The organism is Methanobacterium sp., assembly GCA_016222945.1.
GTDB lineage: Archaea > Methanobacteriota > Methanobacteria > Methanobacteriales > Methanobacteriaceae > Methanobacterium_D.
The window spans coordinates 230,685-287,424 of record JACRPY010000006.1; the positions used below are offsets into that span (position 1 = coordinate 230,685).

Here is a 56,740-nt window from a genome sequence, read left to right on the forward strand (position 1 = left end):
TTTCTAATAATGTCTTCACCTAATGAAACGATAACAACTGATCCATAAAGCTTCTCATTCCATGTTAAGCCCATTCCATAAACTTTTTTAATGCCAATTATTTTCTCCGCCATTTTAGAAAGATTCTTAGGAAATATCTGTCCTGTGGCAATGTATAATCCTCCTTCAACCTCATTTAAGGTTTTATTGAAGAGATCATCCCTTAGTTCTTTGTTCATCTTATTAAAATCAGCTTCAGATTCCATGAAACCTTTGCCCATAAGTTTTTCAAATAATTCAGCTTCTTTTTCTTTAATTCCTGTAATACTGGCTAAAACAAAATGATTAGAATGTTCATCATAGGAAGTAACTACTATGGTGGATTCTGGAAACACTTCTTTTAATTTTGAGGCAAGAAAATCATGAATATCCATATCCTCTGGAAGTTCCACTAATTCCAGAGCACAAACGGATAAAAACTGCTCATTTTCAATAAGTTCTTTATTATAACTTTTATTTTCTTTTAAAGCAGATTCTAATTTCTTATTAATATCTTTTAACTTATTAATTTCATTTAAAATGATTTCAGGGGAGTCTTTAGGGTTCATTTTATCATTATAGTATTTAGTACAATTTTCTATTATGATATATGGATTTAATTAGTATAAAATGATTTTCATTTATTATTCATCCTAATAATTTTGTAATTTTAGTTTGTGATAGTGATGTTAATTCGAACTTTGGAGTGTATTCGAATAGGTAATCAAAAAATAGTCAAATAAATTAATAAAGAATCCTAAAATCCAACCTTTTTTCAAAAAAAACCCCTCAAACACTACGTGTTTGGGGCACCGAAAATCGAAGATTTTCGAGTGCTTGATCAAAAAACCCCTCGCTCAAAATATAAAACATGCAAAACCCTCGGTTTTGCTGCTCCAAAATCCTATGGATTTTGAGAGTTTTTGAGCTTGGGAGAAAGGAAACAATTAAATCTCTTTTTAATAAAGAATCCTAAAATCCCTGAATTCTCCAGTATATTCAAGCCATTCAAGCTTTAGATCGGTAACTTTGGCATAAGAAGGCCCTCGACCCATAAAATCAATGAGTCCCTCTACATTGTCCATTTCGCCCTCAATCATTGCGTCAACTCGTCCATCTGGGAGATTTCGAACCCAGCCATTAACACCATGTTTTTTGGCTTCATTTCTTGTTTTTCCGCGGAAGTATACGCCCTGAACGCGGCCAGATACAATGACATGAGCTCTTGTTTTCATATACTAACCATTTATATTACATTTAGATTTTGGTGTTAATTTATTTTAAGTTGAGAAAATAAAAATTGTAAAATATAAATTTTTATTTGGGTAATTGTATGATAAATTATTTTGCCATTTATTAAAAGAAGTAAAATATATATTATAATATTAAATATGGAGTATATATCTCTCCAAATTATCATTAAACTCTATAAACATATTAAAAAACTATTTAAATTAATAAGTTTTTCTATTTGCAGGTGATAGTAAATAATATTATTACGTTTATCAAAAGGAATCTTATAAAGCATAAGGGAGATGATTTTTTGGATAAACGTATAATTGCATTATTTGGTGTTTTAGTTTTAGCTGTATTTGTTATGCCTAATCTTCAAAATGAGGTATCAACTACTTCAGAGGTAACTATAAATTCAATTAGTAAAATTACTGTTAATGCTGCATATAAGGGTAATTATGTTGGTAGTATCAACTCTAATGTTTATCACAAGTCTTATTGTAGATATGTAAAGAAAATAAAGTCTTACAATAAAATATATTTCAAAAGTAAGGCACAGGCTCGTACATGTGGTTATAGGCCTTGTAAAGTCTGCAGACCATAATCCTATTTTTAAAAGGTGAAAAAAAATGAAAAAATTAGGGTCTATTCTGATTATATTTTTGATTTTGGGAGTTATTGGAATTTCAGGATGTTCTAATTCCGGCAGTGATTCAACAACTCCAACATATAATTATACAGATACGGCTATTCAAACAACAAATAATAATACGTCCAGTTCTTCAAGCCCAAGTATTACTGATACCAATTCAAGTTCTGATAGTAAGAGTTCGACAAGTTTATCATCTTCAAGTGCAACTGGAACATTTGTGGGGAGCGTTAACTCAGATGTTTACCATTATCCATCATGTGCATCAGCAAAAAGAATTCATAGTGAAAATTTAATAACTTTCAACAGTGTTACAGAAGCAAAAAACGCAGGGTATCGTCCTTGTAAAACATGTCATCCGCCAGGATAATTATTTTAAGAAATCGAGGATTTAAAATATTATCTTTATCATTTATAAAATGATTAATAATTTATATATTTATTTTTAATTTTATTGAATTCCTCTTCAGTTATTATACCGTTGTCTAACAATTTCTTTGCTTTGTTAATTTCATCCATGGGGCTAATTTGCTTTTGTGTTGTATTATATTCATTAGCTTTTGATTTAACTCCCATAATTTTTTGTTGAATACCAGAAACAAATCTATTGCCCTCTTTTGGTGGGACATTTTTAATTTTAATTTTTCCTCCAGGAGTCATAATTGTAACATTACCCAAGACTAATCCTTTTTTACCATATCCTATGCTGATTATGTCTGCATATCTCACAAATTGCTCCCCTCTACTTCCTCTCATGAATATGCCTTTCCTATTAAACTTTAATCCTTCTTTTTCAGGAATTACAACTACATTACTGCGGGACTCTTTATCATATCCAGTTAAAGGAGCAATTATGTTTGCAACTCTTACAGATTTCTGTCTTTTTAATCCTTCTTTACGTAACCAATTGGGGTCTGATTTATATTTAGCTTTTTTAATGTTTATTTTTTTAGCTTCTTTTGAATCAACTTTATGTAGTATTTTACCGCATTCAGGGCAATATTGGCCTTCTTTACCATTTTCAGTATTTTCACATTTCATATGTATACATTTCCATACCCATGTTTCAAACATCATATCCACCTCTCTTCTACAAAACATTATCAAATTGATGATTTATTTGTAAAATGGTTTATTTATCGCATTTATTTCGCGATTTTTTTAATAATTTCTTTCATTTCATCTAGTTCAGATTGGATTTTATCTAGTTTTTTGTTAACATTGTCCAATCTAGCATCTTTTGTACTTTTAACAAATCTTGAGGCAATTGTAGCTGTTAAAAAGCTTATAAATCCTATTCCTGTTATCATTATTAAAAATCCAATTAAACGCCCATGAAAAGTTGTAGGGGTGATGTCTCCATAACCTACTGTCGTTACTGTTACTAACAAATACCAAAATGCATCGTCAAAGCTATTCACGTCATCATTTATGCTAAATTCAAAAAAGAAAAATAGAGTTGTACTTGTCAATAATATAATTAGCACGATTAATAGTCCATAATCAATTTTGGTTTTATGTAAAAACTCTAAAAAATGTCGGATCTCTTTCTTGAAGAGGGCTAAAATCCGTATAATTCTTATCAATCGGAAATATCTAAAAATAGTACTGATGGGCCCTACCAAAATCTCGGGAATCATTCCTATAATGTCAGTCCAATTATGAAGTAGGAATTTTTTTTTATCATCAGATTTCCATAAACGATATATAAATTCAGGAATTAAAATCAAAACTACAATTAAATCAAAATATACAATTAATGTATAAATATTAGGGTCTACATTAAAAAAGGCGATTAAAGTTAATAAAATTATATCAGTGAGAATTAAAATAAGGATAATGCCCTCAATTAAAAAACTTAACTCTTTTTTCATCATTTCACCGGATTTTAAGTATAATAAATATATATTTTTAATTAGTAATATTTAGTTATTTATATTTTAATTATATAAAAAAGAACTTTAGAGTTGTAATTTATTATTTTTTCTTTAAGCTCAATGCAGCCTGAATCTCGTCCAGTTTTAACTGGAATTCTTTTCTATCTTAATGAATTATCTCTTTTTAAAGAGGATTTAAGGGAACTTAAAATGGAAGTTGAAGATAAAAGTACAGATATAATGCCATCTACAAATGACTTAAATAACTTGCTTAAATGGAACTATAAATCCAAGGCACCTAATCTAAAGCCTGCAAAATCTGTGATTTTGCGGCCACAAAAACATAGCTAAAGAAAATGCTTCGCATTTTCTGTGCATCAAAAACGTAGTTTTTGATAGTTTTTGTTGGCATTTAAAAATGAGAGGTCTATACGTATTCTTCAAGTAGAAAATGAACAAATTGAAACTTCTTTAGATGAATTTGATAAGGTTGTAGCTGAAATTGAAAACAGTGTTGTATGTGAAGTTAATGGTCACAGAATAAAGTCTTCATGGAATCCTAATCCAGATAAAAGAACTTGTGATGCCTGTGATTTTATAAATTTCTGTACTAAGCCTGAAACAACTAAAAATTCGCTTACAGTTCCATAAAATTGTAAAAAGAACAGTTATTCAAATCCATATTTTATTTAGACTGTATTTCACTTGTTTTTCATCAAATAATTCTATTATCTCATCTGTCTTTCCAGCTTCGATCATAAATGTTGCTCTTCCCATTTTTTTACCGTATTTTGAAACAATTCCTTCCCTTTCACTTGTGTATTTTTTACCTTTGTGCTCTGTTTTAATCTTGTAACCATAAAGTTGCCTTTTAACAAACATTTTGTCTTTTTGTGGTATTTCTCCATAACTATAAGATATAAAAGCTGCAGGTTTTAGGAAATCTTTTTGGCCTAAAATTAATTCTGGTTTACAATAGAGAGTAATACCATCTTTAACTACTTCCCAGAGGAAATCTGAATCTATTGATTCGCCTTTGTTAAAGAATACGAATGAAAATGGATTTTGAAGGTTATATTTATTTTCGATTTTAATTGCAATTTTTTGAGTTTCATGTCCTTCTTCTCCTATTTCAGGATTCTTACCTTGTAAATTAAACATTAAAAAAATGTCAATATCACTTTTTTTATGTATTTCATTCTTTACTGCTGAACCAAAAAGAATAACTGCTTCAATACCCTTTATGTCTTTCAAATTTCGTGCTAATTCATATGCAGCGTCTTTAACGCTCATAAGCCCACCGAGTAATATCATTTAATACTTCAAGGACTTTAGATATTGTTTCTCCATTACCTTTACCACCATACCAACGTCCCATTCTGATAGTATCCAGTTCTCCAAATGCAATTGCCATGTCTTCTTCGTTTCTTTCTCTTAAGAATTTTTGGAGTCCTGTATGTATATCTTTATGTGTACCAAATCTTTTTTCACATCCGTAAGAGAGATAATGCATTGAACATCCATAAACTAATTCTACTATTGAGCCTACATCTCCTTCTTCTGATATGAGTAAATCTATACTCTTTTTGATGTTTTCTGCTCTTTTAATGTGAGATTCTGCTTTCATAAAAACCACTTCTGTTATACATATACAGAATTACTACTATATTTACTTTTCTGTTAATATATAACTGTAAAATAATTCTGTTATGAAAGTACAGAATTTATGAAATACATCTTATTCTGTAACTATATAACATAAAAAGCTTTTAAAGAAAAACTTCTTGGGCTTAGTAACATTTAAAAATGAACGTTCTATACGTATTCTTCAAGTAGAAAATGAACAAATTGAAACTTCTTTAGATGAATTTGATAAGGTTGTAGCTGAAATTGAAAACAGTGTTGTATGTGAAGTTAATGGAAGAGGAATAAAGTCTTCATGGAATCCTAATCCAGATAAAAGAACTTGTGATGCTTGTGATTTTGTAAATTTCTGCACTAAACCGGAAACAACTAAAAATTCCCTTACAGTACCTTAAAAATAAAAAATTATTCATTTTAACGAGTTAAAATATTATTGCAACGATTTGATAACTGACTTTATTTATGGGCTACTTTATCGCCATATTTTGATCTTTTGCGCCATGATCTACATTATTTTGATTTTATACATCACAGAAATTATGCACCATTTTATGCACCATTTTTTATAGGGATTATAAAATATGAAAATTCAATTTTTGTCTCACTTACGTCTCATTATATAAATTTTTGTCTCACTGATGAATACTCTAAATTTCATATAAAAATTCCTTAATAAGTTGATTAATCTATTTTTCAAGCTTTTTATATTCTTGAAATATTAAGTTTTGCCATTTATATTGATAACTAATAAAGTTACTTACATAAAAATTAGTCATAACAAGCTAAAAGTTTATCTGTGGGTGTTAAAAGCCGACTTTTTAGATCCTGAAAAACCCAACCGTCTTTGATCAGTCTATCTTCAATATCAAGGAGAATGTCTTCTTCATCTTCGTTGATGATGTCGCCTAACTGGTCTCTAAAAATAATTGTAAACATTCCTGCATCTTTTGTGGATTTTAATATTTCATATGCAGCTTTAATTTCTTTATCTTCTAAAATTATTGACATTTCCACCACAATATTGTGATAAATGATATTTTAGTTAGATAATGGCTAATTTCCCTGCAGTTGTTATTTCCAGTTTTTCTCTGTCTATAAATCCCATATCTCTTAGTTCTCTAAGATGATTGTAGGTCATGCCTCTGCTGATTCCTATTTTATCTGAAAGGTCTTTTACTGAAATACCGTCGTTTTCCAATTCTTCTAATATCCTTCTTTTTGTTTTTGAAATTCCAAAATTAAGGATAGGTAGTTCAATAACGTTTTTGTCTTCTTCTGTAACGTAAACAATTTTTTTAACCATTTCATGCCTTGCATAACATCCAAAAAGAGCACCTAAAGCTTGAGGCTTCCTTCCTCCGCTGATATTAACGATAATTTCGTTTCCTTCACTGTGTTCATGTTCAATCACATCAACTGTGTCTTTAGCTATGGTTAAAACATCGTAAAGCGCGGTTTCATTGGATTCTATTTTTAATACTTGTCCAATAGTTTCATTAAGCATTCTTACAGCTTCAGATTGCTTGCTATCTGGTTCTTTGTCCATTAATAAAACTATTTTTTTAGGTGAAAAATGTGTGATGCAGAACATTACAGGTTCTAGTGAGTATATTGTTGATATTAAGGTATTTGTCATCATATCACAGTATAGCATTAAACATTGAGTTAGATGCCTTTTATATTAATTAATCCTATATTTTAACCCTTAATATACTTTTCCTCAAAAATTATACTTATATTATGTAATATTTAGTTTTTATTAGTATAAATAGATATATATACATAAAATATACATATAGTTTTATTTAAATATTCATTTTATATTTATTTTATTATAATAATTATATCATTCAATAGTAAACATATACATTTATATAATAGTTCTTACTAATTACATAATTGGACTCAAATTTAAGGGAGGGAATTTAATTGAAGTAAACAATCTAAGCAAATATTTTTGTCACAGAATACCTGAAAGAACATTTAAAATCAAAAATACATATTTTCCAGTATGTTCAAGATGTACTGGAATTTATATTGGTGCTTTTTCGTATTTTGCATTTGTTTACTTTGTCTACATCCAATACTCAATGGAAACAGTACTAATTGCAATAACACTGATAATTCCAACATTTTTAGATGGAATCACACAATTTTTAGGATATAGGGAAAGTAACAATCCTCTAAGATTTACAACTGGAGTCTTAGCAGGAATTGGAATAGGAATTTTATTTAAAGCTTTGAAATGGACAATAGTAAGTTAAAAGGAGGCGTAATATGTCAGATGAAGAAGGAATAAATGAAAAAACAAGTTGGTGGAGTAAGCAAAGCTCTGGAGTTAAAGCTGCAATAGGTATTGTTGGAATTTGTTGTTTAGGGTTGATATTAATAGTTGGATTTGGTGCGATGGCTTCTCCAGATAAAACAACATCCACAGCTAATCAATCAACAACACAGACAACTACAACTAGTCAATCATCAACACCGGCAGCCCCAGCAGCACCAACACCTCAAATAGTTACAATTAGTCAATTATATGGTAACAGTATACCTGCAGGAACACTTGTAAAAGTAACGGGGACTGTTTCACAATCAGATGGCTATAATTTAAGGATTCGAAACGATGATTACAAAGATATAATGGTTACAGGAAGCGGTTTAACTGCATATGAAGACCAAAAGATCACTATAATTGGAACATATGAGGGGCCAACAACATACACCACAGTAATGGGTGGTGAAAGAACAGTACCATCTATAAAAGACGCTAAGATAGCATAGAGGATCTATAAAACTAGATAGAAAAGAGGTTTTTAATAACCTCACAATTCCTATTTTTTTTAAATTAGCTTTAAATGAATTATTCATTTGCTAAAATATAATAACAATCATCTCTAGAATAATATACAAACTATAGTTAGGAATTAAAATGCCCCAAATCAAACTAAATGAAATTAAAATCAACTACAAAGATAAAGGCCAGGGGTTCCCCGTAATCTTAATCCACGGCCTATCAGATGATTTAAACTTATGGGAACCATTAATTCCAGAGTTAACCAGATATTACCGTGTAATTGCTTTAGATCTTAGAGGGCATGGTAATTCCAGTAAACCTGACATTCCTTATTCTATTAATGATTTTAGTAGGGATGTTTATACTCTACTCGTAAATTTAAACATTAAAAAAGCCCATTTTATGGGGCTTTCTATGGGCGGGGCTTTAGCTCAACAGTTTACAGTTGATCATCCTGGGATGGTCCAATCAATGATTTTAATATCCAGTTTCACATATCTTGATTCTAATTCGGCTGAAACATTGTTAATGCTTCGTGAATCTTTAATTAAAGGTGGGTTTAAATTATTTTTTGATGAAATGCTGCCTCTTGTTTTAACATCTGATTTCATCAGGGAATATGAATCTGAGCTTTTAGATATTAGGGCAGAGAAGATTGAAACTGAATACGTGCCTTCAATAATCCATTCTATTGACGCTTGTCTTGAATTTAACCTTAAAAACCAAATTTCAGCTATATCCAAACCTACATTGATAATTTCAGGAAAAGAAGATGTTTTAATTCCTCTTGAGCTTCAAGAGCAAACCCATAGACTTATAAAAGATTCAACATGGGAAATCATTGGAAATACAGGACACAACGTTATTATTCCTCAAAATATTCCTTATTTGTCTAAAACAATTTTAGAATTCCTTAAAAAGTGATTTAATCTTTTTTGCTATAATCATAAATCATAAATAATAGGTGCAGATAAACTGGTATTCATCATAACTACAGAAATTTAGTGAAAGTTCAAATCATATGGTAAAATAAAGGATTTTTATCAGTTAAAAATAAAAATAGGTTATATGGAGGGTTATATTAATGGTAAAAATAGAATGTCCAAATTGTAAAGCTCAAATAGAAGAAAATATTAAGTTTTGTACTGAATGCGGTAGTAAAATGGAACAGGTTACACCAGAGGAAACCACTGAGGAATTAAAATGTCCTAATTGTTCTACACAATTACCTCCCAACACAAAATTCTGTAATGAATGCGGTACAAAGATTGAAACAGCTCCCAAAGAAGTTATCTGTCCTAAATGTTCTAAAAAACTTCCAGTTAACATTAAGTTCTGTACAGACTGCGGAACTAAGATTGAACAACCTGTTTCCAGTCAAAAATCAGATAAGGATCCTGTGGATGAGACCATTGAAACTTTAAAAGGTACAGGAAAAGACCTTATGAAAGAGGCCGGTAATTTATTTAAAAAGTATAGATAAATTCTTTTTTTAATTATTTTTTTTTAAATTTATTTCGTGTTTTTGGTTTTTACTACTTTATTTCGAATTTTAAAGTTGTTATGAATGTTTTTCCATTATTTTAAATAGCAAATGTATATAACGAAGGTAATTAAAGTAGAAAATAATTAAATCATTCACAAATTTTAGATTAAGATGGTGCCAATTGGAGATGTTCTATTTACGGTTTAAGTTGTAGTCTTCTGTTCGATTGGTTCTGGCTAAATGCCTAATAATCAAATGTTACAGGAGATACAGGAATGAACTCTGAATTTATACAAGACAAAGAAATAATAGTAGCTTCCAACAGAGGACCGGTACTATTTAAAAGAGATGGAAACGGGAAACTGGAACTAATAAGGGGAAAAGGAGGTATTGTCGGTTCAATGATACCATTCCTTGAAAAAACCCATGGAAAATGGGTTTCTTCTGCAATCGGAGAATGTGACCACCATATAAACGATAAATATGATTCTAAAATACCTATACCCTTGGAAAACCCTGAATATTATATTCAATTAATCAAAACAGAAGAGGATGTTTATAATAGGTTTAATGGTAAATTTGCTAATCCTTTATTGTGGTTTATTCATCATTCTATGTGGAATCCGCCCTATTCGCCATGTGCAGACGATGAATTACACCATGCATGGGATTCATACCAATACGTAAACACTAAGTTTGCAGAAGCCATAGGAGAAGATGCATATAACTCAGAAAAGACCCCAATAGTAATGTTACAGGATTATCACCTTTATTTAACACCTAAATTGATAAGGAAACAGCATCCTGATGTTCTTATGAGCCAATTCGTCCACATACCATTCCCTCCGCCAGAGATATTCCAGCAATTGCCAAATCACATGCAAATCGAAATATTAGACAGTATGCTCACCAATGATGTCTTAGGATTCCATATCTCTCGTTATATGAACAATTTCTTTCAAACAATTAAACTAATTCTGCCTAACGCTTTGGTGAATGAAATATTGGGAGATATTATATATAATGGACATGTCTGTCATGTAAGAACTTATCCTATTAGTGTTGATGTGAAAACACTGCAGAAACACGCACAAGACCCAAATGTTATTGGTAAAGAATCAGAAGTAGATGAAATAGTTGGAGACTGCAAATTAATCTACAGAACAGACAGAGCAGACTTATCAAAAAATATTATCAGAGGATTCCAGGCTTATGACATGTTTCTTGAGAAATATCCTGAATGGAGAGAAAAAGTCAAGTTTGTAGCAACTTTAATGCCATCAAGACAGGATATAAAGATTTACAGAGAATACACCGATAAAATAATGGACGTAGTTAATGAAATCAACGATAAATATGCTACTCCAGACTGGGAGCCAATTAAATACATTTTTAAGGGAGATTACGACTTAGTAACTGCTCTTTTTAAAAGATATGATGTTTTAATGGTTAACCCTATATTAGATGGAATGAATATCGTAGCCAAAGAAGGAAGTGTTGTAAACGAAAATAATGGAGTATTAATTCTTTCTACTGGAGCAGGATGTTATGAAGAATTAAAAGATGGTGCAATTTGTATAAATCCTTTTGATCTAAGACAAACTGCAGAATCAATTGATAATGCTTTATTAATGGATGAGGAAACCAAATCCCAGATGATTAAAAATGCAAGAGCAGTTTTAGAAAAGAATGACCTAAATAAATGGGTATCTGACCAATTAAAGGATATTGAGACCGTTATGTATGAAAGAGGAAGTCTTAAATCCAAAAAACCTGAGGAAGCTCGATTTGAAATGAATTAAATGTTTCAGAGGATCTTTAAATAAAATACTAATGATTTTTAATTTAAAATTCAAAAAGGATATTTTTTAATGTCTATTCAACTTCATGATTCCTTAAAAATAGCAGAAAAAAAGAATGCTTTGCCTAATGTTATTGCCTATAACAGAATTGATGGTCCAGGTTCCAGTTTAGATTTAAGCGAATTTCAGCAGACCTTCTGGAAATTACCAAAAATACCTCAAAATGATGATCCTGCAAGAAAATGGACATGTAATCTTCCAAGAACGGTAGGTATAACCATTGATACAGGAACTAAAATTGAGGCCCGTCCCTTTGATCCAGACCTTATTGGTGTAAAATCTGTTGAATATAAAACTGAAGTTACAGCATTTCCTGGTGAAGTAATTCCAGTAAAAGAGAACTGGTTACTTAAAATAATTGAAATATTTGACATCAAAGGGGTTATGTTTGTTTTAGAGAATCTTCGAGAAGGTATACAATCTTCAGGACTTGGAGGATCATCAACAGCCACAATTGGTGTTTGTATACTTGCAAATGAATTAGCAGGACGGCCATTTAGTAAGATTCAATTGATTTCTTTAGCTTCTCGTATTGAACAGGGTTTTGGAGTAAGTATCACTGGAACTCAGGAACAATCCAATGTTATTTTTGGAGGAGTAACTGATTATGTTTGGTTTCCATGGGGAATACCAGGACATCCGGGTACAGGGTATGGTGATTCTTTACGTTACGAATTAATGCCTCCAGAAGATTACGGGCTTTTAGAAGAGAGAACGGCTATTTTTCATACTGGACGTCCTCGCCAAAGTTCAGATGTGAATTTAGCATGGAGAAACGCTCTTTTGACTGAAGTTGGATATAAATTACATTCTAAGAAAATGAAGGTAGCTTACAAGTTTCGTGAGGGATTAAGACTACAAAAATGGGATCATGTTACTGAATCAATAGATGAATACCGTAGAATTCGGACAAAATTATGTGAAGGTTATATGGAAAGTTCCAGGGATTTATTGGAACGTGCTAAAGTTTTTAACTGTATAGCTTTCCCTCTGGGGGCTGGTGGGGGTGGAGGAGTTCTTTTATTTTCTAAAGACCCAGAATCTTTAGAAAAATTGCGTGAGGATCTTAAAGGTATTTACAGTGAAATCCCCTTTAAAATACGATCTATGGGTCATGAAATTAATAATGTAAATTTGGGGAAATAATTGGCTTTATTTAAACCAATACTGTGCTGTTTTTAAGTATTTAATGGGATTATTCATTTTCATCAATTACTCTTTGAACCAGTGCGGAATCAACATAGGCACGCACTTCAACAATAACTTCATTTTCAAATTTAACTATCCAGCAGTATGTATTATTAAATGGCTTTCCATTGATAGCTGTTGAAAGAGATTCCATCTCAACTACAGCTGTATTGTCTTGAAAAATGATGTTATTTACTTTTAAAACTACTCCTTCCTTTAGTATTTTGTTCAATCGGCTGAATGTGTGTGATATGAATTCTTCTTTGTTTTTGTATGTTCCAGCTAGGGGGTGTGTTCCCATTACTGTCCATTTTACATCATCGGCTACATGTTCAAAAAATTGGCTGCTTTCACCAGTTTTAAGGTAATTAAATAGTTTTTCTACCTTTGGGGTTGTTATTGGCAAATTTATTCACCTTTTTTAAATCATATTTTTTTTTATATTTCTAAACGTTTATAGGGAAAATGTTTTTTTTATTGTAAATATATTTAAATAGCACTATATTATATTCATTTGTGAAGATGTTTAAAACCATTGTACTCATTAATTTAATGGCCAAAAACTTTTGAGGAGGTGGAATAATGAAAAAGAATAGAATGGTATCTGGGATCATTGCATTTTTTGTAATATTAGTGGTGATAGGTGCTTCAGGATGTACTTTTAGCTCAGGCGACGATGACGATGATGACAACGATAACGATGTTAATGATCTAATTGCAGTTAATTGTGCAGTTAACGGAGGTTCTGCTCAAAGCGATAATGGACAGGATACAGCAGTATCTCTCGTTGAAAGTACTTATGACAGTCGAAGTTAGGCATATAACTACAATTAAGAATATTTTTTTCTTTTTTAATTTAAAAAACAGGAATTAAACCTTTACTATTTCCTGTAATGCATTCTCCACCTTTAGGAGTCACTATGAACGTGTTTTCTATTCCAACCATTCCAATTCCTTTAATTCCTTTTTTTGGTTCTACAGCAAACACCATTCCTTCCTGCAACGGTTCATTAAATCCTTGTGCAATTACAGGCAGTTCATCAATTAATAATCCGATTCCATGACCCAGAAACTTTACTTTACGCTCGCCGAATCCCATAAAGTTTTCCAGAAATTCTTCATCTAAATTGTTCATTATGGTGTTATAAATCTTTGATGGTATGGCACCAGGTTTTAACATTTCTGCAACTTCATTTTGAATTTCCACACATTTATTATGGGCATCGATGGCATATTGTGGAAGTTCGTGGCCAAACATGTATGTCATGGTCTTATCTGTGTTGTAACCGTCTACTCCGCATCCGATATCAATAAATACCAGATCATCTTTCTTTAGTTTCCTCTTACGGCTTCCAAAAACAGGCACTGCAGGGCTTAAACCATAATTACCGCTAGCTCCATCAAAATAGGTGGGATATATTGAACTTTCACCAAAACCAACATGTCCTACAACGATTTCTGTATCAAACATTCCAAAACGTGTTACACCGTGATGTCCTTCTTCTATTAAAATTTTAAACAATTCTGCTGCCAGATCTGCTTCACTTATTCCTTCATGAAGTAGATTAGGGGCAATTTCTTCTAATACATATTGATGAATCTTACCAGATTTCCTCATTAAAGAAAGCTCATATTCACTTTTAACAGCCCTAATAGCTGCAATGTGGATATCTACAGGTTTAAATGTCTTAAATGGGAAATGTTTTTGAAATCTTTTGTATAAGGCTAAGGGAACTACTTCTGTTTCCAGATATACTGTATTTGGAAACTCATTCATACTTTTTGCAGCATCACGGAAGCTATTCATATGTTTTATATTTTCAAATAATGATTCATCCAAAGCTCTTTCATAGCTTCTGCGCACCCAAAATGTTGCATCTTCATTTCGAGGAATAATCAGCATTCCATCCTGCATGGTGCCTGTAAAATAATAAAGATTTATATTGCTGAAAATAACAACTATCTCCCATTGAGGATTTGAAACATCCATCTGGTTTCTAAAACGTTTCATACGAGTTTCAAGTTCAATTAAAGGTACTTTATTCATATTAATACTCCGTATTGAATTTACATGCTTAATTTAGGGTTTAAAACATTAATTCCATCTGCTTTTAAAACATTAAATTTCTCTTTTTTTTCGGTATGGATAGGATAAACACTTTCTGGGTTAATTTCTCTAATCATCTCTATTATTTCTGGCCCGCAGGCATGTCCTGAAGCGTGGTAACCTTCATGGACTTTTATATTAAAATGTTCTAACCATTTTAATTCTCTTTCTTTATCTAACTCCATTTCATCATTAAATGGTTCTGTTTTGGATTTTATATAAATTGCATTCTCTGGTTTAATATCAATCAATTCTTTAAATTCAAAGAAGTCGCATTGGAAAATATATTCATCTGGATTCTCCTTTAAGTCTTTGTAGTTTACGTTGTTATCCCATGATACAAAGTCTTTTTCCCAACCTTTATAATCGGCAGATACATATTCTGGATCTAATTTGCTGCTTGAAATCCATTTATCACCGAAAGCCACATATGATTCATCGCCAGTTAAACCCCAACTTTTTCGGGAAGTGTATACTGCCACATCATCAATAGATGGATAGCCCATATCCTGGAATTCATTTAATAAAAATGCCTGTTTAGTATTTACAACCAAAGTTCTGTCTGACTCTTTTGCTACATTGTAAAATGTATAAAAACGATCCAGGTCTCGAATAGGATAATTCACTATGATAAGATCTCCATGTGACAGTGCAAGTTCTGCAGCTTTCTTTTCAATATCAGTTTCCAGTTGATTATGGTCACTATCAATTCGTGTGCCTTCTGTAATCAAAACGTTGGGAGAGAATTTTTTAGCTTCTTTTACAAAATTCTTAGTCTCATACTCTCGTTTACCGTGAAATCTGAAGTCTCCAGTATACACTAAAGCATTTTCATCATTATCAGCTAAAAATGCACATGATCCTGGTAGTGAATGGTCAACCGGAGCAGATTTTATCTTAAAATCACCTATCTCAAATGTTTCATAGGGTTCAATTAATTTTATTTCCCTGGGCTTTAACGTGTCCTTGGAAGTGGCCCTTTTATGAGTACTGCTACCTTCTTTTGCTATCTTTTTTTCGATTAAAAGAAAATCCTGTTTATAATTAATATAATTGGAAAATCCAGGGGCACCTGTAGTTTCCAGAGATTTAATAATCAAATAACTCTCTTTGCTCATGTAAAAAGGAATATCGTCTCGTATATGGTGCAAATAACCCATATGATCTATATGTGCATGGCTTATTAAAATTCCCTGAACTGAGGGTTTTTCATTGAAGTTAATACCACTGTGTCGAAGATAATCTTCCCTGTAGATGCCTTTTACTTTAGGTAAAAGCCCAAATTCCATTAAATCCATTATTCCATTGGCTTTACGTGGCTGTCGAAATCTTTGATTTCGATGCCCCGAAATGAAAAATTTCGAGGGCTGTAAAAATTCCGAGAAGAATTCCCCTTCTTTGTTGAAACTTTTACCAAAATCAAAAAAGAATGAATTATTATTAGATGAGATCTGAATTTTATTTCCACCTATCTCATCTACTCCACCATAAAAATCAATAGAAGTCATATAGATTTATTAATAGTTTATTATTATTTATTTTTTCTTTTTTTCAAAATAAAATTATAATTACTATTCCAATTTAACTTAAATCTCCTCTTTTAACTCTGCTATTTTAAAAAGAACAGCCCACATATGTTTACAGATAAAACTGCCAGGTTCTTTCTCGCTTCGGTATTGATAGTCATCACAGTCACATAGCCACATGTTTTCGTTCATGCTAACTTGATAATTACCTTCCTTAGAGCTTCCAACGGCAAATATCATTAAATCTTCGTCAAATAATTCGATTTTAACGTTCCCGTTTTTATATAATTTTAATCCTGCATTCATCCGGTTTGCCATTATTTAATCCTCAATCTAATCTTTCTATTTCCATTAAATCAAGTATTTGTCTTATTATAAATAATGTTCCTTCTTTATCCAATGGTTTATTATCATTACCACATTTTGGAGAGTATATGCATGCTGGACATCCTTCTTCACAGGTACAGTCTCTTACAAGCTCGTAGGTCATTTTAAATATTTCTTCCATTAAATCGAACGCTTTTTCAGTTAATCCAATCCCTCCTTCAAATCCATCGTAGATAAAGATTGTAGCCATTTTAGTGTCTTCATGGGAGGGTGTGGAAACACCTCCTATATCGAATCTGTCACACATAACGTGGAAGGGAATAATAGATATCATAGCGTGTTCAAGTCCATGAATGCCTCCTTCAAAAACCTCTTTTTTATCTATAGCACATTTAAGACCTTCTTTAACATTTTCAGGTAGGGTGATCCACATGCCTTTTGTTTTAAACTGGATTGGAGGTAATTTAAGGTTTCTAACACTAACTATTTTACTTTTTTCTATTACTTTATATTTGGGATAAGATTCACTAACTTTAAGCTCTCCAAATGAAATTTTCAAATTACCTACTTTGTGTTCTTCTAATTCTTTAAGTATTTTTATATCAATATCTTTTTGAACACTTGTATGGCTGTTAACATCTTTTTTAACTACTTTTATCGTATTTTTAGCTAAACTGAAGTCATGTACAATATAGGTTTCTCCTTTATTAATTAATACTGCCCCTTTATGTGCTTCTGTGTAAGCCTGTCTTTTATCCATGGTTTCAAGAACTTTTCCTTTGTGATACACATTAAATATTTCAGAAGATGTATTGCCCAGATTAACTTTAAATGGAGGATATTCTGTTCCTGAGTACTTCCAACCTTCAGATGATTTTTCAATCATTTTTTTGGAAGCTAATGACTTTAAATGGTCCGTTACATCTGTTTCAAAATCAATTTTCATCATATCTGGCTTTACAGGCATTTCTTTTGCTGCACACATTAAATGACCTTCAATAATAGGGAAATTGGATAAATCAATAACTGCATGTTCATGGGGTTTATCAAAGAAAACTTGAGGATGCTTCATAAAATACTGGTCTAAAGGATTTTGGAAGGCTACAAGTGTTACAATAGAATCATCAGTTCCCCTTCCAGCACGACCTGCCTGTTGCCATGTTGACATTATTGTTCCAGGATAACCTGAAATTATAACAGAATCCAGCGAACCAATGTCAATACCTAATTCCAGGGCATTTGTAGCTGTTACTCCTTTTAAAGTGCCATTTTTAAGATTATTTTCTATTTCACGTCTGTCTTGAGCAAGGTAACCTGCACGGTAGATGGAAATTTTATCTGCAAGCTCAGGGTTTATTTCAGCTATTTCTTTCCTAGAACGTCTTCCAATTAATTCTGCCATTTTTCTGGAAGTTGTAAAGCATAATGTCTGTAGTTTGTTTAATAGGAATAATTGGAACAGATTTTGGGATTCTACGTGTGTTGTGGTCTTTCCCTCACTGTCAAAATAGGGATTGTAAAATATAAAATGTTTTTTTCCTTTAGGGGAACCGTCAGTAGATATTAATTTAAATTTAACTCCCACTAACTTCTCGCTAAATTCCATGGGATTGGCAAGGGTTGCTGTTGATAAAACAAATTGAGGGTCAGAGCCATAATAGTTAAAAATTCTTTGAAATCTTCTAAGTAAAAAAGCAACATTAGAACCGAAAACACCCCTATACTGGTGTGCTTCGTCAATTACAACAAATTTGAGGTTGCTCATGAAGTTTTCCCATTGATGATGCCATGGCAGGATGTTATGGAGCTCATAGGGGTTGGTTACAACAATTCGTGAGTTTTTTCTAATCTGCCTTTTATCTTCTGGACTTGTATCTCCATCATAAACTTCAGGATTTAAGTTCATTCCACAGTATTTTTCAAGTTCTTTCATTGATTTATGCTGATCATTTGCAAGAGCCTTTGCAGGGTAAATATAAAGTGCTGTAGCATTCTTATCATGGATTAATTTTTCAAAAATAGGTATATTAAAAGCAAGAGTCTTTCCAGAAGCTGTAGGGGTGGTTATAACCACATTTTCCCCGGCACGCAGATAATCTATGGCATTGCACTGATGTTTATAAAGTCTGATATTTTTTCTTTTTAAGTAATTCTTTATATATTGGGGTAAAATAGCCTTTGTATCACCATAAACTGGTTTTTGTGGTTTTAATGTTTCTATATGTTCTAAACGATTTTTATACCACTTTTTTGAGTCTAATGTATCTAGAATATTGTTTATCATTAACGATTCCTTTATAATGGGTGATTTAGGCTTAAATGGATTAAAATAGGGAAATATTATTTAAATATTAATTTAATTTTAATTAAGAGGAATTGTTATAAAACATCCTCTAAATTTAAATTCTAAATTTCTTAACTTCTCTTTCATCTAATTAAGTAAAACTATGATTTAAACTTTTCTTTTTATAAAAAAACTCTTGATAATTTCTTATTAATTAGTATATGTTCATGAGGCATGTTTAATATGGCTTAAATTGTAGCTATTTACTCTAATTCTATATTTATGCCAACAGGACAGTGATCAGAGCCCATTACCTCATTTAAGATGTATGCAGACTTTATTTTGTCTTTAAATTCATTATTTACAAAGAAATAGTCAAGTCTCCAGCCTACATTTCTCTCCCTTGCACGAGTCCTGTAACTCCACCATGTATAATTCTCACTTTCAGTGTTAAACATTCTGAATGTGTCGCTGTATCCGTTACTTAAGAATTTATCGATCCAGGCACGCTCTACAGGCAGGAAACCTGAAATTTTTTCATTTTCTTTGGGTCTTGCAAGATCAATCTCCTTATGGGCAGTATTCAAATCTCCGCAAATTACCACGTTTTTACCATTTTCTTTAAGATTATTTGCATAATCTAGAAGTGTATCATAGAATTCCAGTTTATATTTAAGTCTTTCATCTGACATTTTCCCATTGGGGAAGTATATGTTTAGAAGAATAAAATCACCGTAATCTGCAACCAGTGTTCTACCTTCTCTATCAAATTCAGGGACTCCAAATCCATATTCTATTTTTTCAGGTTTTATTTTAGTGTAAATTGCCACTCCACTGTAACCTTTCCTTTCTGCTGCTAAAAAATATGAATGATATCCATCAACATGTTTTAGAGCTCTTGGTAGCTGATCTTGGGAAGCTTTAGTTTCCTGGATACATAATATATCTGGATTTTCATCTAAAAGCCATTTTACGAATCCTTTTTTATGTATGGCCCGTATACCATTTACATTCCATGAGATAATTTTAATATCTTGCATTTTAGTCCACCAGTTATCGGGAATAATTTTTTCATTTTTAATTTATTTACTAAATATATACTTTATCATTAGCAACTTATAAATTTGAAATTATTTTATTCTCCATCCGCAAAGTTAATATATGATGAGAATAAAAATATAGATATACTAAAATAATTTGGAAAAGGAGATTAGATAATTGAATAGATATTTACTTGTTATACTTGCTTTAGTGATTTTTATTTTATTCGCGACAGGATCAAGTGGTAATGAATCCCAAACAAAACATTTTGACAACGGAGAAATTTCTTTTGATTACCCGGGAGCATGGAATGGAACTAATGGCACTGCACCAAATGTAGTAACATTTACAGACACAAATGGAATGAATGTAACTGTTTTAAAATTATCAAAGCCTTCAACTTATAATTTAGCAAAAAGTTTAAGTTTGAATGCTGCAGGAACAATTAACCAAAATTTCCAACTTGTATCCAGTAAAAATGTCACTGTTAATGGAATAATGGCTTATGAGCTTGAGTATAATGTTAATGGGAAAAATGGCCCGCAACAAAGAAAAGAAGTTTGGTTTGAAAAGAATAATGTAATTTACTGTGTAATATATACTGCTCCAGGTCAAGGAAAAGTTGATTCCGGAGTAGAGATCGACGAATCTTTTGGTGGAAAATCATTAGAATCAATGATTACAAGTTTTAACATAAAGGATGGTGTTGCTAATCCTACTAAATCCACAGGATGGGCTGAAATTTCCATACCCGATATAAACGCTAATTGGAAGATAAGTTCCTACTCTATAAACACACCTGGTGCTGTTTATCATATACCTACAAGTTATTTCCCTGGAGAAAAGGGTGAAATGAGTTTAATGGGGCATCGTACTACTCATCATGCACCATTCCTTTATATATATACACTTAAACCTGGAAACTTAGTTATAATCAAAGATAATCTTACACAGAAAAAGTATACTTATCAGGTTGAATCTAATGGAGATGTAAGGTGGGGTGCTAAGGGTATAAACATTAAATACCAGCCAAGTGATGAACCAAAATTGTTATTGGTAACATGCCACCCTCCAGGATTTTCAAGGGCAGCATGGATTGTTCATTGTAAACTGGTTTCAGTGGAGCCTTTAAGTTAAGATTTAAAAAAACTTTAAATCTATGATTGTACAATTTAAATAAAGAAAAGAATGAATTTGTAAAGGGTGATATAAAGATGGTAGAAGCACCAGCTGTAAGTGGATTTTTAATATATTCTCATATGCTTCCAGGAATACTTGCATTTTTAGGAATACTTCTTATTGCTAATGGCATAATGGATAAAAAATTAGAATATGCTGTTGGAGGAGTTATCCTCTTTTTTGCAGCAGGAATTTTGCCATTTTTAGTCTTACCATTCATTTTAGGAGTATAATGGTAAAATTACTTTTTTTTAATTGAAAGAAAATTTAATCTATTTGAAATTTTTGCATTTTTCTTTAATTAATTTTTTGTTTCCATTGAATGCACCTTTATTTTCAAGTTTTATAACAGAAGCTGCAGAAGCAAATAATCCACAAAGCTTTGGATTGTCTGTTTCAAGTTTTCTTGCAGTATAAGCAGCCATATAAGTATCACCAAGACCTGTAGGGTCTTCTATTTTTTTAGGCGTAAATGAAGGGATTTCATATAGCTTATCTAATTTTTTAGAATAAATTAGAGAACCAGAACTTCCAAGTGTTATGATTACTTCTTCTGGACCGAATAAGGTCAGTTTTTTTGCAACCAGTCCTAATGGAATATTTTTACCTAAAATTATTTTTGCTTCATTTTCATCTATAAAAAGTATTTTAATATATTTGAGGAACTTCTTGAAATCTTCCCATGGCTTTAAAACAATTTTATTACCCTCTAAATGTCTTAAGTAACCTTGTGCACCAAGATACAATGGTATTCCTAATTTATATAACTCCTTAATAGTCTTTAATGGAATGTCATAAGGACTTAGCGGACCTAAAAGCAGTGCATCTGAGTTTTTTATACTTTCGGATATATCATTGATATTTATGGGATTATGGGGGATGCATGCTTTCTGTATTCTGTGATTAGGATTATTATCAGGATATATGTTTTTGAATTTTACAGTTTCATCCACTAAAATAGGAATAATCTTTACATCATCTGGAAAAGACTTTAGAAGTTCTATATCATCTTTAGAAATAGTTATAACTGCATTGGTATTAATTTTAAGGTTTGAAAGGACACTGCATTGGTAATAAACAGCCCCACCAGTTAATTTATAATCTGCATCATCTTTTTTAATAATGTCTTCTGTTACAGGACCTATTAATGTTATACTGGACATTTTTTACTTTCCTCATGAAATTTTTAAAATTCAGGAGCTAATTTACCATTATGCAGTGTTGAGCCCACTAAAAATTTATTTAAGCCTATATCTTCAAGTTCATCTATGTATTCGCTTGTTAGGCCTCCACCGATAATTAAAGAAGTGGGAAGTTCCATAAATTTTTGTATAAGTTCTTTATTTGCACCGCTTTCAGTTCCAACTTTTGAAATATCAAGTATTATAATTTCTGATGGTTCTAATTCATTTATTTTTTCTATAAACTCATTTATTGTGATATTTAAGTGTTTGCTGAACAGTTCATTATCTTTGATATCAACACTGATAATTAATCTGTTTTTATCCACATTATTGAAAATATCATGGAGATCTTCTATCTTCTCCAATGTTTCTGTTGCAACAATAACTTTATGGGCTATTTCCAGTGCATCTTCAACTTTTTTTACATTATTAGCTCCACAATCAAGCATTACAGGTATTTCTTCATTTATTTTTTTAATAACGTCAAAATTAGATCCCTTTCCCTCTATTGCATTTAAATCGGCAATATACATTCTTTTTGCACCGTAAACGCTTAATGTTTTTCCAATTTTGCAGGGATTGGATGAATCACAAAAAACAGTTTTAAGAGGCTTATATGTATCTCTTTTACCAGATTTTCCAGATACTGCTATTTTATCTTTTAAATCTAAAACAGGTATAATCATAAAAATAATTTCTTAACTTTAAACTAATTAATTTAACGTTTATAGTAGAATAAAAGTGGTTTAATTTAAAAAAAAATTTAGGTTTATAAAATAAAAAAATAAGATATTTTATTTTAAAAGTTTTTCAATCTCTAAAACTGCATAATCTGCGGCTTCATCTGCAATTTTGAAGTCTGCAGATGAGAGATCATCAAATATAATGTTAACACTGACGTCAACATCCAAACTTTCATTGTAAACAAGTTCTACGTTAATATCTATATCAATAATCTCTTTTTTGGAGACCCTGGAAAAAATAAATGTTTCAGCAGAAGATACTGCAATTTTGGAAATATTATCAAGGTCTTCATCAGTTAATTTTTTCAATTAATTAACCTCTATTGTAAACCTGGCCCTTGCATTGCTTCTTGAATAGAAGCTTGCATTTCCTGAAGCTTTTTCATTATACGTTCTTCTTGCCTTTTAACAGTTTTTTCTCGAAGTTGTAATGTTTCTAATTTTTCTTCAAGTTCTTTGGTCATTTCATCTTTTTTAACCTTTATAAGCAAAGTTCCAGCTGTTTTATAAACATCTGCATCGTCATCAGTCTTTTTTAATTCTTCAACTGCATTTTCAGTTTCTTTAAGTTGCATATCAACAGTCTGTTTTTGCATTGAAATTGCCTGAGCTTGTTGTTGTGCTTGCTGGAATTGAGCTAACTGGTGTTGTACATTTTGAGGAAGTTCCATTTTATCACCAAACTTTTAAGTTTTACATTATTTATTAATTTAATTAATTTTTAATTTTTTAACATCACTGGACAGTATTATCCATCTAAGATAAGAATTAAGAGATGCCCGAAGAGAAGGAACATCACGAGCATCAATCACTAAATTTAAAACATTTCTATCTAAATTCACACTTACAGATGATCTATTGGATGGAGAACTTTGAATTTCAGGTTCAATTGATCTTAAAACTGTTTCTGCATCCAGCAAATTTTCAAATTCAATTTTAAATTCAGCTTTCACATGTTCTGGAATGTTCATTCAAATCTCCAGTTTTTAACATAAATTTTAGGATCTCTAATTAAACCATCTTTATCATAAAACTCTATTAAAGCTTTATTTTCTAAATCTCCCTCTTTGACCCACATAACATTCCTATTGGAATCGTGGTGACATTTAGGAATATCTAAAATATCTATAAATGCTTTATTTAGATCATCTATTTCACATTTTATGCATAGTTTATCTGGATTTATTTTACCTTTTGAATCTAAAAGTGCCATTGTTATCTTTAAAAATAACAAAATTTGGCCATTTGTATCATAGATTTCAATTCTGCTGGGGTTTCCCTTTATCTGGGAAATTACAGCAATTTTTTTAAACCCTGATTCAGATGCTTTATTTAAAACATCTCGGAAACTCATTTTCCCCCGGTTTATGTACGTGGCATTTAAAACACGACTTAAACTCTGGCAAAATGTTCTTGTTCTGCTGGATGGTTTCCTTGATGTTGTTATAAACATTTAATACTGCCTAGATCTAGAAATTGTTTAAATAGTTTATCTTGCGCTTATGTCTCTTTTTACTGGCGGAATCTCTTTAAAAAGAATCCTGTATCTGCATTTTGGACATTTAGCTTCAGTGTATCCTTTAAGATCTACTAAAGTACCGCATTTTGCACATTTATACATTATTCAGCTCCAAAAATCTTTGATTTTTTGGGTTCATGAAACTCTCGAAATCTATGATTTCGGATCACAAATCGGAGATTTGTAAGCATGGTTTCATTCAGCTCCAACGATCCTCTTTATGTTCCTTGATGCTGTTTTAGCCATTGGGGTCTGTGGAACATATGCTCCGCCTGTAAATACAGTGTCACATCTTTTACATTTCCATATACCACTGCTTACTCTTTTAACAGCAGGTCTATCACATTGAGGACACACATGATTTTTCTTCATTTTTTCTTCTATACTTTTAACGGTCCTTTTTGCTTTTCTTCCATATCGTGGACCGAATCTTCCAGTTATACCGACTTTTTTGGTTCTTGCCATTTATATCACCTTAAAAATTTAAGTTTTAATTTAGCAAAAAAGATTCTTTTTGCTTTATAAATATTTTCTAAGTTCTTTTGTTTTTTCACCAGTTATATTGACAACTTTGGTTACTTCTTCTTTAGTAAGGGGTACTTCCCCTCCTTTTTGCATTGCGCAGATGCTGCCGTCTTCTCTCATTCCTATTGAGATTCTGGCACCCATGATATTTTCTTCATCAAGTGAAGGGTCAATAACTAACTCTTCACCTATCTTTGCAAATGTACACATTAAAGGTTTTTCTTTGATAGGTAAATCCATTAAATTTTCTTTATCAATGACTATTTCATCTTCTTCTACCTTTGCAGTAGGTATTTTGGCGTTTAAAATGGCAGCTACACTTCCTAAAACTGCTGCGTCCATTAAATTGCCGTCATAATCTAATACGTGAAGATCTAAAAATATCATCCATACCTTTTTGCCTTCAATTATGCATAATTTTTCAAGGTCTAAAATTTGCCCTTCTCTAAGGCAACGATCAGTAACTCTTGAAAGTTCTACAGACCTTTCATCAGGTGGTCCAGACTCAAATGTAGGGGAGGCCATAGGTAATAATTCAGAATTAGTCATAAGAACACCTACATTAGGGGTATCGGGGAAGGGCTCGCCAATTTGAGATTTTACTCCCACCATTATTTGTGTGTTACCTATTTTAACCCTTGCAGATCCTTCAGCTGTTCCTATTATTCCTACTTCAAGGGATATTTCTCTGTATTCATCAGGAGCTCTGCTATCTGCACGTTCTCCTTCTTTTATTAACTCGGTTATACTTTTTCTTGTAATTTCGGGAACTATATTAACCATTTTTTTCACCATACCTTGTTTTTATGGCTTCTTTTTGTGCTTCGTTGATTGTTTTACATCCTTCAATTGCAAGCCCTAATGCTTTATCAAATTCTCCAGTTGTTAAATGTCCATCCATTTGAAGAAGTGTAATTTCCCCTGATCTTGGCATTATTGCAACAGGTAAATCTGCTTCACCATCTTTATCTTCTTCTTCTGAAAGATCAAGCACTACATTACCATCAGCTTTCCCTGCAGCACATGCTACAACTAAATCACTCATTGGCACGCCTGCATCTGCTAATGCTACTGAAGCGGCGGTTATTCCTGCACACCGTGTTCCTCCATTAGCTTCAAGAACTTCTATAAACACATCTATGGTTGATCTTGGGAATTTTTCTAAAAATACGGCAGGTCTAAGTGCATCTGATGTTATTTTTGATATTTCCACAGATCTTCTGTCTGGGCCGGGTCTTTTCCTGTCTCCAACAGAAAATGATGCCAGATTGTATTTGCACCTTAAAACAGCCATGTCTGGCCTCATTATACGTCTTACATGGAGTTCTCTTGGACCGTAAACTGCAGCCAGTACTTTGTTGCCTCCAATTTCAAGATAAGCTGATCCGTCAGCTCGTTCTAAAACGCCTGCTTCTATTTTAAATGGTCGTAATTCGTCAAATTTTCTTCCGTCTGCCCTTAAATTGTTGCTATTATTTACTAAGATAATAATCACCCCTGTTTATTCTTCTGTATTTGGTTCAGGGACCTCATTTTCATCTTCTTCAGCTTCTTCTTCTATTTCTTTGCCGAGAAGTTCAGATAGCATGTGTCTTACTCTATCTGTTAGTCCGGAGGTGTGGGCTTGCTCTTCTATCATATTTATTACTTTTTCTGCAACCCTTTCCATTTGAGGTTCTCCTTTAACCCATACCACTCCATTTTGGCCAACAATGATGTCACATTTTGTTTCATCTTTTATCATGTTGATCATGGATCCTTTTTTACCAATTAGTCGCGGTACTTTGGTTGGGGTTATATAAATTAGAATTCCACCTCTAAATTTACCAAGGCCTCTGCCTTTTAAACCAAGTTTTACCTTTTTTACTTCATCTACATCAACAACTCTTAAAAAAAGAACGTCTCCAACATCAAATGCATTGCTTAACTCTCTTTTTTCTCTTCCAAAAACATCTGAGGCTGGTAAAAATCCGGAGTATGGGGAATTAATGTCTAAATTCCACATGGAGAATCTAATATCTGTAACTTCTCCAATTACTACGTCTCCTCTTTTAGGGATGTATTTGCTTTGTAAAGGTATGACACTTATTTTTTTTTCTCTAATAGCAACTAAGCCAACAAGAGATGAGCATATATTACTTTCGTCTTTGAAAGTTCCCCTTCCAGTATGATACTCCTCATCTGCAAGAACATCTCCTGGCACTACTAAATCTTTATCTTCTACAAATATCACGTTCTGCCTCCTTTTTCAGAAAGCCATAAAATAAAAAGAAGTTTTTATATTACTTTGGTTTCCACCTGTCCACCAGTAAGCTCGTTTAATTTTCTGTCAAAGCTTTCTTGTAGGCCGCCAGGTACTTCAACCACAGCTATCCACGATCCATCTTTTTGCCATTCTTCTTTTCTTGTTTTTCCAAACTCTGAAATTACAGTATATACTTTCCCGGCATAATCTCCAGGAATTCTAATTGCAACATTCACATGTTCAAACCGTATAGGTATTTTAATGCGAATGGCTTTAAGAACAGTGTTTATCTGTTCATCAACACTTTTGAATGGATCAATATGAACCCTAGCCTCGTCCATGGCTTTTTCAATTCTTCTTGCAGGATGAGGAAGTTTTGTCTGTGGGTTTATGGCTTCTCTTGTTATTTTTGCAATAATCTTCTTTTTTTTCTCTTCTTGCATTTCTTTTCGCTGTTGGGCTGTTAATTGGACCTGTCCTTTTTTAATTATTATGGCCGCAGCTTTGAGAGGATCGGTACTTTCAAAAGCTTTGTTCATAGCTTCTTCAGATGCTTTGTCCCCTTTTTTTGCATCCTTAAAGATTTCCTCAACAGCTAATATGTCTTCTAATGGTATTTCTTCGCCTCTTTTAAAGTCTGAAGCAAGGTCTGGGTCTACGAGAATTTCAAAGTGTTCTCCGTAGGATTCCAGGCGGGCTATAACCGAATTTTCAAGAGTAACCATATTTTTACTCCTCTTCTTCTACCTCTTCCTCTTCTTCATCTTCTTTAGGTTTTCTTAAGAGAAGTTCTTCAACATATTCTTCTATTTCTTCTTCTGTTAACTTTCTGAATTTTTTATTTTCAAATTCGATTACTGCGATTTCTACACTTTCAGCACTGGTTTTACCTTCTGTGGCTTCATAAACTGCGTCTAATGCTAAATCAATGGCTTCGTTTATTCCCATGTCTTCTCTATATTTTTTTTCGAATTCGTCCATTGCTATTTGTCTTCCAGCACCTATTGCTGTTGCTTTGTATTCAATTAAAGCACCACTTGGATCGGTTTCAAATAACCTGCATCCATTTTCAGTTACTCCTCCGATTATTAGGGCTGAACCAAAAGGTCTTACACCGCCATGTTGGGTGTACATTTGTTTCATATCACATATTTTTTTGGCTAAACTATCCACCCTAATTGGTTCATTATAGGTTATTTTGTTTACCTGTGATTCTATCCTTGCTCTTTCGATTAAGGCCCTTGCATCAGCTACAAGTCCGGAGGTCGCTGCACCAATATGTTCATCAATCTGGAATATTTTTTCTATGGATTTTGGTTCAACGAGGCTGCTGGTGGGTCGTTTATCAACAACAAGTACGATACCCTCACGAGATTTAACACCTAATGAAGTTGTACCTCTTTTTACAGCTTCTCTCGCATATTCAACCTGAAAAAGTCTTCCATCTGGGCTAAATACTGTTATAGCCCTATCATATCCTGCTCCTGGCATCGGTTGCATATATTATACCTCTCTATTATTTTTCAATTAAACTAATGAATTTGTTTTTTTAAATATGATTTTATATTGGATTTAATTATATTTAATTTAGGACTTTTAATACTGCTAATTTAGCGAATTCAAACATAGTTTAAAACTATTTATTTATGTTTGTTTTCTAGTTTAATAAACTTTTTTGTCGCTGCTTTAATTGTCCCTGAAATTCCAAGAGTGTGGAACACTACTTTTTTACCTTTAAAGTTTGTTATAAGTGATATTGCAGCTCTTACTGCGATTAATTCGTCTCTATTACATTGAATAATTCCTTTAATGATGTATTTGTCATTTGAAGATTTTATGTTCCATACTTTCATAATCCATAAATTGAAGTTGCTTGTTTTACATTCGCCATGGAAATTTAATGAAGCTTCCCATACTAAAGATATCACATTTTCTCGTGTTAAAGGCACTTTGGAGATAGCTTCAAAGGCTATATACCTTTTTTTGTTTCGAAGTGTAGGGGGAAGTATTTTAAGCTTCATTTTATTCATCTTCAATTTTTTTAGCCCCTTTTACTATAATATTTTTTCTTATTCTACTTCTTTCTATTATATGGAGCGGATTTTTTGATAGTGAATCTTCTGCTTCTTTAGAAGTCATTCCAAAGTGGTATGCAAGTGCAATTATGTCCTTAGGAGTTCTAAGATCATATATTGACTGAGCATTACTTGTTATTATAATTGGAAATCCAAATTTATGGTGGAGCTTGAGAATATCTCTAAATTGGCTTAATATTTTTGTTCTAATTGATGATCTGGTTTTAATTAATGAGTTGATACTTAGTTCAACTGCAACTTCGTTTTCTGAAGCTTTTTTTGCTATTATATGATTTATTCCACTATCTTTTCTTCCTTTGTATGGATTTGAAAGCATATCTACTCGTGGATCTTCACATGCTGCCCTATTTATTTTTAAATCCCCACCATTTACTATTATAACGTCTGTTACTTCTCTATACTTTTGGATTTTATTTTTTAGGTCATTTGCATTTTTTGCATATATTTCCACACCACTAAATATGCTAAAATCATCATTAATTTCTCTAATATTCTTTATTTTATCTTTATCATAAGTTTTAGATGATTGGATAAGTGTAACGCCGTTGTAGCCTAATCTTTTTGATTCTTCTGCTAATCTGGGATTTATATGAACATTAAAGTCAAAAAACATTTTTATACACCAAAAAGTTCCTTTGCAAGTTTAATTGCGTTTTCTTTTTTTGCAGGATATGCGGCTATCTTTATTTTAACGTGTATGGTGTCGCCATGTTCAATTATCTTTAAATTTCCAAGATAGGCTCTTTGTTTGTCGAATCTTAAGAATAAATTTCCCTTTTCATCCATCTTGTTTTCTAATTCATTTAGAAGTCTTTTTTGGGATGGTTCATCTATTTGCTTTAATATTTTAACAAATTCTTTTATTTCACTGTTTTTTGTGAGTTTGTCATTTAGTATTAAAACAGGATTTTTAAAATAACCTTCAATGGTATTGGTTTGAGGAGTGGAATTAGGAAAGAGAGTTTTAATTGCTTCTCTAACCTTTTCCTCATTTTCTGTTCCATAAACAAATACACGATATGAAATGTTATGGATCATGTATTTTTACCTTTAATTTTTTTAAAAAAAGAATTTAAGGTTTATCTTACCTTTTCAGCGCCTTTTCCTTTTCCTCTAAGTCCACGGGTCTTTTTACCTTCACTGGTGAGTCCACGGTGCACACGGCCTGTATGCTGTTTTTCACAGATCCAGTTTATGTTTTTGTCGTTTTTAATTGATGGATGACTTGGATCAACTAATATAACTTCAAAGAATTTGAATTTCCCATCTTCCCATACCCAGTATGAGTTTAAAACTTCTAAGTTAGGATATCTTCTGGCTACTCTTTCTTCAGCTATTCTTTTTATGGATTTTATAGGAGTTATTTTTTTAACACCCATTCTTTTAGGTTTTCTTCCAGCGGTGAATCTGCTTTTACGCCTTCCACCACGCCTAATTCTTGTTCTTACAACAATATATCCTTTTTTAGCTTTATATCCAAGGGACCTTGCCTTGTCAATTCGAGTAGGTCTGTCTATTCTTTGTACTGTACTTTCTCTTCTCCATATGGGAGCTCTTTCTTGCATTAGCTCTTTTACGAAGGAATCGCTAGGATTTTTCCATGCGTCTCTTATATATTTATACATTAAAAAACACCTCTTTTTGTTCAGCTTTCGCCACATCCATGAGACTATGTCTCAAAAAAAGTTAGTATGTCACCATAATTGGCGGTGATCATTATTAGATCGGGTTTATATAAAAAGGTTATGTTAATTATTTAAAGCTTTATCTAATTGAAAAAGAAAAAAAAATTATAATTTAAATTCATCAATAATATCACTATTCAATGATAAAACTGCTATTATTTAAGATTATGCGTTTGCAAGCTGGTATGCGTCGTAAGCAGCGTATATAGCGAATAATAATGATATTATACCAATATACATACTTAATACACTTGATAATACAATTAGTATTATAGCAATAACTAAGAATATTAATCCTTTTTGAGTTTCACCTAATAGTATCTGACCTAATCCAGGGATTATGAAAGACAATATCGCAGCGACTATCGCGTTAACCATACATTTCACCTCCTTTATTTGTAATAGTTATATATACTATCAATGTATTTATATTTTCGGTTAATTCGTATTAATAGGATTTATTTTAATATAATGTATTATTATAGGCTTTCTAAAATTAGTATATAAGAAATAAAATAAACGATTATTGTTATTGCAATTAAAAATAAAAAAATTGAAGCTAAATCAGCTTATTCTTTGGTGATTTTGTATAATATGTGCATTGCTTTGGTGAATGGAGGGTTTCCAGATGTTAATAGAACTACTCTTAAAACGTCCACTATTTCATCTTTGGTTATGCCAAATTCAGTTATGGCACTCTGCATCTGCTTTTTCATTGCCCGGTCATCAGACGCTGCTGCAGTAATTCCGAGGGCAATTAATTTCTGTGTTTTGTAGTCAAGGGCTTTTCCAGTGTATGCTGCTTCGTTTAACCCTACAACGGCCTTATATATGTCAGGATAGTCTTCTTTTACATGTGCCATTCCTTTACCGTAAAATACGTCTTCTTTCACTCTACCATCTCCATTTAATTAAATTCATCCTTATTTTTGTATAAAGTGTTTAAACTCCTTAATTCTATTTATTACTTTGAATTTAATAGCATACATAATTTATGCAAGAGATAGGATTTCAATTTTTCATATTATTCTTCTTATGTATGGTCTGAAGGGCGGCTAAACTTAGTTTCGTGCCGTCAACCATTTCTACAGTTACATTAATATCTTTTAACTGGCCTTTTTTGTCCATAAATTGAAATTCATAGGATTGTGGTGCACTTTCTGCATCGATTCTTCGCAAACGATGATATTCTGTCATTCGCTCCAGATCGTCTTTTTTAGATACGAATTCTTTCCAGCTCTTTTTACCTTCAACTTCTTCCTTTAAATAGCCGGTAAATTTTTCACATTCATTATTTATTTGAATTATTTTGGTGTCTTCATCAATAAACATCATAGGAGTTTTGCTTTTTTCAAAGAGGGTTTGGAGCTTGGCATCAGCTACATTTAATTCCCATTCCATATTTCTCACCAGTATCATTTGGGATGTTGTGCTGGCTAAATCCTCCAGCAATGCCTCTTGTTCACGGTGAATTTTATCTTTACTAAAAAGGGCTAAAACACCTATGGGCTTTTTATCTGGAGATAAGAGCCTATAACCTGCAAAACTAACTAATCTCAGATTTTTAGCCCATTCATGATCGTGAACCTGTGGATCGTGGGTCACATCATTGGTAATAAATTTAGGATCATCTCCACTGGCTACTCGCCCTATTTTATAGCTACCTAAGGGTACTCTGCGGTGGTATCCATCAATATGGGTGTAACGTCCGGAACTGGCCATAAGATGCAGGCAGTGGCTTCTATCACGGCATATATGTGGGCCTTCCGTTACGGAGGCATGAATACAGCCTTTATTACATAGATCGCCATCTTTAGTCATCCAGATCCTGGCAAAATCTGCTTCAAAAATATAAACTACACTATCAGTAATAGACTTTAGTTTTTCAGTTAGCGCACGTTTTCCTATGAGCAGTTCCTTCAATAAAGTTAAATTTGCTGCCCGAATGTTTGTTTTTTGGATTTCAGATTCTAATTTTTCAAGTTTCGCTACTTTTTTTCTTGTTTTATGTAATTCTCGAAGAAGTTGTTCTTTAGTTTTATTTGCATCTTTCATTTCAAAACCTCTGTAGAGGGTCCCTAATTACAATTTTAAACTAATAAACCATGAAAATATTCAAATTCTTTCTGTATATTTTAATTCTTTAAATATGATTGTGAATTCAGTACCATGACTTCTGTCAAGCTCAATAGTACCATCAAGCTGTTCTACTAAACCATTTATTAGTTGTAAACCTACTGTTTTCGTGTTTTTAAAGTCAATATTTTCAGGGAAGTTGATACCATCATCTTTAACTGTTAGTTTAAATTTATCTTTTTCATAATGGTGAAGATCAATAGTTATCTTTCCCTTTCTTCCATCAACAAAACCATGTTTTAGGGAGTTTGTTACCAGCTCATTAATGATAAGGCCACATGGAATTGCAGTATCAACACCAATTAATATGTGTTCGGCATTTATGTCCCATTTTATACGTTTTAAATCGGTTTCATATGAACTGAAAATGCTGGATGTTAAACTGGCAATGTAATCTGAAAAATCAATCAGGGTCAGGTCTTTAGATTGATACAGTTTTTCGTGGATCATGGCCATGGATTTAACTCTATTCTGGCTTTCTTTGAATATATTTAGGGCTTTTTTATCAGTTATTTGATAAGTCTGAATATTTAAAAGGCTGGATATTATTTGCATGTTATTTTTAACTCTGTGATGCACCTCTCGAAGAAGAACCTCTTTTTCTTTTAATGAAGCTTTTATTTGTTTTTCTGCCTGTTTACGCTCAGTAATATCTAAAAAGGATGCCACGCTTTTGGTGGTTCCAGGGATGATATCTACAGTTATAATAACATTCCGAATTTTACCCTCTTTAAAAATGCCCCGGGCCTCATAAGTCTTTGGAGCAGTCAATGGTTCGGTTCTCCGTAATTGATGGTAGGTTTTCATTTTTTCTAAGTCGTCTTTGTATATGAATTCTATCCAGTGTCTTTTACCTTCAATTTCTTCTTTCAAATAGCCAGTTAATCTTTCAGCTTCTGCATTTATTAAGGAAATAGAAGTATCTTCTTCAACGATCATTGTTGCAGTCCCAGTATTTTCAAATATGGCCTTATATGCTGATTCAGATTCTTTTAAAGCTTTTTCAATATGTTTTCGTTCGTCTATTTCTTTTAATAGAAGCTGGTTAATCTTTTCAAGTTCGCCAGTACGTTGTTCTACCAGTTCTTCCAGATGTTCCTGATAATTTTTAAGTTTGGCTTCATTAATTTTACGTTGGGTGATATCACGGGCAACACCCAGAATAAGCTTTTTACCTTTAGATTCAATAATTTGAGCATGTATTTCCACAGGGACTACTGATTGGTCTTTACGGTAATTAGCCGTCTCAAAGATTGCTTCACCATTCTCAATCAAATCTTTAATCCTTGTTTTCATCTTAGTTCTATATTCTTGAGCCTCTAATTCACGAAGGTTCAAATTCATCATTTCATCTTTAGTGTAACCTCGCGATGTGTAGGTGGTTTGGTTCATATAGAGTGGATTTCCATCCATGTCATGCAACATTATTGAATCTGTGGCCGCATCTAAAAGCCTGGCTTTTAGTTCTAATTCTTCTTCTGCTTTTTTTCGCTCAATAATTTCATTTTGTAGTTCTTCATTTGCATCTACAAGTTCTGCAGTTCTTTTTTTGACTCTCATTTCCAGTTTATCATGGGCATTTTGCAACTGTTCATTAAGCCATCTATTTTCATTTAAAGTTAAAATTTGCCGAGTGATGGTCAAACCAATGATTATAAACACTCCTAATGCCAGTGTGAGGAAATCTGTGTATATTTTGTAGTAATGGCTCCATATCAACAGAAAATAGGGAATTAGAACCCATAAGTAAGGTAGATAAAGGGTTAAGTTGTTTTGTTTTGTTTTATATTCTATAGTTTCGGATTTTGGGGGCGTATCTGTTTTTTTAGTTTCGTTTGGAGGCGTATTGATTATATTATTTGCCTGTAATATTCCAGCCAGGCCAGCCAGTATATATGCAACCATATAACCTATATCTAATGGGCCTCCACTTATGTAAACACCTAAAATGGATTGGTAGCCGAAAAATGAATCAGTTATAATCATCATCATAGAACTAAACATTAGAAGGAGTAGGGGCCACTGGTTTTTCAATTCAAAACGCTGAAAAATTAGCATCAGTAAAGGAAATATTAACATTAAATCAAAGATAGGATATGCTACAGAGAGTATAATTGCCCATAATGGCTGCCCAGCACTAAGTTCAAGAGTAGGGCCAATTAAAAAATTCCAAAAGAGGAGTAAAGCAGCAACCATAACGATACTGATATCCAGAATCATGTTAGCTCTATCAGTACGAGTTAAATGCTTAAATGGCAAATAAAAAATTCCTGCAAGAAATAGAGGATAATATGTCAGGTAAAAGACATCTGCTAAAGAGGGAAATGGTTGTTGGTTTAGTATCAGTTCAAAAATCAGCCATGCTATTGCTCCTAATGCTCCAAACAGCTGACCTGCAGCTATAAGCATCCAAGCGATATAAAGTTTCTTTGAATAAATTTTAGAGCATTTAGCTGCATAAAACAAACTGAAAGATGCTAAAATGGCAGCTAATGGTAATAAAAGGTCACTGAATATGAGTTTGAGTCTTTCATCTGGTAAAAAGAAGGTTAATGCACAGAAAATAATTAGTAAAATAAGGGCAATGATAACAGCTTGACGAAAGGAAACTATTGGTTTAATAGTATCATATTCCATGATTTCACTAACCAGCGATAATATTCATTATTTTTAGACAATACAATGTCTTTTTTTAATGTATTATGGAAACAATCTTCTGGAAATTTTGGCATTTTTATTTAATCTGTATTTATCTATATATTTGAAGCTTAAAAGTATTAAAATATTGTAAAAATGATTTATAAAAATGATGTAAAATATAATTTTGAGCAATTATTTTGATAGTATATTTGTATTAATCTTAATATTGGTTAATTATAACTTGCAGTATTCTTTTTCTTGAAATTCAATTTTAAATTCAGTTCCTTTACTATTTTCAAGGTTAATTGTTCCATTAAGTTGGCTTACTAAATTATTCACAATTTCTAAACTCAGTGAATCAATGCTTTCATTATTTGGAATTTCTGAAAACCCATTACTTGTATCTTTCACTTTTAATTTCAATTGATTGTCCACTGATTGAAAATTTATGTAAATTTCACCTTCATCATTCCCAAAAGTATGTTTCATACAGTTTGAAACCAGTTCGTTGATGATTAAGCTGCAGGGAATGGCGGTATTTATATCCAGATAAATTTCTTCCACATTCAAAATTAATTTGATATCTGGGCTTAAATGATAAGATTGTTTTAAATTGTTGACTAATTTTTGAAGGTAATCCTTAAAATTAATATGTTTAAGGTCATCAGACTCACATAGTTTTTCATGAATGATGGCAATTGATTTTGTTCGGTTTTGATATTCCCTGAAAATTTCCAGTGATTCTTCATCATTTATATATTTGGAATGGAGTTCCAGAAGAAGAGACATGGTTTCCATGTTGTTTTTAACCCGTTGGCGTATTTCTGCAAAGAGCAGTTCTCTTTCATCCAGTGATTTTTGTAGCTGTTCTTCCAGTATTTTGTGTTTTGTAATATCAATAACTGCGGTTCGAAATTCTTTACAAGTTCCATGGCTGTTAATAACCACCATAGTTTCTAAAATGGCATGAAATGGTTCTCCATCACATCTTAACATTTCAACTTCACATTTTTCTATTTCTAAAGTATCAAGAACCTTTTTCATGTGCTGGTGAAATATTTTTCTTGAATCTGGAGTAAAAAAGCGAATAAACGCGGTTTGAAAAAGATTACATCTTTCTTGACCTAAAAGGGAAGCTCCTTCTAGATTAACGTCATTTATCATCCCTTTTTGATCACATGAAAAATAAGCAATGGGGGCAAAATTGTAAAGATCAAAATACTTACGATTCATACTTTCTGTAGCAATTTGGCTGCGGTGAAGCTCTTCATTCTGCATTTCCAGTTCAATTTGGTGTACTTGAAGTTCATGAATTAGACTACTGATATCTTTTAAAGCGATTGAGGGCAGTTTGTATTCTTTTTTATGGCGCAAAGTTCTTTCTGCGTATCGGCGAAGCTCTTCATTACATTCTTCATCTTCCTCCATTTCTTCCCAATTTTTTTCATTTGTACTCATTTTAAAAACTCCATTTTTTTCTATCCATGCGATGCAATTCCTTTGATGTGAATCGTTATTTTTTTTAATATTCTATTTCTTCAAATATAACCGTTAAATCCTTTCTTTATATTTTAATTCTTTAAATATAATTCTAAACTTGGTACCGTTAGTTTTATCAAGTTTAATTGTACCGTCTAGTTGTTCAACAAGATTATTTACTAACTGCAGTCCTAATGACTTGGTATTTCTAAAATTAGTATTATCTGGGAATCCAATACCATTATCTGCAACAGTCAGTGCGAATTCATCATCTAAGGGAGTGAGTTCGATGGTTATCTCATTTTTGGTGTTTGTAGGGGTGAATGGCTCATATAATGATTTCTGGGCTTCAATATCGGAAAATGCATGCTTTAAACAGTTTGTAACAAGTTCATTTATTATTAAGCCACATGGAATCGCCGTATTTATGTCAAAAAAGATATTATCAATTTTTGTATTATATTCTATAATACTTCTATCTATTTTATAATTATAAAATAAATTCCTAGTTAGATCAGTTACATATTCTCCAAAATCAATTTTAACCATGCTTTTTGATCTGTAAAGCTTTTCATGAATCATGGACATTGATTTTACACGATTCTGACTCTCTTTAAAAACATCAAGTGTATCCTCATCATTAATATATCCAGTTTGAAGGTTTAAAAGCGAACTTATTATCTGTAAATTGTTTTTGACTCTATGATGAATTTCCTTAAGCAATATTTCCTTTTCTTTTAACGATGCTTTAATTTCTTTTTCTGTTTTTTTACGTTTGGAAATATCAGCCACTAAAGATAACACTCCAATGGTATTTCCATCTTCATCAAGAATTGGGGATGTTTCTATGCTGGTATAAATTTTTGAACCATCTTTTTTAATAAATTTAATGTCATTTTGTCCTTTGATATCGTCTGCAGATCTTTTTATATATTTTTTTGCTGTTTCAATATCTTTAGTTTCTATAAATGAAAATATAGGTTTTCCTATGATTTCTTCAATATTATAATTTAACATTTCAGCCATTCGAGGGTTTACAAATGTTGTAATACCCTCGGAGTCAATTGACCATATACCTTCATGCGCATTTTCAACCAGCTGCCTATATTTTTTCTCGCTTTCAAAAAGGGCTCTTCTGGATTGTTTTTTATCAGTAATATCTAAAAGAGACACCAAACTTTTTTTAGTCTGAGGAATTAAAGCAACAGTCAGTAATATGTCTTTAATATTACCATATTTATCAACAAGTTCGAATTCATAATTTCTTGGAGGTAAATCCGGATTAATTCTTCGAATATGGTGATATTCTTCCATTTTTTCGATATAATCATCTAAAACAAAATTTTTCCAGCTTATTTTCCCTTCTACTTCCTCTTTTTTATATCCACAGAGTTTTTCACCTTCTGTATTTATAAGAGAAATAGTAGAATCTTCGTCAACAATCAATGTTGCTGTACCTGTATTCTCAAATATAGTTCTATAATATGATTCTGATTTTTTAATAGCATCTTCTGCTTTTTTTATTTTGGTTATATCTCGTAAGGTGCAAACAACTGATTCTATCTCATCATTCTCATTTTTGATTAAAGATGCATTTAAGTTCCCTATATACTCAGATCCGTCTGATTTAAGGATTTTATATTCTGCATTTTTAGATAATCCTTGGTTTAGAGTTTTATGGAAGTCTGAAATAGCTTTTTGCCTGTATTCGGGAGCAATAAATTCAAAAGCACTTTTACCCAGAATATCTTCAAAATTTTTAAAACCACCTAAATCAAGTGTCTTCGGTGACACAAAATCAATTATTCCATCAAGGTTAGTTACAATAACAGCTTCTGGAGAAGCTTTTATTAAGGCTTTGTATTTCTTTTTGGACTTTTTCAAGGATAATTCCATGTTTTTAATATCAGTAATATCAATAACCAATGATCTTAATCCCATAAACTCCCCATCTTGAATAATGGGAGACGAATATATATTTATGGGAAAAGTACTGCCATCTTTTTTAAGAGCCGTATATTCACGCCCCGTTGGGTTTTCCCCATGAATAATCCTCTTTAAATTATCTTTAATCCTTTTTTTATCTTCAGGAATCACCATTTGGGATATATTAAGTCCCTTATCAAAATCTTCCTTAGAATAACCTGTTAACTCATAGGTAACTGGATTACAGAAAGTTATAATTCCATTTTTGTCAGATTCACAGATTATTTGAGGTAAAAGCTCTGTAAGATCCTTATATTTCTTTTTACTTTCCTTTAAAGTGGTTTCATCTAATTTTCGTTTAGTTATATCTGAAAAAACAGCTGCAAACTGGTTTTTACATGGAGAAAATGCAGAAATTTCATAAAACTTGTCTAAATCTGGTGAATACTCTTCAAAATGAATTGAATTGCCTTTTAATGCCACATCACCATACTTTTCAATTAAACTGGTTTTTGTTATATCTGGCAATATGTGAGTAACCCTTTCACCGATTATATCTTCAGATCTAAGCCCAGTAAGTTTTTCAAATGCAGGATTAACATCTAAAAATATATAATCTACAGGATGGCCTTTATCATCAGTTACAATTTCATGTAAAGCCACACCATTTAAAGAATATTTAAAAAGGTTGCGGTAAAGCTCTTCACTTTCTTTTAATTTCTTTTCTAAACCGTGATTATAAAGAGCAGTTTCTATTGTACTTTTTAAGTCACTATCACTAAATGGTTTTGTTATGTAACCGCCAGGATTGGTTAATTTTGCTCTTTTAAGGGTTTCATTATCAAAATAAGCAGTTAAATACACAATTGGAATGCTAAAACGTTGATTTATTTTTTTAGCAGCGTTTATGCCATCAATTTCTCCTTTTAAAACAATATCCATTAATATTAAGTCAGGGTTAAGCTCTCCCGCTTTTTTGATAGCGTCGTTTCCTGATGTTTCAATTCCTGAAACAGTATATCCTAGGCGCTCAAGCTTATTTTTTATACCCATGGAGGTAATGCTTTCATCTTCAATAATTAGAATATTCGCACTTGGCATTTAATCAACATTATAATTTGTTGGATTATTAATATTTATTATGCGTGCTTTACTATATAATTATCTAATTAATAATAAAATTTTTATAAGAAACGGCTTAATTTAAAGACTAATCACACGCAGTGACCATAATATGATTTATTAGCCCATTATAGCTTAAAAAGGATTTAATACAAGAATAAACAGTTAATTATAAGCAAAATCAATAAAAAAACAATTTAAAATAAATTACTTAAAACTCCTAATTCTAATATAAAAATAAAGAATTGCAAGTCGCAATTTTAAGGCAGTTAATAAAAAACAGCCTTAAACAGGTCCAACATCTGGTCGACCCTCTCTCATACCTTTACCTGCTTCTTTTTCCATTTCTTTAGGCTTAAATAACATCTTAACCAAATTTTGTGCATGTTCACGGGCACGGTTTTCTGCAAGCTCTCTAAGGTCCTTTGCATTCTCACCTTCATCTTCATGAACAAAAACTTCTAAAATATGGGTATTTGTCATAAGCTGGGCTTTTATAAGGCCAGTTGAAGCTTCATGGGCACAAATCTTATCTTTTTCTTCAGGACCTGGCATTCCAAGTGCTATTACCATTTTACAACCTTCTTCTTCAATTAATTTCTTTGAAGCCACAGGAAGATCCTTAATTCCAGGAACAGTGCGTCTTATAAATTTAATATTTCCCACATGTTGTTTAATCTCATCTATAGCCTGCGCTCCCATGTCTACCCTTGCAAAAGTTGTATCACAGATTCCTATTTTCATTTTATCACCCATATTATATTAAATGCGGAATATTTAATCATCAAAATGCTTCTTTAATTTTCTTCGGGCTTCACCAATGGTAAGCGGATAAGGCTTATCAATAGGCAAATCATCCTCTTTCTGCAGTATTTCCATAAGATGAGCAATCCGTGGAAGCCTTAAATTAGCATTCCTTATGGTTTCAACATCTCCAAACACTTCTTGAGGACTTCCCTCTTTAATAATCTCTCCTTTACTAATTATATAAACTTGATAAGCATACAATGGCACCAAATCAACATCATGGGTGGATATAATTATAGTCATGCCTTCTTTATTTAGTTCATACAGTATTTTGAGAATTTGCGAGGCTCCTTTTGGATCCAGACCTGATGTAGGTTCATCTAAAACCATTATCTTAGGCTTCATGGCCAAAATCCCGGCAATAGCCACTCTCTTTTTTTGGCCTCCGCTAAGGTGATGAGGAGGTTTTTTTTCAAATCCATCCATTCCCACACGTTTTAAAGATTCATTAACCCGTTTTTCAACTTCCTCTTTAGATAATCCTAAGTTCATAGGACCAAAAGCCACATCTTCCACTACTGTAGGTGCAAAAAGTTGATCATCAGGATTCTGGAATACTATTCCTACATTCTGCCTTACATTCATCAATCCCTTCTTATCATACTGCACTGGTTTCCCATTTACAATAACATTTCCTTTTGAAGGTCTTAAAATCCCGTTAAAATGTAAAAATAATGTTGATTTCCCTGCACCATTAGGACCTAAAAGTGCAACAATTTTTCCATCTTCTGCTTTAAAATCCACACTTTTTAAGGCTTCTGTACCGTCAGGATAATGATATGTGATGTCTTTAGTTTCGATTACATTCATTGATTCACCTGTGATTAATAAATTAGATTTTATCATGATTTAATTTTAATCTATAATTTCAATAGTTTCAATTTTACCATTCAATATATATAAAAAATATCTAATTTCTGGCTCTAAATTATTTTAATCAAATAATTTTAAAAGATTTTGAAATTACCTGTAAAATACACCCCAAGAACAAGAACTAATTCAAACAACACCAAAAACACTATTTTATAAGCACCAATGCTTCCAATGCCTTCAGGTTCCTTAAAAGTTTTTATGGAACCATCATAACATCTTGATTCCATGGCGATATAAGCTTGCTCTCCTTTGTCCCATGTTCTTATGAAAAGGTTGCTTCCTAACATTCCCATGGACTTAAATGATTTTTTAAGGGATGAATAACCAAGGCGAGTCTCTTGAGAATGATACATGTTAATTGCTTCATCCAGAAACACAAATATATAGCGGTACATGAGCATTGCAAGTTCTAAGACAATTCTGGGTATTTTAACAAGTTTTAACACTGAAAAAAGTTCAGTCATAGGGGTAGTAAGTGCCAGAAACGCCAAACATGTGAAACCGCCTAGCATCCTTGCAAAAACAAGAAATCCGAGGTTAAAACCATCTTCAGTCACTGCAAGATTGAATATTCCAAATTCCAAGACATGGCTACCCACTCCAAAAAATAAGGCCATAAAAACAAATGTTAACAATCCAAAGCTAAATGGAATAAGGAAAAATTTTAAATAGAATTTCCATGAAATTTTAGCTTTAAAGACGATTAAAATAGACATAAAAATAGTAATAATAAGGGGAACCACCGGAGATGTAGATATTAAACTCACTAACATGGTTAAAATTCCAAGTAAAACCTTAAAATAAATATTCATATCTTTAAGGTTGTTGGAGTGAGCATAATTATCCAGTGTGTTTTCAAACATGATTATTACCAGTTATTTTTTTTATTTATTAACTCCTTATTTACTGATGGTTTCATTTACTTCTTTTAATTCTTTTTCCTGTCTTTTACGCTCTTTTGCTTGACCATTGTAATATCCAAATACATATCCAATTATTAGGGATCCAATAGCTGCTTGAAGAGCGAAAAGGAGGCTTTCTATTTCGCCACTGGGAGGTTCCCAAATCGAGTTAAACCAGGGATGATATCCTGTTGATTCAATAGCAGGCCCTGCTAAAGAATCAGCTCCACTAAAATATCCTTGATCTTCACCCATACCATTGAACATTATCAGAGGGATTGCAATAATTATTGCAACAAGACATAGTAAAATAATTGGTTTTTTATCTACCATTAGACCACCACCTTTGAAGTTCCATCTACTTTAGGGCTGATAACTTTTAATTTTACCAGAATATCAGGTCTAAGCTTCATTATGTAATCAAACACAATTACAGTTAAAAGACCTTCTGCTATAGCCAGAGGAACCTGAGTATAGGCAAATATTACCATAAACTTTGCAAATGCTGCACCAAATGTGGGAACTGGGAAGGCCAAAGATAGTTGAGTAGCAGTGGTAACATACGTTAACCAGTCACCAGCAACTGCTGCTAAAAATATTCCAATTGAAGGACCCCATCCAATTCTTTGGACACCTTTGTAAACCAACCAGGCTGCAAATGGACCTACGATACCCATTGAAAAAATATTAGCTCCTAGAGTTGTTATTCCACCATGAGCTATAAATAAAGCTTGGAATACTAATACGATAGCACCTAAAACACTGGTAACTGCAGGGCCAAAAAGTACTGCAGATAATCCAGTACCTGTAGGATGTGAACAGCTCCCTGTAACTGAAGGTAATTTGAGAGATGATAAAATAAAAATAAACGCTCCTGAAACTGCTAAAAGAGGTTTAGATTCTGGATCTTCGTCTGTAATCTTTTTTATTTGTATTACACCATAAGCAACTACTGGTAAGGCCACAATGTACCAAAAAAGACACCATTGCCATGGTAAAAATCCTTCCATTATATGCACGTTAAAATCTCCTTTAATTTTTCTCAAGTATACTTGAATGAAAAATATATATAAAGTTTTTGTTTCAAGCTTAATTCAGTTAATAAAACAAAATTTTTCACTTAATGAGAAAATCATTTAAGCGCATATGATCAAATAAGATTATGGAAATTAAAAATAACATAATTCTTGCGCTCGACGTTTTAAATATGGAAGAAGCTCTTGAAATAGTTGAAAATGTTTCAGATTATATAAACACAATTAAAATTGGCTACCCTTTAGTTTTAAGTGAAGGACTTAAATCGATTTCCAAATTAGAGGAAAATTTTAATTGCAAAATAATCGCCGATTTTAAAGTTGCAGATATTCCTGAAACTAACGAAAAAATAGCTAATCTTACATTTGAAGCAGGTGCAGATGCAATTATTGTTCATGGATTTGTAGGTGAAGACAGTGTCCAAGCTTGCATGAATTCTGCCGAAGATTATAACAGAGAAATCTTCCTTTTAACTGAAATGTCCCATCCTGGTGCTTCAATGTTTATTCAAAAAGATGCAGAAGACATTGCTGAAATGGGCATTAGAATGGGAATAACTAACTATGTAGGACCTTCAACTAAATTAGATCGTCTCCGAAAGATTAGAAAAATTGTGGGAGATGATTCATTCATTATTTCTCCAGGTGTAGGTGCCCAGGGTGGAGATCCAAAGGAAACATTAAATTTTGCAGATGCATTAATTGTTGGAAGATCAATTTATCTGTCAAAAGACCCTGAAAAAGCAGTTAAAGATATAATTGAAAGTATCGAGTCTTAATTACTCAGGAGTTTCAATTATGCTGTAAATTCTTTCATAGATTGCATCGAATTTCAAACCTGCAAATTCATAGGCTAATTCAAACATAATAAAGTATAAAAACGTTTGAATTGCCATAAAATGGACTCCATAAATCTGGAACGCAGGATAAAAACTGTTAATTAATCCAAATATTGCAAGTATAAAAATGACGGTTTTAAGGGCGAATCTGTACTCAAAAAAAGTTTTGAGAAACCTATTTTTATAGAATTTGGGATTATCATTCCCTATTTCATCAACAAAAGCAGCAATTGTACAAATAGCCAATGTAATGATTCCAATTGTGGGAAATCCTATTAAAAATGCAACTATTAAAAATATAACTGCTGTAACAATATGATTGATGCAGTTTATTTTTTTTGCAAGAAATGTTCCAATAAAAACTCCAAAGAAAATATAAGCCGCATCCACGCTGATTGTAACTAAATATCCAAGAAACAACCCACATAAAATTCCTGCAAGCATTCCCAGAAGTTTATTATTCTTTTTATCGTGCATATCATCGGATATTTTCATGAAAAATCCGGATAATGGATATAGTAGTATTTCTAACAAATTATCTCTCCTTAAATAAAAACAGGTCTTATTAAACCAATTAATTATAAAAAAGTTAATAGAAAATATTCTTTTAATTAGATATTGTTTATTTATTTTTATTTATTTATAATTTCCCTTGCACCAGCAACCATCATTGGAAATATTATGGTCACATCTCCAACCACTGTAACAAGGTTAGAACCAGCTTTAGCCTTAGCCCATGATTTTGCCTCCTCTAAAGGCGCGCCGCTGAGACTTCCAGTTTCACTTCTATCCATAGTAACTTGAATTGCAGCATCAACTCCTCCTTTCAATAGATTTGAGGCTAATGCATAATGTTTAGGTAATCCTCCGCCAAGAAGCACAGCTGCAACTTTTTTTGATTCAAAAACGATATCTGAAAGCTCGTGCATATCCCCAACAGCATCAAGATGGAATTCTTTATCCTGTGTAAACATCCAAAGCTGCAGACCCAGCATGCTGTCAATTAAGCCTGGTGCATAAATAGGAACACCTTTTTGGGCTGCTATTTTAAGTATAGAATCTTCATCTTCAATCATATTTCCAATTTCAGTTAAAAATTCTCTTATAGAAATGATTTTCTTTTTTTCTGCTATTTTAGTTAGAATTTCAGTTATTTTTGCTTCAAATGCTTCAAAATCTTCAGATTTAGTATATAAATCACCGATTCTTCCCATTCCTTGCTGGCATAATTCTTCGTCATCAGCATATATTCCTTTATAGTGACTTCCTCCAAAGGATTCAACCAGATCATGGGTTATATTGGCTCCGCTTGTTATTAAAACGTCTACAAAACCATCTTTAATTAAATCGGCTATGACTTTCCTTAGTCCTCCAGGTACAAGAGGTCCTGCAACGCTTAAAAAAATAGTAGTATCCTTATCTTTTATAGAATCTGCAAATAAATAGGTGGCTTTAGCTAATTTGCCTGCGCCAAGAACTCCTGATTTCTCCATTTCTTTTATTAAATCAAGAACAGTCATTATGTCTTTAATTTCCATATGTTGAATTTTCAGTTTCACACAACCTGAATTAATAGTATAATTAAATAAATGAAAATAATTTAATTATAATTAGTTAATGTAAAATGAGTATTTAAATCTTTTAATTTATTTTAAACCAGCAATTTTATCTAAAAGATCGGTTCTGGTTACAATTCCAACAGGTATTTTATCAGTGTCTACAACAATAAGGCGGCCTATTTTCTTTTTGTTCATGATTTCAATGGCATCTGAAATCATTAAGTCTTCTTCAACAGTTATTATATGTTTTGACATGACCTCTACTATTTTTAAGCTTTCTTTACCTTCTGCAATTGCCTTTGTTATATCACTTAAGGTTAAAATTCCTGTAACTTCATTATTTTCAATAACAGGAGCACCTTCTATCTCATTACTTGATAAGATGCTTGCTGCTTCTTTTATATTTATGTTTGGCTCTAATGTTATCAGGTTCTGGCTTGCAACCTGCATAACAGATTTATGAGGGATGCTCCTTATACTTGTGGTGTCCAGGAGTAAAAAATTATCCATATCATCCCTTCCCACAACCATACCATTAACTACAAGCTTATTTACTGGAGTTGGGCCTATTCTTACTTTGTCACCAAGATCAAGCTGTTTAATGTTGCCTATTACTTTTATTGTAGCTTCACATTCTCCAGGATGAGGAATACTTGTAAATTCTATCTTTGCAACAGTTAAATCACCCACTTTTTTACCTTTTTTAAAGATGGGCACTAATTTTTCATTGTCTGATGTAGTAATGTTAAGGGTGTGGTAAGCTTCAATAGTGGGTTTATATCCTCCACGAGGTCCTGGAACGCCTTTTACGAGCCCTAAACTTCTTAAGGATTGCATCTGATTTCTTATAGTTCCGGGGTTACGATTCATAATCTCGGCAATTTCTTCTCCTTTAATAGATTTACCTTTTGATTTCCGGTACAAATTTATCAAGCTTTGCAATATTTCTTTTTGGACGGATGTGAGCATAAATAACCACCTTTAACTAATTGTTAATTATAAATAATTACAATTCTAATTATAAATTTATCGGCTTTACATTATATAAATGTTTTTAAATTTCAAAAGAAGATGTTAATAATAATAGTACCCTTTAAGATTGTTGAACATTGTTGTTCAATAGATATTTTTTCTTAAGATGTTTTATTGTACATTCACATTCTTGTATTAAAAAATTGGATTGGTTAATTGGGAATGGTAAAGTTGTTGGGTGTAAGTTCACCATCATTTCCAAAAGTAGTGCCAACCCATAACATTTCTGTGTAACCCGGTAAACTTTTAATCCATCCTACCAATCCCAGACTTGTTATAATCTTTCGTGAGTGAATTTCTTTTGGAAGTCCTTCTTTAGGACCATATACTCTTTTCCATCCTACTATTTTGTTTTCAGGCCAATAAACAATTATGAAATCTGCAACTGGTCGGTAAAAATAAGCAGGACCTGAATCTAATAATTGAGGATTATAGTAATTTCCTGTAGCATATAGCTCTGTATTATAATTAACTAAAATGAAAAATGTCATTGTTTCATTGGAATTTAAATTTACATAGGTATTTGTTTCATTTTTAACGTGAAAATAATATGTTTCTCCACTAGTTCCTCTATATAAATATGCTTGACTGAGCGTATCTACAAAAACAACTGCTTTTCCTTTAATAGTAATATTAGAAATCTCTAAACTCTTTGTTTTGTTGTAATCCAATACTGAAGGATAAATTTCTTTATTGAATCTAGTTTGACTGAGTTCTGAGGGTTGTAAGCTGGCTGCAAAAGCTATAATTGCCACTATAAATAATATAAAAATTAATAAATAATACCTAGTTTTCATTTAGACTTCTCCTATTCCTTTGTTTAATATTTGATTATTTATAAACTTAATCATAAGCAGATGCTTAAAACAGTTATTTATATCAATATTCAGCCTAATAAAATTATTTTAATCTATTCTTTAATGTATTTGACATGTTTTTCATATTTTTCATCCCATGCTGGAGCTGTAATGCACAATTGTTTTAAATTTCCTTTAAAATAGAATCTTTTCCCTGGCGGAATGGTTACAACGTCACGAGCTTTTACTTCATATTCTTTATCTTCAATTATCCATTTACCTTCCCCTTCCAGGATATAGTAGATAAAGGCGCTTTTTTCATGGTAAAATTCTTCTAAATGTCCTTTTTCTGTTTCCTGGTACACTACTGCAGCTTGGAGGAATTCTTCTTTATTATTGTAAATATGCATTTTCACATGGTTTTTTTCTATGAAATCTGCATTTTTAAACTTGTAAATCATGATATTAGTTTATAACTGGGATAACTATTCTTTTTTGATTTAATTTGGAATTTTCATATATCATAAAATTCCTTTTCCCAAAGGTTTATATAGTATGTCTGCATTATTAGGTAATATATTACCTAAACATGTAATATATTACCAATGGGGTTTGAAAAAATGGACAAAAAAATAATATATATAAATTCAATAACAATCGCTATTTTGGCGATAATAGCCACCTTATCTGGATTATTCTGGAAAAATCTGTATAAAAATGACACTGTATCTATCACAGCTCAGATGATGGGTCAAGATCTAATATCACTCATAATTTGTGTGCCAATACTGCTTTTATCTTTGTATCTAGTCTACAAAGATTCTTTAAGAGGTTATTTATTATGGATGGGAACAATATTTTACTTCCTGTACAGTTATGTGTCAATGTCCTTTTTGGCATCATATAATCAACTATTTTTAGTCTACGTGGCCATATTTTCCATATCGTTGTATACATTTGTCTATGGGTTAATGTCTTTAGATGTGAAGGCTATTAAAAACAGCTTTGCCTCAGGAACAATAATTAAGATTGCAGGAATATTTACAATCTTTATGGCTGCAATGTTGGCATTTATGTGGCTTAGTATGATAATTGAATCACTGATAACTGGACTGGCACCGGCTTCGCTAGAAAACTACACCACCATGGGAATACAAGCACTAGATCTTGGAGTTCTCGTTCCAGCTGCTATGATTGCAGGTATAATGCTTCTTAAGGGTAAAGCATGGGGATACGCTCTTATGTCAATATTGATAGTTAAAATATCTCTCCTGGGAACTGCCATACTTTCTATGATCTATTTCATGATTCAAAATGGTGTTAATGTTGTATGGGGCCAGGCTATGTTTTTTGTAATAGCTACAATAGGAGGAATAGTTATTGCCCTTGGATTCTATAATAAAATAAAAGGTTCTTTAAAAGATTTTGATCCCCTAAATAATATCGATTTGAGTTGAGATAATGAAAGATTCAGATACTCTTAAAGCAGAATTCAATAGAGAAAGGTTGGATATGGAAAAATATATACTGGTTGTTTTATTTCTGGTTCAGCAACGCTGGGGTTACATAATCAACAAGGAGTTTGAAAAGGACCAGATAACAACTAAACAATGGTTATTGTTAGTTACATTGGGAAATGCATTTGATCATCCTCCATCTATGCAAGAGATGGCTGAAGCAATGAGTACCACTCATCAAAATGTGAAACAACTTGCCACTCGTTTAGAATCAAGAGGATTACTGAAAATCGAGCGGGATGCCAATAATCGCCGTATATTAAGATTAAAGGTTACAGAAGAATGCCATAAATTTTGGGAAAACAGAACTGAAGATGATATCAAATCTATAACGGCATTGTTCAATGGACTGGAAGATATTGAAATCCAAAATCTGTTTGAAATCATGGCTAAAATGGAGAAATTATCTTTAAATTTATATACAGAATATAAAAACTTATAAAATCATGAAATTAAAAAAAAATTAAGGAGTTAATAAAATGAAAGCATTAGTAGTTTATGGAACTAGATGGGGCACCGCCACGGAAATTGCTCAAGAAATAAGTAAAGTTATCAAAGATGAAGGAATAGAAGCCGACCTGGTTGATGCAAGGGGTCTAAAAAATTTCGATGTTTCTCCCTACGACTTGGTGGTAGTGGGAAGCGGAATTAAAATGGGTAAATGGACCAAAGGATCTCTTAAATTCCTTAAAAACTACAAATCTGATCTTGCAAGCAAGAAGGTGGCATTATTTGTCACCTGCGGAGCAGCCAACAAAGAAGACACACAAGAAGAAGGATGGGAAAAATACTTAAAAAAAGTGGCTGCAGATAATCTGGTCAATCCACCAGTTGATTTAGGGCTTTTTGGCAGTGTTTACGATCCTGATGCAAATCATGGTCTACTCTTTAAATTCACAAACCGCTTCATTAAAAAAGATTTGGAAAAACAAGGAATTGATACCACCAAACGCCAGGATTACCGTGACTGGGATGAAATAAGGGCATGGGCTAAAGGTTTAGTCAAAACTTAGCTTAAAGTTAATCAATATTTTTCTATTTCTCTATTAAAAACATATTATTATATTTTTTTTATTTTATTTAGTTTATTAAAGAGTTTTATATAAATTAGACATATTTTTTAATTAATTTTTAATAAAAAATTGCTATTAAATTGCCAATTTTCTATTAATAAAGTAGAATTGGATAATATTTTATTATTGGAGTAATTAAGCTTTAAAACAATGAAAACACCTATAAACATTAATAGTTATACAAATGGGGCACCATGAAAATTAAAGTAAAAGAAAAACTTGAATCTGACGAATTACTCGATTTTATAAATGAAGCGCTATCTAAAAGAGCTTTTCTTGTAATTATGGCTTGTTGCAGAATAAAATATAGGGGTAGAGCTACAAGTAGGCTTGGATCAGGAGATAGAACTATAATTATTAAATCAGATGGCTCTTTTTTAGTTCATCAAGATTATAATTTAGAGCCAGTTAACTGGCAACCTCCAAACTGCAAATTTCAGGTAAAAAAGGAGAATAAGCTTGTTTATCTTACAGGAGTTCGTAGAAATCCGTCAGAATTATTGGAAATAGAAATCCACAAAACACATTTAATATCATATCATATTGGTAAAGACAGTAAAACATTAGAATTAGCCGGTTATGAAGAGGATATGCGGCAAATGATTTTTGAAAACCCGGAATTAATTGAAAATGGTTTCAGACCAACATCCAGAGAATATTCAGTCTCTGAAGGCTTCATTGATATTCTTGGAAAGGATAAGGATGGTAATTTAGTGGTTTTAGAACTTAAAAGTAGGCGTGCAGGTGTAAATGCAGTTAAACAGTTGAAAAAATATCTTGATGATTTTATTGATCATAAAGATTTTGTTCGCGGTATTCTGGTGGCTCCGTCTTTAACTGAAGATGCTCAAGAATTGCTTCTAAAGTATCAAATGGAATTTAAGGCTTTGGAACCTCCAAAAGAGCTTATAAATAGTAAAAATATGACTTTAGATTCTTTTAAATGATATTTTCTTTATTAAAATGAAATTATACAGAAACATATAAAAAAAGTTATTAAATTTCATTATTTTATATCAAAAATTGGATATATTAAAAAGAATGGGTTTAAAGAGGATATAACTCTTTTTTTAATTATTATTTACTGTTCATTAATGCTATTTTACTTGTTACAACTGTTTTAGCCCTTAAAAGAATATTATCAACATAAGCGCTGTTTTTAATTTCACTTTCTATTTTATGAAGTAACTGCTCTAAATCATTTGGTTTGCATTTATATGCATTATCCAGAATTTTATTTGACTTTTCATCGTTATTATTGTTTTTCATTTAATTCTCCATCCAATTTTTCTGAGATTATACTGTTAATCAAACATAGTTCTTAAATATTTCTAATAGACTAAATATTGAGTAGATTTCTTAAAATGTTATATTCTTATAAACTCTAATTAACTAAAAATAATAAGGAATTAAAGCTGAAATATTAAATCATGCCTTATTTTTTTATATTTCAAGTTAAATAATGTAATAATCCCTTTGTTCAAATTTCCATACTTTTAAAATAAATACAATGATCTGGATTTCCCGGTCCTTTAGGATGTTTACAGGAGATATTCATTTGTTTCATAGAAGTTACAATGACTTTACATTGGAATCTACATTCAACGCATTTATCATTAGAAGATATGATTTCATAGTCTTCTCCTTTAACTTTTTCGATCTTCTTCATGTAGTTACCTTGGAATCAATTTAAAATGTTTGATAGGTTTATTTTGCACTGTTTTAATTGATAGCGTGTTTTAACCCTTTAAAAATGCCCATTTTACTTTATTTAAATCAATAAATGATTTTTGGATTTATTTTAGGGTTAATCTAAAAAAATAGAATGATCCCTATTTTTAAAATAAATATTATATAAAATTAGCAGAACTTAAATAAATAATTAACTGAATAATTAAAAAAAAATTAAATTAGGGGATTATTAGTTCATTTTGCGTTCATTTCATGCTCTGGACCCATTAATACTTGTAATTTGTTGAATGCAGGACTTAAATGTATACGAACATATTGATCTAGTCCTTTTATCTTTTCTTTTGCTTCTGTTACCCTTTGCAGGATCTCCACTATCTCTGCAGGTTCCAAATAATCCCATGTAGATTTATCATAGCTGATTTTATTTACGATATGCCACCAATTAACTGGATTTTCACTCAAATCTACCATACCTCCATATACATATCAAAAAAAAGGTTATAAATCCTCATAGAGGCAATTGATGGCTTAATAATGCCATAAAAATGATGTTATAGTTATCATACGTAATGCAAATTAATATTGTCTTTGGTACTTAATATTTTTTTCTATTTTAATTTTGAAGGGAACATACAAAAGAATATGGCCAATTTTTTGAATAAGCTATTCTATTCATATGCACTTTAAACTAAAAATAGAGATTTATGCAGTTGAATATGACTTAATTAGATGCTCGCTGCTAAATTAGTGTCAATTGAACTTTCAAAACTTCTTATTTTGTAGTAATATTCATCAAAATCCATTACATGTTTATTAATGAATTTTTCTAATTCTTTTTTATCATCAGGAACTTTTCTGCTTGGAGAAGTTATAATCATTTCAATAATTGCTTCTTTTTTGTATTTAATGTGGAATTCTCCCTTACAATCATATTCTAAATATGTTTCATATTCTTTTAACTTTTCATAAATGTATTCAATGGATTCTTCATCTAATTCTTTATCTTTAAAACTAAATTTAATGGGAGTGATGTTTGAATCTTTTTTATCTAATAATTTGAAACCTTTAAACTCTAACATATGTTTACCTCTCTAATAAAATTTATAAATGTATTGTAAGGATTAACTGAACTAAATTTTGAAATTAATGATTTATATATCCTATTTTTATAAAATAAAGAATTTAAACTTTTATTTTGATAAAACTCTAAATATAATTCAACTTTTCTACTTAAAAATTTTGCTTTTTTTTAATTGTAGTATATTACTTTTCAGATGCTCTACCACAACGCCTACAAATACTTTATATCATATAATTGATTGCACAAAAAAAGGAGGTTCATAATGAGGTTAAGTGTCATAAAACACGATGATAATGAAACAGTCTTCTATAATCCTGGAGTTTTCTTAAAAGACGAAGATTTAATCATATTTCCCTTCAAGGAATTTGATAAGTTCTATAATGAAACTGTACAAAATTTAAATGTTGTCACAAACATAATAAAGGATTCTCTAAATTCTCAATCAGCCATAAACCCCCCAGAGGATTTGGAGTACGTAGAAGATTGGATAAACCTTATTAAAGAAGATATGGGTCTCCTTATTAAATTTAATGTGCAAACCACCCTAAATTCTTTCAAGGGCAGAAGTCATAAAAAAATAAAACCTCCAAAAAAAATTAATGAAACTAGCAGTTTACATAAAGAAAAAATACAGTGTTTGATGGGATTATAAGGGAGTATTTAATGAGAATCACTGAAAAACGTGTAACTGCACTGAAGAACACATAATTTTTCATAAAAAACTAATAAAACGAAGTTGCAGATACTCCCAATTTATAATTCCTTTCAATTTTATACAATTTGTTTAAAATAACAAAACTATACTATTTGAAAGAACATACTTTTGTTTATGAATTCCAAAAAAAGTGATGTTGAAAAAAATATTGAATCACTAACTAAAAAATTTAAAAGTATCGCTGATGTGACATTCAGTTTCGGTAGATATGACATTGTTTTATATAACTACGACGAGATTGAAGAACTAACTGCGTTTATAGAAGAAATAAAAAGTATTGGGTCGTGGACAGTTTTAAAGACAAGAGTAAGTCCTGAAAGTAATATAGATTTAGTTTAAATTTTGTATAAATTATTTCTAAGAATAAATTTATTTTTAAAATCAGCTGAACATCATTTATTAAGCCATAATAAAAAAAAAGAATATAAATTTTTAGTCATATTTATATTCAACTTAAATTATCTATTTTCAGATGTTCTGGCTTTCTACAGGTTCTTCTGAAAAATTTACTTTAGGCACTATTTTTTCAGATTCTTCAATTTCGAAATATCGTTCGTTTTCAAATCCAAAGAAATTAGCTAAAATATTACTTGGAAACATCTGGCATTTGTTGTTATATCTCCATACAATATCATTATATAACTGTCGGTAGTAAGCTATCTGATCTTCAGTGTCTGACAACTGTTTAAGTAAGCTTTCAAAACTTTCATCTGCTTTAAGGTCAGGATAAGCTTCTGCAACTGCAAATAAACTTTTTAAAGATTCTGTAAGCTGATTATTAGCTTTTTCATTTTCTTTTACAGTTTCTGCATCTGATAAATTTGATCTTGCTTGAGTAACCTCTTTAAACGTACCTTTTTCATGTTTAGAATATCCTTTTACAGTTTCAACCAGATTAGACACTAAATCTACTCTTCTTTCAAGCTGAACATTTATCTGAGACCATGCATTATCTACACTATTTCTAAGCTTAATTAAGCTATTATAAATGCCTATAATTATAGCAAAAAACGCTACAATAATCAAAACTACTATTGAGAAGCCTATTACATTCCACACGTTAATCACCGCTAAAATAATTACAATTTAACTTTCAGTAATTATTATTAATTCATCTCTTAAGATATAAGCTTTATTAAATTAATTGGAATTAAAAAAAAAAATGTTAAAATAAATTTAGAATCAATTAGATCAATATATAAATACAAAAATTAATTTATTAGCATTAAGAAAAAATTTATAAAATTAAAAAGGTGTTTTTATGGCTTTTCATGTAATGATAATCCCTACACTGGGCTGTCCTTCAGAATGTAATTATTGCTGGAGTTCTGAGGAAGGATCTCCTGTAATGAGCATTGAAATAGTTAAAGAAATTGTAAACTGGCTTAAAGATTTCCGCGAGGAACCAGTAACTTTCACATTTCATGGAGGAGAACCTCTTTTAGCAGGATTTGATTTTTACAATGAAGCTTTGCCCCTTTTAAGCAATAAACTGAGCCATTTAAAACCAGCTTTTGCTCTTCAAACTAATCTGTGGAATATGACTGATGAGTTAGCAGAACTCTTCGCAGAATATAATATTCCTATAGGTTCCAGTTTAGATGGTCCAAAGGAACTTAATGATTTTCAAAGGGGAGAGGGATATTATGATCGGACTATAAAGGGTTATGAAATTGCAAAGTCCCATAATTTGAAAGTAAGCTTCATATCTACATTTACAAATTATTCTATTGACTTTAAAGAAGATATTTTTAATTTTTTCCTTGAAAATGGATTTAAACTTAAACTACACCCTGCATTACCATCTTTACGCACTGAAAACCCTGGTAAATGGGCTCTTGACCCTGAAAAGTATGGTGAACTTTTAATTTATCTTCTGGATAAATATCTGGAAAATATGGATGAAATTGAGATCATGAATATTGATCACCTCTGCAAGTGTGTTTTTACCCGTAGAGGTACAGTTTGCACATTTGTAGATTGTATGGGTGATACTTTTGCTGTAGGGCCGGATGGAAGTATATATCCATGTTACCGTTTTGTGGGAATGCCTGAATATGTCATGGGCAACGTTTGTGACCACCCTACAATGGAAGATCTAATGAAATCTGATCCAGCAAAGCTTTTAGAAGAATTTAAGGATCATGTGGATACTGAATGTAAGAAATGTTCTTATGTGAGATTTTGTAGGGGAGGGTGCCCGTACAATGCTTTAAAAATTAATGAAAAAACAAATAAAGCAGAAATTAATGGCGTAGACTCCCATTGTGAAGCGTATAAAATAATATTTAAAGAGATAACTGA

Annotated in this window: 74 protein-coding genes (2 of these 74 only partly in view); 22 read left to right on the plus strand and 52 right to left on the minus strand. The window is 31.6% G+C overall.

The window, feature by feature from the left end; translation table 11 throughout:
- Positions 1-587: the start of a sensor histidine kinase gene (locus HZC47_10205; protein ID MBI5681255.1), read on the minus strand. The gene continues 700 nt to the left of window position 1, outside the view; the window shows 587 of its 1,287 coding nt (coding positions 1-587); its start codon is at positions 585-587; its stop codon lies off the left edge, out of view.
- A gap of 390 nt (positions 588-977) precedes the next feature.
- Positions 978-1,253: an acylphosphatase gene (locus HZC47_10210; GenBank protein ID MBI5681256.1), complete on the minus strand. Its 276-nt coding sequence runs from the start codon at positions 1,251-1,253 to the stop codon at positions 978-980.
- A gap of 362 nt (positions 1,254-1,615) precedes the next feature.
- On the opposite strand from HZC47_10210, the gene HZC47_10215 reads away from it, so the two are divergent.
- Together HZC47_10215 and HZC47_10220 are read left to right on the plus strand one after the other, a co-directional pair.
- On the plus strand, positions 1,616-1,855 hold the full coding sequence (locus HZC47_10215; GenBank protein MBI5681257.1) for a hypothetical protein: 240 nt from the start codon (positions 1,616-1,618) through the stop codon (positions 1,853-1,855).
- A gap of 25 nt (positions 1,856-1,880) precedes the next feature.
- Positions 1,881-2,270, plus strand: coding sequence for a hypothetical protein (locus HZC47_10220; GenBank protein MBI5681258.1), 390 nt, complete (start codon positions 1,881-1,883; stop codon positions 2,268-2,270).
- A 53-nt stretch (positions 2,271-2,323) separates the two neighbouring features.
- Here HZC47_10220 and HZC47_10225 read toward each other — a convergent pair whose 3' ends face one another.
- Both HZC47_10225 and HZC47_10230 read right to left on the minus strand, forming a co-directional pair.
- On the minus strand, positions 2,324-3,001 hold the full coding sequence (locus HZC47_10225; protein MBI5681259.1) for an SHOCT domain-containing protein: 678 nt from the start codon (positions 2,999-3,001) through the stop codon (positions 2,324-2,326).
- Positions 3,002-3,045: 44 nt separating this feature from the next.
- A complete protein-coding gene (locus tag HZC47_10230) occupies positions 3,046-3,774 on the minus strand; it encodes an ion transporter (GenBank protein MBI5681260.1) in 729 nt (242 codons plus the stop codon).
- Positions 3,775-3,897: 123 nt separating this feature from the next.
- Here HZC47_10230 and HZC47_10235 point away from each other — a divergent pair, with 123 nt between their 5' ends.
- Together HZC47_10235 and HZC47_10240 are read left to right on the plus strand one after the other, a co-directional pair.
- A complete protein-coding gene (locus tag HZC47_10235) occupies positions 3,898-4,128 on the plus strand; it encodes a hypothetical protein (protein ID MBI5681261.1) in 231 nt (76 codons plus the stop codon).
- 54 nt (positions 4,129-4,182) lie between these two features.
- Positions 4,183-4,428 (plus strand): hypothetical protein, encoded by a 246-nt coding sequence (locus HZC47_10240; GenBank protein MBI5681262.1) that lies wholly within the window; start codon positions 4,183-4,185, stop codon positions 4,426-4,428.
- Positions 4,429-4,449: 21 nt separating this feature from the next.
- Here the strand turns inward: HZC47_10240 and HZC47_10245 are convergent, their stop codons facing one another.
- Positions 4,450-5,070 carry a nucleotidyltransferase domain-containing protein gene (locus HZC47_10245; GenBank protein MBI5681263.1) on the minus strand — a complete coding sequence of 207 codons (621 nt, stop codon included), beginning with the start codon at positions 5,068-5,070 and terminating at the stop codon, positions 4,450-4,452.
- A complete protein-coding gene (locus HZC47_10250; GenBank protein ID MBI5681264.1) occupies positions 5,060-5,404 on the minus strand; it encodes a hypothetical protein in 345 nt (114 codons plus the stop codon). The genes HZC47_10245 and HZC47_10250 overlap by 11 nt, the downstream gene beginning before the upstream one ends.
- A 157-nt stretch (positions 5,405-5,561) precedes the next feature.
- Here HZC47_10250 and HZC47_10255 point away from each other — a divergent pair, with 157 nt between their 5' ends.
- Positions 5,562-5,816, plus strand: coding sequence for a hypothetical protein (locus tag HZC47_10255; GenBank protein MBI5681265.1), 255 nt, complete (start codon positions 5,562-5,564; stop codon positions 5,814-5,816).
- A gap of 373 nt (positions 5,817-6,189) precedes the next feature.
- Here HZC47_10255 and HZC47_10260 read toward each other — a convergent pair whose 3' ends face one another.
- Positions 6,190-6,429 (minus strand): hypothetical protein, encoded by a 240-nt coding sequence (locus HZC47_10260; GenBank protein MBI5681266.1) that lies wholly within the window; start codon positions 6,427-6,429, stop codon positions 6,190-6,192.
- A gap of 34 nt (positions 6,430-6,463) precedes the next feature.
- Entirely contained in the window at positions 6,464-7,057 is a 594-nt protein-coding gene (locus HZC47_10265; GenBank protein ID MBI5681267.1) for a CRISPR locus-related DNA-binding protein, read from the minus strand.
- 292 nt (positions 7,058-7,349) lie between these two features.
- Here HZC47_10265 and HZC47_10270 point away from each other — a divergent pair, with 292 nt between their 5' ends.
- From HZC47_10270 to HZC47_10295, 6 genes are all read left to right on the plus strand, one after another.
- Positions 7,350-7,685, plus strand: coding sequence for a DUF2085 domain-containing protein (locus HZC47_10270; protein MBI5681268.1), 336 nt, complete (start codon positions 7,350-7,352; stop codon positions 7,683-7,685).
- A gap of 13 nt (positions 7,686-7,698) precedes the next feature.
- Positions 7,699-8,202, plus strand: coding sequence for a hypothetical protein (locus tag HZC47_10275; GenBank protein ID MBI5681269.1), 504 nt, complete (start codon positions 7,699-7,701; stop codon positions 8,200-8,202).
- 148 nt (positions 8,203-8,350) lie between these two features.
- The gene (locus tag HZC47_10280; GenBank protein MBI5681270.1) at positions 8,351-9,139 is read left to right on the plus strand and encodes an alpha/beta hydrolase; all 789 of its coding nucleotides are present in this window, start codon (positions 8,351-8,353) and stop codon (positions 9,137-9,139) included.
- 160 nt (positions 9,140-9,299) lie between these two features.
- Positions 9,300-9,698: a zinc ribbon domain-containing protein gene (locus HZC47_10285; protein ID MBI5681271.1), complete on the plus strand. Its 399-nt coding sequence runs from the start codon at positions 9,300-9,302 to the stop codon at positions 9,696-9,698.
- Between the two features lie 278 nt (positions 9,699-9,976).
- Positions 9,977-11,503 carry a trehalose-6-phosphate synthase gene (locus HZC47_10290; GenBank protein ID MBI5681272.1) on the plus strand — a complete coding sequence of 509 codons (1,527 nt, stop codon included), beginning with the start codon at positions 9,977-9,979 and terminating at the stop codon, positions 11,501-11,503.
- Between the two features lie 69 nt (positions 11,504-11,572).
- The gene (locus HZC47_10295) at positions 11,573-12,709 is read left to right on the plus strand and encodes a GHMP kinase (GenBank protein MBI5681273.1); all 1,137 of its coding nucleotides are present in this window, start codon (positions 11,573-11,575) and stop codon (positions 12,707-12,709) included.
- Positions 12,710-12,758: 49 nt separating this feature from the next.
- Here the strand turns inward: HZC47_10295 and HZC47_10300 are convergent, their stop codons facing one another.
- On the minus strand, positions 12,759-13,151 hold the full coding sequence (locus HZC47_10300) for a nuclear transport factor 2 family protein (GenBank protein ID MBI5681274.1): 393 nt from the start codon (positions 13,149-13,151) through the stop codon (positions 12,759-12,761).
- Positions 13,152-13,333: 182 nt separating this feature from the next.
- Here HZC47_10300 and HZC47_10305 point away from each other — a divergent pair, with 182 nt between their 5' ends.
- A complete protein-coding gene (locus HZC47_10305) occupies positions 13,334-13,567 on the plus strand; it encodes a hypothetical protein (GenBank protein ID MBI5681275.1) in 234 nt (77 codons plus the stop codon).
- A gap of 40 nt (positions 13,568-13,607) precedes the next feature.
- Here the strand turns inward: HZC47_10305 and HZC47_10310 are convergent, their stop codons facing one another.
- The 5 genes from HZC47_10310 to xth form a co-directional block, all read right to left on the minus strand.
- Positions 13,608-14,798, minus strand: a complete 1,191-nt coding sequence (locus HZC47_10310; protein MBI5681276.1) for an aminopeptidase P family protein — start codon at positions 14,796-14,798, stop codon at positions 13,608-13,610.
- A gap of 20 nt (positions 14,799-14,818) precedes the next feature.
- On the minus strand, positions 14,819-16,366 hold the full coding sequence (locus HZC47_10315; GenBank protein MBI5681277.1) for an MBL fold metallo-hydrolase: 1,548 nt from the start codon (positions 16,364-16,366) through the stop codon (positions 14,819-14,821).
- Between the two features lie 78 nt (positions 16,367-16,444).
- On the minus strand, positions 16,445-16,702 hold the full coding sequence (locus HZC47_10320; protein ID MBI5681278.1) for an SWIM zinc finger family protein: 258 nt from the start codon (positions 16,700-16,702) through the stop codon (positions 16,445-16,447).
- A 10-nt stretch (positions 16,703-16,712) separates the two neighbouring features.
- Positions 16,713-18,995 carry a DEAD/DEAH box helicase gene (locus HZC47_10325; protein ID MBI5681279.1) on the minus strand — a complete coding sequence of 761 codons (2,283 nt, stop codon included), beginning with the start codon at positions 18,993-18,995 and terminating at the stop codon, positions 16,713-16,715.
- A gap of 263 nt (positions 18,996-19,258) precedes the next feature.
- Complete coding sequence (gene xth / locus HZC47_10330; protein MBI5681280.1) at positions 19,259-20,035, minus strand: exodeoxyribonuclease III; 777 nt, start codon at positions 20,033-20,035, stop codon at positions 19,259-19,261.
- A 178-nt stretch (positions 20,036-20,213) separates the two neighbouring features.
- Here xth and HZC47_10335 point away from each other — a divergent pair, with 178 nt between their 5' ends.
- Together HZC47_10335 and HZC47_10340 are read left to right on the plus strand one after the other, a co-directional pair.
- Positions 20,214-21,173, plus strand: a complete 960-nt coding sequence (locus HZC47_10335) for a sortase (protein MBI5681281.1) — start codon at positions 20,214-20,216, stop codon at positions 21,171-21,173.
- Positions 21,174-21,250: 77 nt separating this feature from the next.
- On the plus strand, positions 21,251-21,448 hold the full coding sequence (locus tag HZC47_10340) for a hypothetical protein (protein ID MBI5681282.1): 198 nt from the start codon (positions 21,251-21,253) through the stop codon (positions 21,446-21,448).
- A gap of 39 nt (positions 21,449-21,487) precedes the next feature.
- Here the strand turns inward: HZC47_10340 and HZC47_10345 are convergent, their stop codons facing one another.
- From HZC47_10345 to cbiM, 28 genes are all read right to left on the minus strand, one after another.
- Positions 21,488-22,378, minus strand: a complete 891-nt coding sequence (locus tag HZC47_10345) for a carbohydrate kinase (GenBank protein MBI5681283.1) — start codon at positions 22,376-22,378, stop codon at positions 21,488-21,490.
- 23 nt (positions 22,379-22,401) lie between these two features.
- Entirely contained in the window at positions 22,402-23,091 is a 690-nt protein-coding gene (locus HZC47_10350; protein ID MBI5681284.1) for a HisA/HisF family protein, read from the minus strand.
- Between the two features lie 102 nt (positions 23,092-23,193).
- Positions 23,194-23,451: a DUF3194 domain-containing protein gene (locus tag HZC47_10355; GenBank protein MBI5681285.1), complete on the minus strand. Its 258-nt coding sequence runs from the start codon at positions 23,449-23,451 to the stop codon at positions 23,194-23,196.
- An 11-nt stretch (positions 23,452-23,462) separates the two neighbouring features.
- Positions 23,463-23,813 carry a prefoldin subunit beta gene (locus tag HZC47_10360; GenBank protein ID MBI5681286.1) on the minus strand — a complete coding sequence of 117 codons (351 nt, stop codon included), beginning with the start codon at positions 23,811-23,813 and terminating at the stop codon, positions 23,463-23,465.
- Between the two features lie 39 nt (positions 23,814-23,852).
- Positions 23,853-24,113: a hypothetical protein gene (locus HZC47_10365; protein MBI5681287.1), complete on the minus strand. Its 261-nt coding sequence runs from the start codon at positions 24,111-24,113 to the stop codon at positions 23,853-23,855.
- Entirely contained in the window at positions 24,110-24,595 is a 486-nt protein-coding gene (locus HZC47_10370; protein MBI5681288.1) for a ribosomal biogenesis protein, read from the minus strand. The genes HZC47_10365 and HZC47_10370 overlap by 4 nt, the downstream gene beginning before the upstream one ends.
- Before the next feature lie 36 nt (positions 24,596-24,631).
- Entirely contained in the window at positions 24,632-24,763 is a 132-nt protein-coding gene (locus HZC47_10375; protein ID MBI5681289.1) for a DNA-directed RNA polymerase subunit P, read from the minus strand.
- A gap of 93 nt (positions 24,764-24,856) precedes the next feature.
- A complete protein-coding gene (gene rpl37A / locus HZC47_10380) occupies positions 24,857-25,126 on the minus strand; it encodes a 50S ribosomal protein L37Ae (protein ID MBI5681290.1) in 270 nt (89 codons plus the stop codon).
- A 54-nt stretch (positions 25,127-25,180) separates the two neighbouring features.
- Complete coding sequence (locus HZC47_10385; protein MBI5681291.1) at positions 25,181-25,969, minus strand: exosome complex protein Rrp42; 789 nt, start codon at positions 25,967-25,969, stop codon at positions 25,181-25,183.
- Positions 25,962-26,678 carry an exosome complex exonuclease Rrp41 gene (locus HZC47_10390; GenBank protein MBI5681292.1) on the minus strand — a complete coding sequence of 239 codons (717 nt, stop codon included), beginning with the start codon at positions 26,676-26,678 and terminating at the stop codon, positions 25,962-25,964. Before HZC47_10390 ends, HZC47_10385 begins: the two co-directional genes overlap by 8 nt.
- 9 nt (positions 26,679-26,687) lie before the next feature.
- Entirely contained in the window at positions 26,688-27,419 is a 732-nt protein-coding gene (locus tag HZC47_10395; protein ID MBI5681293.1) for an exosome complex protein Rrp4, read from the minus strand.
- A 44-nt stretch (positions 27,420-27,463) separates the two neighbouring features.
- Entirely contained in the window at positions 27,464-28,156 is a 693-nt protein-coding gene (locus HZC47_10400) for a ribosome assembly factor SBDS (GenBank protein MBI5681294.1), read from the minus strand.
- Between the two features lie 4 nt (positions 28,157-28,160).
- Entirely contained in the window at positions 28,161-28,931 is a 771-nt protein-coding gene (psmA, locus tag HZC47_10405; GenBank protein MBI5681295.1) for an archaeal proteasome endopeptidase complex subunit alpha, read from the minus strand.
- Between the two features lie 140 nt (positions 28,932-29,071).
- Positions 29,072-29,452 (minus strand): ribonuclease P, encoded by a 381-nt coding sequence (locus tag HZC47_10410; GenBank protein ID MBI5681296.1) that lies wholly within the window; start codon positions 29,450-29,452, stop codon positions 29,072-29,074.
- A 1-nt stretch (position 29,453) separates the two neighbouring features.
- A complete protein-coding gene (locus tag HZC47_10415; protein ID MBI5681297.1) occupies positions 29,454-30,140 on the minus strand; it encodes a ribonuclease P in 687 nt (228 codons plus the stop codon).
- Between the two features lie 2 nt (positions 30,141-30,142).
- On the minus strand, positions 30,143-30,565 hold the full coding sequence (locus tag HZC47_10420; GenBank protein ID MBI5681298.1) for an RNA-binding protein: 423 nt from the start codon (positions 30,563-30,565) through the stop codon (positions 30,143-30,145).
- Between the two features lie 41 nt (positions 30,566-30,606).
- Complete coding sequence (locus tag HZC47_10425) at positions 30,607-31,152, minus strand: 50S ribosomal protein L15e (GenBank protein MBI5681299.1); 546 nt, start codon at positions 31,150-31,152, stop codon at positions 30,607-30,609.
- 225 nt (positions 31,153-31,377) lie between these two features.
- Positions 31,378-31,590: a hypothetical protein gene (locus tag HZC47_10430; protein MBI5681300.1), complete on the minus strand. Its 213-nt coding sequence runs from the start codon at positions 31,588-31,590 to the stop codon at positions 31,378-31,380.
- A gap of 191 nt (positions 31,591-31,781) precedes the next feature.
- Complete coding sequence (locus HZC47_10435) at positions 31,782-32,105, minus strand: carboxymuconolactone decarboxylase family protein (protein ID MBI5681301.1); 324 nt, start codon at positions 32,103-32,105, stop codon at positions 31,782-31,784.
- Positions 32,106-32,223: 118 nt separating this feature from the next.
- Positions 32,224-33,267 (minus strand): PAS domain S-box protein, encoded by a 1,044-nt coding sequence (locus HZC47_10440; protein MBI5681302.1) that lies wholly within the window; start codon positions 33,265-33,267, stop codon positions 32,224-32,226.
- Positions 33,268-33,327: 60 nt separating this feature from the next.
- Positions 33,328-35,985: a PAS domain S-box protein gene (locus HZC47_10445; protein MBI5681303.1), complete on the minus strand. Its 2,658-nt coding sequence runs from the start codon at positions 35,983-35,985 to the stop codon at positions 33,328-33,330.
- 237 nt (positions 35,986-36,222) lie between these two features.
- Complete coding sequence (locus HZC47_10450) at positions 36,223-37,446, minus strand: PAS domain S-box protein (GenBank protein MBI5681304.1); 1,224 nt, start codon at positions 37,444-37,446, stop codon at positions 36,223-36,225.
- Between the two features lie 93 nt (positions 37,447-37,539).
- Complete coding sequence (locus tag HZC47_10455; GenBank protein MBI5681305.1) at positions 37,540-40,494, minus strand: PAS domain S-box protein; 2,955 nt, start codon at positions 40,492-40,494, stop codon at positions 37,540-37,542.
- Positions 40,495-40,800: 306 nt separating this feature from the next.
- On the minus strand, positions 40,801-41,259 hold the full coding sequence (locus HZC47_10460; GenBank protein MBI5681306.1) for a riboflavin synthase: 459 nt from the start codon (positions 41,257-41,259) through the stop codon (positions 40,801-40,803).
- A gap of 33 nt (positions 41,260-41,292) precedes the next feature.
- Complete coding sequence (locus HZC47_10465) at positions 41,293-42,132, minus strand: ATP-binding cassette domain-containing protein (GenBank protein MBI5681307.1); 840 nt, start codon at positions 42,130-42,132, stop codon at positions 41,293-41,295.
- 137 nt (positions 42,133-42,269) lie between these two features.
- Positions 42,270-43,058, minus strand: coding sequence for a cobalt ECF transporter T component CbiQ (cbiQ, locus tag HZC47_10470; protein ID MBI5681308.1), 789 nt, complete (start codon positions 43,056-43,058; stop codon positions 42,270-42,272).
- Positions 43,059-43,094: 36 nt separating this feature from the next.
- Positions 43,095-43,430, minus strand: coding sequence for an energy-coupling factor ABC transporter substrate-binding protein (locus HZC47_10475; protein MBI5681309.1), 336 nt, complete (start codon positions 43,428-43,430; stop codon positions 43,095-43,097).
- Positions 43,430-44,116 carry a cobalt ECF transporter S component CbiM gene (cbiM, locus tag HZC47_10480; protein MBI5681310.1) on the minus strand — a complete coding sequence of 229 codons (687 nt, stop codon included), beginning with the start codon at positions 44,114-44,116 and terminating at the stop codon, positions 43,430-43,432. The genes HZC47_10475 and cbiM overlap by 1 nt, the downstream gene beginning before the upstream one ends.
- Positions 44,117-44,259: 143 nt before the next feature.
- Between cbiM and pyrF the strand changes: the two genes are divergently transcribed.
- Entirely contained in the window at positions 44,260-44,910 is a 651-nt protein-coding gene (gene pyrF, locus HZC47_10485) for an orotidine-5'-phosphate decarboxylase (protein MBI5681311.1), read from the plus strand.
- Here the strand turns inward: pyrF and HZC47_10490 are convergent, their stop codons facing one another.
- The 5 genes from HZC47_10490 to HZC47_10510 all read right to left on the minus strand — a co-directional run bounded on the left by HZC47_10490 (position 44,911) and on the right by HZC47_10510 (position 48,819).
- On the minus strand, positions 44,911-45,465 hold the full coding sequence (locus tag HZC47_10490) for a hypothetical protein (protein ID MBI5681312.1): 555 nt from the start codon (positions 45,463-45,465) through the stop codon (positions 44,911-44,913).
- A 137-nt stretch (positions 45,466-45,602) separates the two neighbouring features.
- Positions 45,603-46,508, minus strand: a complete 906-nt coding sequence (locus HZC47_10495; GenBank protein MBI5681313.1) for a deoxyhypusine synthase — start codon at positions 46,506-46,508, stop codon at positions 45,603-45,605.
- A 108-nt stretch (positions 46,509-46,616) separates the two neighbouring features.
- Positions 46,617-47,498 carry a CBS domain-containing protein gene (locus HZC47_10500; protein MBI5681314.1) on the minus strand — a complete coding sequence of 294 codons (882 nt, stop codon included), beginning with the start codon at positions 47,496-47,498 and terminating at the stop codon, positions 46,617-46,619.
- A gap of 215 nt (positions 47,499-47,713) precedes the next feature.
- Positions 47,714-48,358 (minus strand): hypothetical protein, encoded by a 645-nt coding sequence (locus HZC47_10505; protein MBI5681315.1) that lies wholly within the window; start codon positions 48,356-48,358, stop codon positions 47,714-47,716.
- A 113-nt stretch (positions 48,359-48,471) separates the two neighbouring features.
- Positions 48,472-48,819, minus strand: coding sequence for a cupin domain-containing protein (locus HZC47_10510; GenBank protein MBI5681316.1), 348 nt, complete (start codon positions 48,817-48,819; stop codon positions 48,472-48,474).
- 159 nt (positions 48,820-48,978) lie between these two features.
- Here HZC47_10510 and HZC47_10515 point away from each other — a divergent pair, with 159 nt between their 5' ends.
- From HZC47_10515 to nucS, 4 genes are all read left to right on the plus strand, one after another.
- Positions 48,979-49,815, plus strand: coding sequence for a hypothetical protein (locus HZC47_10515; protein MBI5681317.1), 837 nt, complete (start codon positions 48,979-48,981; stop codon positions 49,813-49,815).
- 4 nt (positions 49,816-49,819) lie between these two features.
- Positions 49,820-50,317, plus strand: coding sequence for a MarR family transcriptional regulator (locus HZC47_10520; GenBank protein ID MBI5681318.1), 498 nt, complete (start codon positions 49,820-49,822; stop codon positions 50,315-50,317).
- A 37-nt stretch (positions 50,318-50,354) separates the two neighbouring features.
- A complete protein-coding gene (locus tag HZC47_10525) occupies positions 50,355-50,888 on the plus strand; it encodes a flavodoxin domain-containing protein (protein ID MBI5681319.1) in 534 nt (177 codons plus the stop codon).
- Positions 50,889-51,142: 254 nt separating this feature from the next.
- On the plus strand, positions 51,143-51,895 hold the full coding sequence (nucS, locus tag HZC47_10530; GenBank protein MBI5681320.1) for an endonuclease NucS: 753 nt from the start codon (positions 51,143-51,145) through the stop codon (positions 51,893-51,895).
- 130 nt (positions 51,896-52,025) lie between these two features.
- Here nucS and HZC47_10535 read toward each other — a convergent pair whose 3' ends face one another.
- From HZC47_10535 to HZC47_10550, 4 genes are all read right to left on the minus strand, one after another.
- Positions 52,026-52,217, minus strand: coding sequence for a hypothetical protein (locus tag HZC47_10535; GenBank protein ID MBI5681321.1), 192 nt, complete (start codon positions 52,215-52,217; stop codon positions 52,026-52,028).
- A 211-nt stretch (positions 52,218-52,428) separates the two neighbouring features.
- Complete coding sequence (locus HZC47_10540; protein ID MBI5681322.1) at positions 52,429-52,617, minus strand: hypothetical protein; 189 nt, start codon at positions 52,615-52,617, stop codon at positions 52,429-52,431.
- 257 nt (positions 52,618-52,874) lie between these two features.
- Entirely contained in the window at positions 52,875-53,111 is a 237-nt protein-coding gene (locus HZC47_10545) for a hypothetical protein (GenBank protein MBI5681323.1), read from the minus strand.
- Positions 53,112-53,365: 254 nt separating this feature from the next.
- Entirely contained in the window at positions 53,366-53,719 is a 354-nt protein-coding gene (locus HZC47_10550) for a hypothetical protein (GenBank protein MBI5681324.1), read from the minus strand.
- Between the two features lie 264 nt (positions 53,720-53,983).
- Here HZC47_10550 and HZC47_10555 point away from each other — a divergent pair, with 264 nt between their 5' ends.
- Complete coding sequence (locus HZC47_10555; GenBank protein ID MBI5681325.1) at positions 53,984-54,373, plus strand: hypothetical protein; 390 nt, start codon at positions 53,984-53,986, stop codon at positions 54,371-54,373.
- A gap of 177 nt (positions 54,374-54,550) precedes the next feature.
- A complete protein-coding gene (locus HZC47_10560; GenBank protein MBI5681326.1) occupies positions 54,551-54,775 on the plus strand; it encodes a hypothetical protein in 225 nt (74 codons plus the stop codon).
- A 129-nt stretch (positions 54,776-54,904) separates the two neighbouring features.
- On the opposite strand, the gene HZC47_10565 is transcribed toward HZC47_10560, so the two are convergent.
- A complete protein-coding gene (locus HZC47_10565) occupies positions 54,905-55,495 on the minus strand; it encodes a LemA family protein (GenBank protein MBI5681327.1) in 591 nt (196 codons plus the stop codon).
- Positions 55,496-55,697: 202 nt separating this feature from the next.
- Here HZC47_10565 and HZC47_10570 point away from each other — a divergent pair, with 202 nt between their 5' ends.
- A protein-coding gene (locus HZC47_10570) for a TIGR04083 family peptide-modifying radical SAM enzyme (protein MBI5681328.1) crosses the window boundary here: on the plus strand, positions 55,698-56,740 show its 5' portion. 112 nt of this gene lie beyond the right edge of the window; the window shows 1,043 of its 1,155 coding nt (coding positions 1-1,043); its start codon is at positions 55,698-55,700; its stop codon lies off the right edge, out of view.

Coding starts and splice junctions, on each gene's coding strand:
- HZC47_10320 (MBI5681278.1), bottom strand. CDS start 16,702: ATGGCAAACCGGATGAATGCAGGATTAAAATTATATAAAAACGGGAAC.
- HZC47_10450 (MBI5681304.1), bottom strand. CDS start 37,446: ATGAGTACAAATGAAAAAAATTGGGAAGAAATGGAGGAAGATGAAGAA.
- HZC47_10265 (MBI5681267.1), bottom strand. CDS start 7,057: ATGACAAATACCTTAATATCAACAATATACTCACTAGAACCTGTAATG.
- HZC47_10420 (MBI5681298.1), bottom strand. CDS start 30,565: ATGATCCATAACATTTCATATCGTGTATTTGTTTATGGAACAGAAAAT.
- cbiQ (MBI5681308.1), bottom strand. CDS start 43,058: ATGTTTGAAAACACACTGGATAATTATGCTCACTCCAACAACCTTAAA.
- HZC47_10475 (MBI5681309.1), bottom strand. CDS start 43,430: ATGGTAGATAAAAAACCAATTATTTTACTATGTCTTGTTGCAATAATT.
- HZC47_10560 (MBI5681326.1), top strand. CDS start 54,551: ATGAATTCCAAAAAAAGTGATGTTGAAAAAAATATTGAATCACTAACT.
- rpl37A (MBI5681290.1), bottom strand. CDS start 25,126: ATGGCAAGAACCAAAAAAGTCGGTATAACTGGAAGATTCGGTCCACGA.
- HZC47_10460 (MBI5681306.1), bottom strand. CDS start 41,259: ATGAAAATAGGAATCTGTGATACAACTTTTGCAAGGGTAGACATGGGA.
- HZC47_10230 (MBI5681260.1), bottom strand. CDS start 3,774: ATGAAAAAAGAGTTAAGTTTTTTAATTGAGGGCATTATCCTTATTTTA.
- HZC47_10285 (MBI5681271.1), top strand. CDS start 9,300: ATGGTAAAAATAGAATGTCCAAATTGTAAAGCTCAAATAGAAGAAAAT.
- HZC47_10305 (MBI5681275.1), top strand. CDS start 13,334: ATGAAAAAGAATAGAATGGTATCTGGGATCATTGCATTTTTTGTAATA.
- HZC47_10455 (MBI5681305.1), bottom strand. CDS start 40,494: ATGCCAAGTGCGAATATTCTAATTATTGAAGATGAAAGCATTACCTCC.
- HZC47_10550 (MBI5681324.1), bottom strand. CDS start 53,719: ATGTTAGAGTTTAAAGGTTTCAAATTATTAGATAAAAAAGATTCAAAC.
- HZC47_10340 (MBI5681282.1), top strand. CDS start 21,251: ATGGTAGAAGCACCAGCTGTAAGTGGATTTTTAATATATTCTCATATG.
- HZC47_10280 (MBI5681270.1), top strand. CDS start 8,351: ATGCCCCAAATCAAACTAAATGAAATTAAAATCAACTACAAAGATAAA.
- HZC47_10515 (MBI5681317.1), top strand. CDS start 48,979: ATGGACAAAAAAATAATATATATAAATTCAATAACAATCGCTATTTTG.
- HZC47_10545 (MBI5681323.1), bottom strand. CDS start 53,111: ATGGTAGATTTGAGTGAAAATCCAGTTAATTGGTGGCATATCGTAAAT.
- HZC47_10510 (MBI5681316.1), bottom strand. CDS start 48,819: ATGATTTACAAGTTTAAAAATGCAGATTTCATAGAAAAAAACCATGTG.
- HZC47_10525 (MBI5681319.1), top strand. CDS start 50,355: ATGAAAGCATTAGTAGTTTATGGAACTAGATGGGGCACCGCCACGGAA.
- HZC47_10520 (MBI5681318.1), top strand. CDS start 49,820: ATGAAAGATTCAGATACTCTTAAAGCAGAATTCAATAGAGAAAGGTTG.
- HZC47_10210 (MBI5681256.1), bottom strand. CDS start 1,253: ATGAAAACAAGAGCTCATGTCATTGTATCTGGCCGCGTTCAGGGCGTA.
- HZC47_10235 (MBI5681261.1), top strand. CDS start 3,898: ATGCAGCCTGAATCTCGTCCAGTTTTAACTGGAATTCTTTTCTATCTT.
- HZC47_10425 (MBI5681299.1), bottom strand. CDS start 31,152: ATGTATAAATATATAAGAGACGCATGGAAAAATCCTAGCGATTCCTTC.
- HZC47_10310 (MBI5681276.1), bottom strand. CDS start 14,798: ATGAATAAAGTACCTTTAATTGAACTTGAAACTCGTATGAAACGTTTT.
- HZC47_10245 (MBI5681263.1), bottom strand. CDS start 5,070: ATGAGCGTTAAAGACGCTGCATATGAATTAGCACGAAATTTGAAAGAC.
- HZC47_10225 (MBI5681259.1), bottom strand. CDS start 3,001: ATGTTTTGTAGAAGAGAGGTGGATATGATGTTTGAAACATGGGTATGG.
- HZC47_10360 (MBI5681286.1), bottom strand. CDS start 23,813: ATGGAACTTCCTCAAAATGTACAACACCAGTTAGCTCAATTCCAGCAA.
- HZC47_10555 (MBI5681325.1), top strand. CDS start 53,984: ATGAGGTTAAGTGTCATAAAACACGATGATAATGAAACAGTCTTCTAT.
- HZC47_10375 (MBI5681289.1), bottom strand. CDS start 24,763: ATGTATAAATGTGCAAAATGCGGTACTTTAGTAGATCTTAAAGGATAC.
- HZC47_10385 (MBI5681291.1), bottom strand. CDS start 25,969: ATGGTTAATATAGTTCCCGAAATTACAAGAAAAAGTATAACCGAGTTA.
- HZC47_10495 (MBI5681313.1), bottom strand. CDS start 46,508: ATGGAAATTAAAGACATAATGACTGTTCTTGATTTAATAAAAGAAATG.
- HZC47_10290 (MBI5681272.1), top strand. CDS start 9,977: ATGAACTCTGAATTTATACAAGACAAAGAAATAATAGTAGCTTCCAAC.
- HZC47_10465 (MBI5681307.1), bottom strand. CDS start 42,132: ATGAATGTAATCGAAACTAAAGACATCACATATCATTATCCTGACGGT.
- HZC47_10505 (MBI5681315.1), bottom strand. CDS start 48,358: ATGAAAACTAGGTATTATTTATTAATTTTTATATTATTTATAGTGGCA.
- HZC47_10325 (MBI5681279.1), bottom strand. CDS start 18,995: ATGATAAACAATATTCTAGATACATTAGACTCAAAAAAGTGGTATAAA.
- HZC47_10275 (MBI5681269.1), top strand. CDS start 7,699: ATGTCAGATGAAGAAGGAATAAATGAAAAAACAAGTTGGTGGAGTAAG.
- HZC47_10365 (MBI5681287.1), bottom strand. CDS start 24,113: ATGAACATTCCAGAACATGTGAAAGCTGAATTTAAAATTGAATTTGAA.
- xth (MBI5681280.1), bottom strand. CDS start 20,035: ATGCAAGATATTAAAATTATCTCATGGAATGTAAATGGTATACGGGCC.
- HZC47_10345 (MBI5681283.1), bottom strand. CDS start 22,378: ATGTCCAGTATAACATTAATAGGTCCTGTAACAGAAGACATTATTAAA.
- HZC47_10220 (MBI5681258.1), top strand. CDS start 1,881: ATGAAAAAATTAGGGTCTATTCTGATTATATTTTTGATTTTGGGAGTT.
- HZC47_10490 (MBI5681312.1), bottom strand. CDS start 45,465: ATGAAAATATCCGATGATATGCACGATAAAAAGAATAATAAACTTCTG.
- HZC47_10445 (MBI5681303.1), bottom strand. CDS start 35,985: ATGGAATATGATACTATTAAACCAATAGTTTCCTTTCGTCAAGCTGTT.
- HZC47_10295 (MBI5681273.1), top strand. CDS start 11,573: ATGTCTATTCAACTTCATGATTCCTTAAAAATAGCAGAAAAAAAGAAT.
- HZC47_10260 (MBI5681266.1), bottom strand. CDS start 6,429: ATGTCAATAATTTTAGAAGATAAAGAAATTAAAGCTGCATATGAAATA.
- HZC47_10400 (MBI5681294.1), bottom strand. CDS start 28,156: ATGGTTACTCTTGAAAATTCGGTTATAGCCCGCCTGGAATCCTACGGA.
- psmA (MBI5681295.1), bottom strand. CDS start 28,931: ATGCAACCGATGCCAGGAGCAGGATATGATAGGGCTATAACAGTATTT.
- HZC47_10410 (MBI5681296.1), bottom strand. CDS start 29,452: ATGAAGCTTAAAATACTTCCCCCTACACTTCGAAACAAAAAAAGGTAT.
- HZC47_10540 (MBI5681322.1), bottom strand. CDS start 52,617: ATGAAGAAGATCGAAAAAGTTAAAGGAGAAGACTATGAAATCATATCT.
- HZC47_10370 (MBI5681288.1), bottom strand. CDS start 24,595: ATGTTTATAACAACATCAAGGAAACCATCCAGCAGAACAAGAACATTT.
- HZC47_10415 (MBI5681297.1), bottom strand. CDS start 30,140: ATGTTTTTTGACTTTAATGTTCATATAAATCCCAGATTAGCAGAAGAA.
- nucS (MBI5681320.1), top strand. CDS start 51,143: ATGAAAATTAAAGTAAAAGAAAAACTTGAATCTGACGAATTACTCGAT.
- HZC47_10215 (MBI5681257.1), top strand. CDS start 1,616: ATGCCTAATCTTCAAAATGAGGTATCAACTACTTCAGAGGTAACTATA.
- HZC47_10250 (MBI5681264.1), bottom strand. CDS start 5,404: ATGAAAGCAGAATCTCACATTAAAAGAGCAGAAAACATCAAAAAGAGT.
- HZC47_10430 (MBI5681300.1), bottom strand. CDS start 31,590: ATGGTTAACGCGATAGTCGCTGCGATATTGTCTTTCATAATCCCTGGA.
- HZC47_10500 (MBI5681314.1), bottom strand. CDS start 47,498: ATGCTCACATCCGTCCAAAAAGAAATATTGCAAAGCTTGATAAATTTG.
- HZC47_10315 (MBI5681277.1), bottom strand. CDS start 16,366: ATGACTTCTATTGATTTTTATGGTGGAGTAGATGAGATAGGTGGAAAT.
- HZC47_10535 (MBI5681321.1), bottom strand. CDS start 52,217: ATGAAAAACAATAATAACGATGAAAAGTCAAATAAAATTCTGGATAAT.
- HZC47_10440 (MBI5681302.1), bottom strand. CDS start 33,267: ATGAAAGATGCAAATAAAACTAAAGAACAACTTCTTCGAGAATTACAT.
- pyrF (MBI5681311.1), top strand. CDS start 44,260: ATGGAAATTAAAAATAACATAATTCTTGCGCTCGACGTTTTAAATATG.